Consider the following 57,671-nt stretch of genomic DNA (forward strand, 5'->3'; position numbering starts at 1 on the left):
CGGCGCACCCGCCCGCACGCTCCTTCCGGTACGGCAAGGGACCCGTGAGCCCTTGCCGTACCGCCGTGCTCAGGCGCTGTCCCGGGCCCCGATCACCTCGCGACCGCTGACCATGCCGGGCTCGATCCGGACGAAGACGCCGTCCCTGATCGGCATCCACGAGGTGGGGCCGCTCGCGGACAGCCGGTCGTGTTCGGCCGGGTCGGTCACCACGGCCGCCTGCCCCGTGACGACGACGCTCCAGCCCGACTGGGTCGCCGCGTGCCACTCGTCCGCCTGGAAGGCGACCACGACGCCGTCGATCGCACGGACCAGGTCGGAGGCGGCCGAGGTGCGCAGCACGACGGAGGCGTCCGGGTCGAGGGTGAAGTTCACGGGGAGGACCGCGGGCAGTGCGTGTCGGGTGTACACGACACGGCCGACCGGCACCTTCGCCAGCAGGCGCAGGCACTCCTGCCGGTCGAGCGCACGAAAGGCATCGTTCTGAACCATCCGTCCATCGTGGGACGTGCCCCGGGGCCCCGGTAGGGCCGGACGGCCTGTTCTGGGCGGGTAACAGGGACCGTCGAACGGAGCCGGGCACGCGGAGGGCACGCAGGAAGGCACGGGGGAAGACGCGCAGGTAGGTGAGCCGGGAAAAGGCACGCAGGAGGCAACACGGAAGAGCCCCGCGCCATGACGGTCGCGGGGTCCCTTCGGACGGGGCGCGGGATCAGACGGCGCCGGCCGCGCCCCACGGGGCGTACAGGTCGAGCAGCCGGGTGCGGGTGGAGCGCAGCCGGTGGGCGAGGACGTCCCCGACCCACTGGCCGACGGCCCGGCCCAGCTCCGGGTCCTCCTCGCACATCATGCGGACGGCCGTGGCATCGAACTCGTACGCCCGCACGGGCGTCGCCGCCTCCGCGCCCAGGTGCCAGACGTGGGGCTTGAACAGCCAGGACCAGCCGACGAGTTCGTTGTGCCGCAGCGACTCGATGACGGCCGCGCGGCGGCCGGGCACATGCATGTCGAGCTCGACGGTGCCCGTACGGACGATCCAGAACCGGTCGGCCCGGCCGCCCTCCTCGAACAGCCGCGTCCCCTGCGGGAAGGACACCTCGCGGGCGACGCGCAGCAGCCGCTCACGGTGCTCGGCGGGCAGGGCGCGCAGCATGCTGGGTGCAGGGATGTCGATCATGGCGTGCCTCCGGGCGGGTCGGCGGGATCTGCCATGTCCAGCATGTGCCCGGTGCCCGCGGGCGTTCCATGGGCCCTCCGGCACCCGGCCCGGGCCGGTCGGCCCCGGCCCCGGACAGGGCATGCTGGCGGGATGCGCACCGTCGGCGTGGACCTCTCCGCGCGCCCCCGTCGTACCGCCGTGTCCGTGATCGACTGGTCCGGGGGGCGTGCCGTCGTGCATGCCCCGGTCCTGCGCTGCACGGACGAACGCCTGCTGGAGCTGCTCACCGGCCTGGGGGAGGGGGACCGGGCCGGCGTGGACTGTCCGTTCGGCTGGCCCGTCGCGTTCGTCGAGGCGATGGCCGCCCACGCCGCGCCGCACCCCGACTGGCCGGGCCGGGACACCGAGGGCGACGACGACCTCCGCGCCCTGCGCTACCGCCGCACCGATCTGCTCGTCGCCCCGCACGCCCCGCGCTTCCCGCTGTCCGTCTCCTTCGACAAGCTCGGCTCCGTCGCCGCCCGTTGGGCCCGCCTCCAGGCCCGGCTGGCCCGGCTCGGCCACCCGGTGGACCGCACGGGGGCCGGCCGGGTGGCGGAGGTGTACCCCGCCGCCTCCCGTCATCGGTGGGGCCTGCCCCTCGGTACCGTGGACGAACTGATCTCCGCCGCGCCCTGGCTGCAGCTCTCCGGCACGGCACGGCTGACGTACGCCTCCGACCGGGACGCCTACGACGCGCTGATCGCCTCGCTGACGGCCCGCGCGGTCGGTGTGGGGCGCACCGTGTGGCCCAGCGCCGATGATGCGGGCTCCGCACGCACCGAGGGCTGGATCCACCTTCCCGCCCCCGACTCCCTCCCCGGCCTGCCGCACGACTGACGGCACGGCTGCCCTCCCGTACCTGACGGAGCATCACTTGTGCTGGGTGATAGGGCCGTTCGGTCCCCGGCAGGGACCTCGGGCCCCTGCCGCCCCGGGGGCGCCTCGCCCGAGACTTGCGGTGCATCCCCCAAGGAGGTCCGCACATGTCCGTCATCACCGTCGGTCTCGACGGCTCGCCCGAGAGTCTCGCCGCCGCGGACTGGGCCGCCCGCGAGGCGGCCCAGCAGGAGGCACTCCTGCGGCTCGTCCACGCCGAGGAACCGGTGGTCCCCCTGTACGCGCCGCTCGGTGGCATCCCCGCGCCCGGTGTGCTCGCCGGGCAGCGCGACTGGGCCGCGCGCCTGCTCCGGGAGACGGAGTCCCGGCTCGTGCTGCGCCGCCCCGATCTGCGGATCACCGCCGAGGAGACCCGGCAGGAGGCGGTGCCCGCCCTGCTGTCCGCCGCCGCGCACGCCGACCTGCTGGTGCTGGGGTCCCGCGGCCTCGGCACGGTCACCGGGTTCCTCGTCGGCTCCGTCGCCCAGGCCGTCGTGGCGCGCTCCGAGCGGCCCGTCGTCCTCGTCCGGGCCGGGGAGCGCGCCGAGGACGAGCATCTGCCGGACGCCGCCGGAGCCGCCTCCGAGACCACGCCGTACCGCGACGTGGTGCTCGGCCTGGACGTCGCCGCCCCGGCCGCCGAGGTGATCGAGTTCGCCTTCGAGGCCGCCCGCCGCCGCGCCGCGCGACTGCGGGTCGTGCACGGCTGGAACCCGGCGGCCGTCTACGGTTACGGCGCCGTCCTGGACGCCGATCTCAACGCCGAGCTGGCGGCGGAGGCGCGGCAGGGGCTGACCGAGGCCCTGCGCCCGTGGCGGGACAAGTTCCCCGGTGTCGAGGTCCGGGAGCAGGCGGTCGTGGGCGGCGCGGGCCGCCATCTGGTGCACGCCTCCCGGGACGCCGCCCTGGTCGTCGTGGGCCGCGCGCGTCGCCGCACCCCGGTCGGCGGCCGCATCGGCCCCGTCACCCACGCCGTCCTGCAACACGCCTCGGCACCGGTCGCGGTGGTCCCGCACGACTGACGACACGCCCCTGCCCGGCCCACCGGCCGCTGCCGTCCGGGCCCGTGCGGAAGGCCCCACCCCGCCGGGGTTCGCCGGCCGGGCGACCGGATCTCTCCGGGGCCCCGGGCCTCTGCCGTTCGGGCCCGGGCCCGAACGCGAGGTGGCGCCGCGTCGAGTCGGCTGGGCATCCGGACCTTCCCGGGGCACCGGCTCACTGCCGCTCGCGCCCCGCGCGGAAGGCGCCACCCGATCCCGTCCGGGACGGTCGGACCCTACCTGGGACCACCGCCCCCTGCCGCCCGGCCCCGCGCCGAAGGCGACACCCGTCCGGGTTCGGCGCCCGGGCGACCGGACCTTTCCGGGGGCACCGGCTGCTGCCGTTCGCGCTCGTGCGAATGGCCGCGCCGCATCGAGCCGGCCCCCTGCCGCTCGCGCCCGCGCGGAAGGCGCCACCCCGTCGGGGTTCGCCGGCCGTGCAACCGGATCTTTCCGGGGTACTGGGCCCGGCCCTGCGGGCTGGGCGGACCGACCGCCCGGGGGCACCGGCCCCTGCCGCTCGCGCCCCGGGCGGAAGCCGGCCCCCGTCCGGGGCCGGACCGTCGGCCAAGACTCTCGGCCGGGGCCCTCGGCCAAGATCCTCGGCCAAGATCCTCGGCCGGGACCCTCGGGCCCCACCCGGGACCACCGGCCCCTGCCGCCGAGGGTCCCGGAGAACCACGCTGGAATCGGATCCCTTGTCCCAGGAGGTGGAGATCATGCTCCGCACTGTCACCGCAGGCCTCGACGGCTCGCCCGAGAGCCGGGCCGCCGCGGAGTGGGCGGCCCGCGAGTCGGCCCTGCGCGGCCTGCCGCTGAAGCTCGTCCATGTCTGGGAGCCGGTGCCGGAGCCGATGGCCCAGGCGCCGCTCCTCGGCGCGGAGACCCAGCAGCACTGGACCGAGCGCATCCCGCGCGAGGCCGCCGAAGGCATCGCCCTGCGCCACCCCGGCCTCGAGGTGATCACCGAGCAGCTCTACGGCCACCCCGCCGACGTGCTCCCCGAGGCGGCGAAGGACGCCGAACTGCTCGTCCTCGGCTCGCGCGGCCTCAGCGGCCTGGGCGGATTCATCGTCGGCTCGGTCGGTCTGTCGGTCGTCGCGCACGCCGAGCGCCCCGTGGTGCTGGTGCGGGCGCTGGAACAGGCCGCCGACGAGCACGAGCCGGACCCGGTGGGTATCCCGTCCGCCGCGACGCCCTTCCGGCCCGTGGTCCTCGGGCTCGACACCGCGCACCCGGACGAGACGCTCATCGCGTTCGCGTTCGACGCCGCCCTGCGCCGCGAGACCTCGCTGCGGGTCGTCCACGCCTGGAACCCGCCGCCGTACTACGCCTACGGCACCCCCGCCAACCCCGCTCTGCACGAGGCACTGGCCCTCAGCGCCGCCGAGGACCTCGCCAAGGCGCTCAGCCCCTGGCGGACCAGGTTCCCGGGTGTGGAGACCGTCGAGGTCACCCGCTACGGCAGCCCCGCGGTCCACCTCGTGGACGCCTCGCGCGAGGCCTCCCTGGTCGTCGTCGGCCGGCGCGCCCGCCGCAACCCGGTCGGCAGCCACATCGGCCATGCCACCCACGCGGTCCTGCACCACGCCACCGTCCCCGTCGCCGTGGTCCCCCACCACTGACGCGTCACCCACAGGAGTTGACCTCATGAAGGCAGCAGTCGTCCGAGCGTTCGGCGAGCCGCTGGTCATCGAGGAGCGCCCCGACCCCGAACCCGGTCCCGGTCAGGTCCGGGTCCGGGTGGAGGCCTCCGGGCTCTGCCACACCGACATCCACGCCGCGCACGGAGACTGGCCCGTGAAGCCGAGTCCGCCGTTCGTGCCCGGTCACGAGGGCGTCGGCCTGGTCGAGAAGCTCGGCGAGGGCGTCACCCACCTCGCCGTCGGACAGCGTGTCGCCGTGCCGTGGCTGGGCACCGCGTGCGGACGCTGCGAGCACTGTCTGTCGGGCTGGGAGACCCTGTGCGAGCAGCAGGTCAACACCGGCTACGGCTGCGACGGCGGCTACGCCGGGAAGATGCTGGCCCGGGCCGACTTCGCGCAGCCCGTGCCCGACGGCGTCAGCCCCTTCGACGCCGCCCCGCTGACCTGCGCGGGCGTCACGACGTACAAGGCGCTGAAGGTCGCCGGCGTGCGGCCGGCGCAGCTCGTCGCGGTCTCCGGCGTCGGCGGGCTCGGCCATCTCGCCGTGCAGTACGCGAAGATCGCCGGCGCCACGGTCGCCGCGATCGACGTCACCGACGAGAAGCTCGACCTGGCCGCCGACCTCGGCGCGGACATCCTCATCGACGCCCGCAAGGACGACGTGGGCGAGGCGCTCAAGCGGCACGGCGGCGCCCACGCGGCGATCGCGCTGGCCGTGGACGAGGCCGCCTTCTCCGCCGTCCATTCCGGTCTGCGGCGCGGCGGCAAGCTGGTCATGGTCGCCCTGCCCGCGCACGGCACGGTCCGCCTCCCCATCTTCGACACGGTCCTCAACGGCACCTCCGTCATCGGCTCGATCGTCGGCACCCGCCAGGACCTCGCCGAGGTGTTCCAGCTGCACGCGGCCGGCCGCACCCGGGTCATCCACGAGGTCCGCCCGCTGGAGAGCGTCAACGAGTCGATCGAGGCCGTGCTGCGCGGCGAGGTCAGGGCCCGGATCGTCTTCGACCTCGGGGCGCACCGGTGAGGACCGACGAACGGCCGGTCGTGGTCGGCGTGGACGGTTCCGCGCCGAGCCTGCGCGCGGTGGACCGGGCCGCCGACGAGGCCGTGCTGCGCCGGGTGCCGCTGCGGGTGGTGTACGCCTCCCTCTGGGAGCGCTACGAGGGCACGGCGCTCGTCGGCGACCACAAGCCCGCCGAGGAGGTCAGGGCCGACGACATCGTGGCGGTGGCCGCCCGCCGGGCCCGCGAGCGGCGGCCGGAGCTGGCGGTGTCGGCCGAGGTGGTCGCCGAGGAGCCCGAGTACGTCCTGGTGCGGGAGGGGCGCGGCGCCTGCGTGCTGGTGCTAGGCGCCCGGGGTCGCGGCAGCGTCCGCGAGATGCTCCTCGGCTCCGTCAGCCTCGCCGTGGCCGCGCACGCCCACTGCCCGGTGATCGTGGTCCGCGGCGACGGCGACGGCTCCGGCGCGCAGGCACACGGCCCGGTCGTGCTGGGCGTCGGGGCGCACGGCAAGGACGCGGCGGCGGTGCGCTTCGCCGTCGCGGAGGCGCGACTGCACCGGGTGCCCCTGGACGCCGTACGGGCCTGGCGCTGCCCCGCGAGGCAGAGCGTGGCGCACCCCCTGCTGAGCGGGGAGCCCGCGCGCCTGCACGAGGAGCGGGCCGCCGAGGCCCTGGAGGAGGCCCTGGCGGACGTCCCGGCCGACGTCGGGCTGCGCCGCCGTACCGTCGAGGGCCCGGCCCGTGACGTCCTCCTCGACGCCTCCCGGGACGCCGGCCTGCTGGTGGTCGGCGCCCGGCGCACCCACGGGAACCTCGGGCTCCAGCTCGGCCGGGTCGCGCACGGGGTCCTGCACCGGGCGGCCTGCGCCGTCGCGGTGGTGCCCGAACCGGAGTGAGGGGCGCTCAGAGAGCCGCCGCGTGATCGGGGACGTACGTCCGCAGATCGCGCGGCGAGCGCTGGTAGCCGGTCGACGGCGGCCGCTGCGGCAGCTCCAGGACCGGCGGGGGCACCTCGTGGTACGGCACCGTCGACAGCAGATGGGCGATCATGTTCAGCCGGGCCGTGCGCTTGTCGTCGCTCTCGACGACGTACCAGGGCGCCTCGGAGATGTCGGTGTGCACCATCATCTCGTCCTTCGCCCGGGAGTACGCCTCCCAGCGGCTGAGGGACTCCAGGTCCATCGGGGACAGCTTCCAGCGCCGCAGCGGGTCCTCCAGCCGGCGCCGGAACCGATCCTGCTGCTCGGTGTCGCTCACCGAGAACCAGTACTTCCGCAGCAGGATGCCGTCCTCGATCAGCATCCGCTCGAAGATCGGGCACTGGCGCAGGAACAGCTCGTGCTCCTCCTTCGAGCAGAACCCCATCACCTGCTCGACGCCGGCCCGGTTGTACCAGGACCGGTCGAACAGCACGATCTCCCCGGCGGCCGGCAGATGCTCGACGTACCGCTGGAAGTACCACTGGGTGCGCTCGCGCTCGGTCGGCTTGGGGAGCGCCGCGATCCGGGCCACGCGCGGATTGAGGTGCTCGGCCACCCGTTTGATCGTGCCGCCCTTGCCGGCCGCGTCCCGCCCCTCGAAGACCACCACCAGCCGGACGCCGTTCGCCCGCACCCACTCCTGGAGCTTCACCAACTCCGTCTGGAGACGCAGCAGTTCCTTCTCGTACACCTTGCGCGGCAGCTCCGCCGCCTTCTTGCCGGACATGGACGTCACGCTACCCGCCCGGGCGCCGGCCGACGGGACCATCGGCGCGGGACGGGGCCGACCGGCCCCTGCCCGCGCCCGTCGTGGCGCGCGACGATCGAAGGGTCCCGCGCGGTGTCGTCGGACGCGGGAGCCGATCGTGGAGGAGGCGAACCGTCATGGCCGACAAGGTGCTGGTCACGTACGGGACGACCAACGGTTCGACGGCGGAGATCGCCGAAGCGGTGGCCGACGTACTGCGCAAGGGAGGGCTGTCCGTCGAGGCGCGCCCGGCGCGCGACGTCGCGAGCGTGGCCCCGTACGACGCCGTGGTGGTCGGCGGCGGGCTGTACGCCGGGCGCTGGCACAAGGACGCCCGCCGGTTCGTGCGGCGCCACCGCCGGACGCTGGCCGGACGCCCCGTCTGGCTCTTCAGCAGCGGCCCGCTGGACCCCTCGGCGTCCGAGCGGGACATCCCGCCCGTACGGGGGGTGCGGCGGGCGATGGCGGGCCTGGACGCCCGGGAGCACATCACGTTCGGCGGGTGCCTCGAAGAGGGTGCGAAGGGCCGGGTGGCCGGAATGATCCTGCGCTCGGGCAAGGGCGGCGACTTCCGGGACTTCGGCGCGATCGAGACCTGGGCGGACGGGATCGCCCGCGAACTGAACCGCTCGTAGGGCGTTTCGACCCCTCCCCGTGTCCCGGCATCCCCGCATCCCGGTCCCCGCATCCGCACGCACCCCAGCCGTACACCCCCCAGCCGTACACCCCCGCATCCCCCTGCACGCAGCCGCGAAAGGACGTGACGGCCATGGCCGCCGAGCAGACACCGACGCAGGTCACCGAAGGACCGCCCGCCGGAGATCTGGGCCGCCGGCTCGCCGCGCGGCGAGCCGTGCTCGGGCTGTCGCTGCGGGAGACCGCGGAACGGGCCGGCATGGCCCCCAGCTACCTGGCCCATCTGGAGCGGCACCCCGGAGCCGCCCCGAACCGGGGCGCCCTGCTCAGCCTGGCGGGCGTGCTGGGGACCACGGTGTCGGCCCTCACCGGCGGCCACGCCGACCTCCCGCCGGGCACCGGACAGGCCGGGCACACGCCCGATTTCACCGAGCTGACCCGCACCGAGTGCGGCGATCTGCTCGCCACGCACGGGGTCGGCAGGCTGGCGGTGCCCACCGCTCAGGCGCCGGTGATCGTGCCCGTCAACTACAGCGTGGTCGACGGCATGATCGTCTTCAGGACCGCGCGGGGCGCGACGCCGTCCCTGGCGGTCGGCTGTCCCGTCGCCTTCGAGGTCGACCGCATCGACGACGTGTTCAGCGAGGGCTGGAGCGTCCTGGTGCGCGGCCACGCCCGCATGGTGACCGACCTCGACGAGGCACAGCGCCTCGCACGGCAGGTCCACAGCGCCCCGTGGGCCGGCGGCCGGCGTGACGTCTGGGTGCGGATCCAGCCGTACGCCGTCACGGGGCGCCGGATCGGCCGGCGCGCGGTGCGCGAGGCGCCCGTCGGGTGACACGGAGACGGAGCGACACCGCGGGGGATCGGTGCCGCTCCTGCACCCAGGGTCGTACGGAAAGCCCCCGTCGGCCAAGTGCCGGACGTCCCGCTCCGGACGCCGAACGGCCCCCTGGCCGGCCGGACCGGACGACCGGGCCCCACCGGTTCCGCCCCGGTTCGCCGGGCACTACCGTGGCACATGATCGGACCGATGGGTGTCCGGCGTGGTCAGGGGACCTGGAGGAGCGCAGGTGGGAAGCCCAGAGGAGGCCCGGGTTCGGCTGCCTCAACTCAGGCTCGACGAGTTGCTGGAGGAGCTGCAGGCACGGCTGGACGCCGCCCGTGGCACCCGGGACCGGGTGCACAGCCTGCTGGAGGCGGTGCTCTCGGTCGGCCGGGAACTCGACCTGGAGCAGGCGCTGCGCAGCATCGTGGAGGCGGCGGCGGTGCTGGTGGACGCCGAGTACGCGGCGCTCGGGGTGATCGGCCCCGACGGCAGACGGCTGTCGGCGTTCCACACCGTCGGGGTCAGCGAGGACGAGATCGCCCGCATCGGCCCCTACCCGGAGGGGCACGGCATCCTGGGTGAGCTGATCCGCCACCCCGAGCCGCTGCGGCTGGCGAAGCTCTCCGCGCATCCCGCGTCGTACGGCTTCCCGCCCCACCATCCGCCGATGAACACCTTCCTCGGCGTCCCGATCCGGGTCCGTGACCAGGTGTTCGGCAATCTCTACCTGACCGAGAAGCGGGGCGGCGGCCAGTTCGACGAGGAGGACGTCTCCGTCACGCTCACCCTGGCCGTGGCCGCCGGTGTGGCCATCGACAACGCCCGGTTGTACGCGGAGTCCCGGCTGCGGGAGCGCTGGCTGGGGGCGAACGCGGAGATCACCCACAGTCTGATGTCGGGGGCCGGGCGGGCCGAGGTGCTCGGTCTGATCGCCGGGCGGGCCCGGGAGATCACCGGTGCGGCGCTGGCCGTGGTCGCCATGCCCATGGAGGAGACGGGCTCCCTCACCGTTGAACTCGCCCTCGGCGCGCAGGCGGAGGCGCTGCGGGGCCTGGTCCTTCCGGCCGGGGGCAACCTCATCGGTGAGGCCTTCTCCACGGTGACCGCCGTGATCAGCGCGGACGTCACCGAGGACGAGCGGATGGCGGCGGGCCCTCTGCGCCTGACCGGGCTCGGTCCGGCGGTGGCCGTCCCGGTGGGCACCGGGGACAGCGGCGCACGCGGTGTCGTCCTGCTGGTCAGGGCGTCCGGGGACACTGCGTTCACCGAGAAGGAGACCGAGCCGCTCCAGGTGTTCGCGGGGCAGGCGGCGATCGCGATGGAGCTGGCGGAGCGCCGGCAGGACGCCGAGCGGATCGCCGTCCTCACCGACCGCGACCGCATCGCCCGCGATCTGCACGACCTGGCGATCCAGCGGCTGTTCGCGACCGGTATGACGCTCCAGAGCGCGGGCCGTTTCATCGAGCATCCCGAGGCCTCCGAGCGGGTGGCGCGGGCGGTCGACGACCTCGACGAGACCATCAAGATCATCCGGTCGACGATCTTCGGCCTGCGCACCCGTGACGGGGCCGGCGGCACCGGGCTGCGCGCCCGCGCGGTCCGGGTGGTGGGCGAGGCGGCCCCCGTCCTGGGCTTCGCCCCCAGTGTGCGGATGGAGGGACTCCTCGACACCGACGTGCCGAAGGAGGTCGCCGACCATGTCGTGGCCGTCCTCTCGGAGTCCCTCACCAACATCGCCCGCCACGCGCGCGCCGACCGCGTCGAGGTCGTCCTCGCGGCCGACGGCCGCGAGGTGCGCCTTTCGGTCACGGACAACGGCGTGGGCATCCCGGACGGCGGCCGCCGCAGCGGGCTGCGCAACATGGCCGAACGCGCCGAACAGCTCGGCGGCACCTTCGATCGGACGCGGCCCGCCGAGGGCGGCACGTCACTGGTGTGGCGGGCACCGTTGAAGCCGTAGCCGTAGCCGTAGCCGTAGCCGTAGCCGTAGCCGTAGCCGTGGCCCCGGCGGTCCTCGTCGGGGCCGGTGACGCGCGCCGCGCCGGTCACCCGGTGCGCGGCGCGCTCACGCCGGGTCCACCCATGTGCCCGTCGCGGCGGACCGGGTCATCGCCTCCAGCGCGGCGGCGCTGCGCACCGCGTCCGTGAGCGTCGTGCCGTACGGCGTGCCCTCCGCGATCGAGCGCAGGAAGCGGTACGCCTCCACGACCTTCAGGTCGTCGTAGCCCATGGCGTTGGCGGCGCCGGGCTGGAACGCGCCGTACTCGCCCGCGCCGGGGCCCACGTACACCGTGCTCACCGGCTGGTCCTGGTACGTCGTGCCGCGGCTGACGCCCAGTTCGTTCATCCGGCGGAAGTCCCAGAACACCGCGCCCCGGGTGCCGTGCACCTCGAAGCCGTAGTTGTTCTGCTCGCCGACCGAGACCCGGCAGGCCTCCAGGACGCCCCGGGCGCCGGAGGCGAAGCGCAGCAGGCAGTTGACGTAGTCCTCGTTCTCCACCGGGCCCGGCTCACCGCCGCCGCGGCTGTGGCCGGCCGTCGCGCCGGTCGGACGGGCCCGCTCGGGGACGAAGACCGCGGTGTCGGCGGTGAGGGAGGCGATGTCGCCGAGCAGGAAGCGGGCCAGGTCGACCCCGTGCGAGGCGAGGTCGCCCAGGACCCCGCTGCCGCCGCGTGCCCGCTCGTAGCGCCAGGTCAGGGCGCCCTCGGGGTGGGCCGCGTAGTCACTGAAGAGGCGGACGCGGACATGGGTGACCGTGCCGATCTCCCCGGAGGCGATCAGCTCGCGGGCGGCCTCCACGGCGGGCGCGTTGCGGTAGTTGAAGCCCACGGTGCCCTGCACGCCCGCCCCGGCGACCGCGTCGGCGACCGCCCCGGCGTCCTCGGCACTCAGGCCCACCGGCTTCTCGATCCAGATGTGCTTGCCGGCCCGGGCCATGGCGACGCCGATCTCCCGGTGCAGGAAGTTGGGCGCCGTGATGCTGACCGCCTGGACACGCGGGTCCGCGGCCACCTCGCGCCAGTCCCGGGTGGTCGAGGCGAAGCCGAACTGCTCCGCCGCCTCCTCCGCCCGGCCGGGCACCTCCTCCGCGACCAGGACCAGCTCCGGGCGCAGGCCCAGGTGCGGATAGTGGTGCGCGATCCTGGCGTACGCCTGGGTGTGCACCCGTCCCATCCAGCCGAACCCCACGACGGCGACACCGAGCGTGCTTGCCATGACACCCCTTTATGTCTTTGGACCGTTCCACAACGCGACGTGCCTCACCCTGGGCCTCGAATCCGCAGGTGTCAACCCTGTGACCCCCCTTTGACAAGCCGGTCACCCTGTGGAACGGTCCACCTCATGAGACCTCCGACGATCCGTGACGTGGCCGAACGCGCCGGGGTGTCGAAGTCCCTGGTCTCCCTCGTCCTGCGCGGCTCCGCCCAGGTGCGCCCCGAGAAGCGGCAGGCCGTACTGGCCGCCGTCGAGGACCTCGGCTACCGGCCCAACGCCGCCGCGCGCAGCCTGAGCGAGCGCCGCACCCGCTCGGTCGGGGTCCTCCTGAACGACCTGCGCAACCCCTGGTTCGTGGAACTGCTGGACGGGCTGAACTCCCGGCTCCACGACAGCGGCCTGCGCATGCTGCTCGCCGACGGCCGCCTCAACCGCCGCCTCGGCGAGGACCTCACCCGCACCTTCACCGAACTGCGAGTCGACGGACTCGTCGCGGTCGGCACCCTGCCCCCCTCCGAGGCGCTGCGCGACGCCGCCCATCACATCCCCACCGTGGTGGCGGGCGCCCGCGAGCCGGATCTGCCCCGCGTCGACGTCGTCGCCGGCGACGACGAGCACGGCGCGCGGCTGGCCACCGAGCACCTCATCGCCCTCGGCCACCGCCGTGTCGCCCACATCGCGGGACAGGGCGTCGTCGGCGCACTGCGCCGTCGCGGCTTCGAGACGGTCATGGCCGAACACGGGCTCGCGGCGGACGCGACGGTGGAGCAGGGCGACCTCACCGAGGAGGGCGGCTACCGGGCCATGGTCCGGCTGCTCAGCGCCCCCGACCGGCCGACGGCCGTCTTCGCCTTCAACGACATCGCCTGCGTCGGCGCCCTGTCGGCGGCCGAGGAGTCGGGCCTCCAGGTCCCCCGGGACCTCTCCCTCGTCGGCTACGACAACACCTACCTCTCCCGGCTGCGCCACCTCTGGCTGACCACGGTGGACAACGCCAGCCACGACATCGGCCGCGCCGCCGCCCAGCACCTCCTCGACCGCATCGAGGACCCGGCCCGCCCGAAGCGGACCGTCCTGTCGCCGCCGACCCTTCAGGTGCGGGGCACGACCGCCCCTCCCGCACGGGCGGGGAGCGGCCCGGGCGACGGCTTTTCCCGTCGATGACCGAAAACGATCAGGAGCTTTACTGCAACTGACTTGCAGGTACGGGTGCTGAGCAGAAGGGTGGACCTGCAGCCGTCCCCCCTCAGGAAGCCAGCCCTCGCGATGACCGACAAGTCGCCCCCCGGCGCCTCGCCCTGGCACCGTGTCCGCACCGCTCTCACCCGTGAGGAATGGGCGAGAGCCGGGGGCATGGCCGCCTTCGTGCTGGCCCTGCACGTCATCGGGTGGTTCACCCTCGTCGTGATCGTGGCGCCCGAGCACCACAACGTCGGTACGCAGTCCTTCGGCATCGGGATCGGCGTCACGGCCTACACGCTGGGCATGCGGCACGCCTTCGACGCCGACCACATCGCGGCCATCGACAACACCACGCGCAAGCTGATGCACGAGGGACGGCGCCCGCTCTCGGTGGGCTTCTGGTTCTCCCTCGGCCACTCCAGCGTCGTCTTCGCCCTGGCCGTCCTGCTGTCCCTGGGCGTCAAGAGCCTCGCCGGTCCGGTCGGCGACGACGGCTCCGCGCTGCACGACGTCACCGGCCTGATCGGTACGACGATCTCGGGGACCTTCCTCTACCTCATCGCGGCCGTGAACCTGGTCGTCCTCGCGGGGATCTGGAAGGTATTCCGGCAACTGCGCTCGGGCCGTTTCGACGAGGCGGCACTGGAGGAGCGGCTGAACAGCCGCGGCTTCATGAACCGCCTCCTCGGCCGCTTCACCAGGTCCATCACCGAGCCGTGGCAGATGTACCCGCTCGGCCTGCTCTTCGGCCTGGGCTTCGACACCGCGACGGAGATCGCCCTGCTCGTCCTCGCGGGCTCCGGCGCCGCCTCCGGGCTGCCCTGGTACGCGATCCTCTGTCTGCCCGTCCTCTTCGCCGCGGGCATGTCGCTGTTCGACACCCTCGACGGTTCGTTCATGAACTTCGCCTACGGCTGGGCCTTCTCCCAGCCGGTCCGCAAGGTCTACTACAACCTCACCGTCACCGCGCTGTCGGTCGCCGTCGCCCTGGTCATCGGCACCGTCGAACTCCTCGGCCTGCTCGCCGAGCGGCTCCGTCTCCACGGCGTGTTCTGGGACTGGGTCTCCGGCCTCGACCTCAACACCGTCGGCTTCGTCGTCGTGGGACTCTTCCTGGTGGCCTGGGTGATCGCGCTGGCCGTGTGGAAGGTGTGCCGCATCGAGGAGAAGTGGACGGCGGCGCCGTCCGGCGAGGTGGAGTACCCGGCGTAGGCGTACCCGGCACGTCGGACACCGGCCGCGGGGCCGCGAGCCGGCCCGGCACGTCGGTCGGGGCCGGGCGGTCCGCCGGGTTACCGTCGGCGGGTGGATGGTGATCGCCGAGGGTGGGGGCCGTGTCTGCTCAGCGGGGCGGTGTTCGCCGTCTGCATGGCCGGCACCACCCTGCCGACCCCCCTCTACCCCCTGTACCAGGAGAAGTTCGGGTTCTCCGAGCTGACCGTCACGGTCGTCTACGCCGTGTACGCCTTCGGGGTCATCGGCGTGCTGCTGCTGACGGGCAACGCCTCCGACACCGTCGGCAGACGCCCGGTCCTGCTGGCGGGACTGGGCTGCGCGGCGGCCGCCGCGGTCTGCTTCCTGCTCGCCGGCGGGCTGGGCGCCCTGTACGCGGGCCGGCTCCTGTCGGGTTTCTCGGCCGGACTGTTCACCGGCGCGGCCACGGCGTACGTGATGGACCTGGCGCCGCGCGGCGGCTCCTCGCGGGCCACGTTCGTGGCGACGGCCGCCAACATGGGCGGGCTCGGCTGCGGGCCGCTGCTCGCGGGAGTGCTCGCCGAGTACGCGCCCTGGCCCCTGTACCTGCCGTTCGCCGTGCACCTCGTCCTGGTCGCCGCCTCGGCCGTCGCCCTGATGTGGCTGCCGGAGACCGTGCGCGAGCCACGCCCGCCGAGCACGGTACGGCCGCAGCGGCCCGGACTGCCCCGGCGGGTGCGGCCGGTGTTCGTGCCCGCGGCGATCGCCTCCTTCGCCGGGTTCGCCCTGTTCGGGGTGTTCACCTCGGTCAGCCCGGCGTTCCTCGCCGAGTCGCTGGACGTGCACGATCACGCCGTGAGCGGGGCGGTCGTCGCCCTGGCCTTCTTCGCCTCGACCGCCGGACAGCTGGCCGTCGGCCGGGTCGGGGTGGGGCGTTCCCTGCCGGTCGGCTGCGCCGTGCTCTTCGCCGGCCTGGCCCTGCTCGCCGGCGCCCTGCGCTGGGACCTGCTGGCGCTGATCGTGCTGAGCGCGGTCGTCGGCGGGTTCGGCCAGGGACTGGCGTTCCGCGGGGCGCTGTCCGCGGTGGCCGGGGCCTCGCCCGCGGAGCAGCGCGCGGCGGTCATCTCCACCCTGTTCGTGGTGGCCTACGCCGGTATCTCGGTGCCGGTGATCGGCGTCGGAGTGCTGACGGTGCCCCTCGGTCTGGAGGGCGCGGGGCTGGTGTTCATCGCGTGCATGGCGGTGCTGGTCACGGTCGCGGCCGGTTATCTCAGGCGACGTCCGGTGCCCGCGCAGACCTGACGCGACCCGTCGGCACGGCCCGCACCCCGGAGAAGCGGCCCGCACTTCCACACCCGGGGGCGGCACCGCGTCGGCGCCCGCCCACAGGCCGACGGACCTGCCCTGCCGGTCCGCGTGCGTCGGGCGCCGCACGGACGACGGACCTGCCCGACGGTCCGCCCCCGGCCCACGCCTCCGGTCGACGTCACGGCGGGCGTTCGGTGCCGTAAGGGCCGGCGGACGTGTCGGGCTGCCGTGTCGTGCCCGGGCCTCGGTCGGCGCTGCCCGCGCAGGTTCGGGCCGAATGGTGCGGCGAACTCGGCGGGCGCCGGGTGCCGGGTGCCGATCGCGCCGGTGCTGCCGCCCCGCGTGACGCCTCTGTCCCGCGGACGCCCCGTCCCGCACGCCCCCGGCCTCACGCGACGCCCCCCGACCCCTCTCCCAAGCACCGCCTCACCCCGCGCGCTGCCCGTCGCCGCGGTCACCGCGCCGCCCGCGCGCCGCACCCTGTCGGCGTCCCCGGCGCCGTAGACCTGTCGGCCCCGCCCGGGCGGTCGTGGCGGGCTCACCGGAGGTGGTCCGGCGGGTGGGCGGAGGCGGTCCGGTGGGACCGCTTCTCGGTGGCCGGAGGCGCTTGCGCCGGGTCCGGGCGGAGCGCGAGCACGGCCCGGTCGTCGTTGTCCGTGTCGCCGGTGCTCGCCGACCAGCGCTCGGAGTCGGACCGTACGAACGCCACCACCGCCTCCGGGTCCGGGGCGCACTCCCCGCGGAAGCGCTCGCCGAGCCGGCGCAGGACCGGGTAGAAGACGCCGTCCGCGTCGCGCGCCTCGCTCACCCCGTCCGTGTGCATCAGCAGAACCTCGCCCGGCGCGAGCGGATGCACGGTCGTCGCGGCCCCGCCCACCGCGAGGGTTCCGAGGCCCAGCGGCAGTCCGGGCTCCGTGACCAGCCGCCGCGTCTCCCGCGCACCGACCACCAACGGCGCCGGATGCCCGCGGTCGACGATCCGCACCTCGCCGCCGCCCGGCGGGAACTCCAGCACCAGCGCCGTCACGAACAGCTCGGGGTCGCCGTCCTCACCGGCCGGGCCGTTGCGGGCGATGCTCAGCTCCAGCCGCTCGGCCAGCCCGCTCAGGCTCCGCCACTCGTGGGCCGACACCCGGAAGCTGCCCAGCACCGCGGCCACCGTCTGCACCGCGCCCAGCCCCTTGCCCCGGACGTCACCGATGATGGCCCGCACCCCGAACGGCGTCTCGCACACGTCGTACAGATCCCCGCCCACCAGCGTGCCGCCCACCCCGGCCTCGTAGAACCCGGCGGCGCGCACGGGGCCGAGCCGGCGCGGCACCGGACGCAGCAGGGTCCGCTGCATGGCCTCCGCGGCCGAGTGCGCCCGGATCAGATGCCGCCGCGTCAGCTCCCGCTGCCGGGACAGCGCGACACTGGCGATCCCGATGAGGATCGTCCCGACGTACACGGCGACATGGTGCTCCTCGGCGAAGTGGCCGGGACGGCGGGCCGCCATCCACATCTGCAGGCCGAGACAGACCACCGTCGACAGTGCGGTCCCGCGCGGGCCGCGCGTCGCGGCCGCGAGCGGTGGCACGGCGATCAGGATGAAGCTCACCGGCTCCTGGCCCCGCACGACCGCCTCCACCAGGACGTCGACGGCGACCGCGATCAGCGGCAGCCACCACACCCACCCCCGCCGCGGGGACGGGGGCCGCAGCGCGGCGTCGAGGCTGTAGCGGGACACGGACGCCCCTACCGGCCGCGCCCGTGCGGGCCGGCCGCCTCCGGCAGGGCCGCCTCGACCCGGGAGAGCTGCGCGGTCAGGCTCAGCAGCCAGGCCTCCAGGTCGACGAGGGTGACCAGGGGAGGGGCCGGCGCGGGCGGGGTCCTCGGCCGCGCCTCCTCGGGCGGCGGCCGCTCCCCGTCGCACCGTGCCGCGAGCCGCTCGACCGTCCCGGCCGTCGCCCGGGCGTCGGCCCACGCCCGGCGCACGGCGTCCGGCGGCAGAGGGGCCGCGGGCAGGTCGAAGCGGGGCAGCCAGTGGGCGCCGAGCAGGATCTGATGGGTCGCGATGAGGACGCGGTGCCAGTCGGCGCCGGGTTCGGCGCGGGCCGCCGGTTCACTGCGGAACTGCGCGTACGCGGACTCCGCCAGCCGCATCCGGTGCAGCGCGGGGAACGTCGACGGGGGCGGCGCGGAGCCCGGCGGCACCGCCGCCAGCGCCGCGGCGGTCGCCCGGATCAGCGACGCGCACTCGCGCAACAGCCCGGCCATGGTCCGCCGCACCTCGCGCCGGGCCCCCGAAGGCCACGCCAGCAGCGCGCACAGCAGACCGATGAGACTGCCCGTCACCACGTCCACGATCCGTGCCTCCGCGAGCCGCCAGGTGGCCGGCGTGATCTGGGCGAACGCGGTCGCCACGACCAGGGTGAACAGCGCCTGCGCCCAGGCGATGCCGAGCAGCGGCCCGATCGAGAACGCGATCAGCATTCCCGGCGCCAGGATCGCCGCGTAGGCGTCGGTGTGCTCGCCGAGGCCGATCAGCAGCGCGCCCGCCGCGACGGCGCCCACCAGGTTCCCGGCCACCGCCTGACGCATGGCCGCCCAGGTCTCCCCGACGGTGGTCCGGCTCAGCGTCAGTACCGCCAGCAGCACCCAGAAGCCGTGGGTCAGATCGAGCGACCCGGCCACCAGCCGGGCCGCGCCCAGGGCGAGGGCGATCCGCAGCGCGTTGTGGAACTGCACCGAGCGGACGGTCAGGTTCCCGGCGAACCGGCGCACCCACAGCCGCGCCGTCGGCGCGTCCGTGTACCAGAACAGCTCCCGCGGCTCGATCGGCCCGGTACGCCGTCCGTCCAGGGCGACCCGCACGGAGATCTCCAGCGCCCGCACCGACTCGGCCACCCCCAGCAGCGCGGCCTGCCGGCGCAGCACGGCCGCCGTCCCCGGTCCCTCGGCGCCGGTCCGCGGCTCCTGCCGCATCCGCATCCGCTGGAAGGCACCGATCGCCTCGTCCAGCCGCCGCGGGACCGGCGCGCGGCGGCCCGTGCGCAGCGTGCCGGCACTGTCCGCGCAGCGCGCCGCCACCTGGGGAAGCAGCCACCTCGACGCCCGGTCGCCGGGCCCGCCCACGCCGCCGAGCAGGTGGTGCAGTTGCCCCGTCTCCGTCAGACGGGCCAGCTGTTCCAGCAGCCGACGGGACGCCGAACCGGCCTGGGCGAGGCCCCGCGCCGCCCGGCCCGGGCCCGCGGGACGCTCGGCGGGCGCGAACACCGACAACCGCAGCCGCTCGCCCTCGGCCCGCAGCGTCGCGGGCGGCAGCCGGGTCCGGCCGGCGAGGGTGTCGCCCGCGATCGCCGCGGCCCTCGCCACGCCCGAGCGGTACGTCGCGCCCCCGGGCTGCGGCAGCAGGACCACCTCGCACACCGCCAGCAGCACCACCCCCGTGCTGAGCCCCGCCAGCCGCAGCCCCAGGGTCTGCGGTGCGTACGGCGGGAAGCAGGCCAGGATGTAGAAGAGCTGGAGCCCCGGCGCCGCCCCGGCCGGACGGGGACCCGCGACGGCGGCGAACGCCAGCAGGAAGCCGACGACGAGCATCCCGAGCACCGCCGCCCAGGTCCGTACCGCCAGCGCCGTCCCCAGCGTCACCAGCGCCAGGCCCACCGGCAGCGCCTTCAGCATCACCTCGGCACGCTGGCGCCCGGAGCCGGGGACGGCGGACAGCAGCCCGAGGGCGATGGGCCCGAACAGCGCGTACAGGGCGAGGACCGGTTCGTCGAGGCCGTACAGGAAGGCGTAGAAGCCCGTGGCCGACGCCACCGTCACGCGCACCGCCCGGTGCAGGATCCCCGCCCACCCCGCGTCGGCCAGGAAGGTGCCGATCCGGGCGGTCGGCGAAGCCTCAGCGCGCATGAGCACGTTCCTCTCGGGCCGACGCCCCCGAGGCATCGCGAGCGGGGCGGACCGCGCCCCGCCACCTCATTGTCGGCCGCCCCCGTGCGGGCCGCAGCCCGGCCGGCGCCCGGGGGTGCGGGCCCGCGCGCGGCCCCCGTTGACGGGCCGCCACGGCGGCCTACGCTCACTGCGAAGGCCGTGCGGGGCGGGACGGCGACACGGCCGCGACGGCTGCCGGAACGTCCGGGACGGTGACACTGCACAGGAAGGCGAGCGGGGGGCTCATGATCTGGTCACGTCTGCGCCGCGGGCCGACGGCGCCCAGGCTGCCGCTGCCCGGCGGCTGCGGGCAGCGGAGGCACACCCTGCGCACCGAGCGGCTGCTGCTCTACACACCGCGGACCCAGCTGGACCTCGTCGTCTGCCGGGCGGCCGGTGCCGACCCCGAGGCCCAGCGCTGGCTCGGCTGGGACGACGTGGGCGTGACGGCCGATGAGGGGGTCCGCGACGCCCTCGTCCGGCTGCGCCCCGCCGACGCCGGTGTCCGACCCCCGCTCCCGGGGCTCGCGCGGCTGCTGGCCCGGCCCTTCGAACCCGCCCCGGGACAGGCCCACGTCCTGGTCGCCGTCCGCCTCGACGACGGCCGCTACGCCGGATGCACCGAACTGGCCCCCGGCACCGGTGAGATCGGCGGCTGGCTCGCCCCGCACGCCCGCGGCCTCGGGCTCGGCACCGAGCTGTTCCGGGCCGCGGCCCTGCTAGGCCACGACCACCTCGGACGGGACACCGTGCGGGCCGGCTACGAGCCCGCCAACACCGCGAGCGAGCGGGCGCTGCGCGGGGCCGGGTTCGTCGCGGCCGACGGGCCGCCCCGCCACCGGCTGGGCAACGGCCGTGTGATCGACGCCCGCTGGCTGCGGCACGCCTCGCCGACCCCGCCCCGTCACTGCCCAGGCGACCCGCCCGCGGCTACAGCGCCCTAGCCACGAGCAGCGCCACGTCGTCGTGGTCGTCGGGGTGCCGCAGGCCGTACAGCAGGAGGTCGCAGATCTCCTCCAGCGGCCGGTCCGGCTCGTCCAGGAAGGCCAGCAGCACCGCGAGGCGGTCGTCGATGGAGTGGTGCCGCGTCTCGACCAGACCGTCCGTGTAGAGGACGAGCGCGTCCCCGGGCGCCAGCTCGGCCGTGGTCGTCCCGAACGGGACCCCGCCCACCCCGAGCGGGGCACCGGGCGGCAGGTCGAGCAGTACCGGGGGCTGGCCGGGGCCGGCCAGCGCGGGCGGCATGTGCCCCGCGTTGGCGATCCGGCACTGCCGGGTACGGGGGTCGTACACCGCGTACAGGCAGGTCACGATGTAGTGCTCCAGATCGCAGGTGATCTTGTCGAGGTGCTGGAGCACTTCCCCGGGATCGAGGTCGAGGTCCGCGTAGGCGCAGGTCGCGGTGCGCAGCCGGCCCATCGTCGCGGCGGCGTCGATGCCGTTGCCCATGACGTCCCCGACGACCAGCGCGGTCTTGTCGTCGGTCAGCGGGATGACGTCGTACCAGTCGCCGCCGACCTCGCTGGTCGCCTGGGCGGGCTGGTAGCGGGAGGCCAGGTCCAGACCCGCGTGGTGCGGCGGATGGTCGGGCAGCAGGCTGCGCTGGAGGGTGAGCGCGGTGTTGCGCACACTCTCGAACCAGCGGGCGTTGTCGATGGCCACCGCGGCCCGGCCGGCCAGCTCACCGGCCAGGACGACGTCGTCCTCGTCGAACGGGAGCGGATTGCGGGTGCGCTTGAGGTCGAGGGCGCCGAGCACCTCGCCGTGGGCGATCAGCGGCACCGCGAGGTACGAGTGCACACCGGCCCGCGCCAGCAGGGCGCCGGCCTCGGCGTCCCGGGCGATGCGGGGGATGTCGGCGGCACCGACATGACGGACCAGGACCGGACGGCCGGTGTGGACGCACAGGGTGACCAGACGGTCCCCGTCGTACGCCGCCACGTCCCCGGGGGCGTCGGCGGCGCGCAGCGCCACGGTCGGGTGGGCGGCCTTCAGGGCGAGGGCACGGAAGAGTTCCGGGCCGTCGTCCGGTCGGCGGGAGCGGCGGCAGGCCAGGGCGGAGTCGAGGACATCGACGGCGACCACGTCGGCGAGCTGGGGGACGGCGATCTCGGCCAGTTCCCGGGCGGTCCGGTCCACCTCCAGCGTGGTGCCGACCCGGGTGGACGCCTCGGCGATCAGGGCGAGCCGCCGCCGGGCCCGGTCGGCCTCGGCCGCCGCCCGGTGCCGTTCGGTGACGTCGACGACCGAGGCCGCCGCGCCCAGCACCCGCCCGCCGGGGTCCTCGAGCCGGTAGAAGGAGAGCGACCAGGCGTGCTCGCGGTCGGGATCGGCGGGCGGCCGGCCGACGTGGTACTGGTCGAGCAGCGGCGTCCCGGTCGTGAGGACCTGCCGCAGCGCGGACTCGATGGTCCCGACGTCGGGCAGCGGCAGCGCGTCCCGCAGCCGCCGGCCGATGTGCTCCTCGGCGGGGATGCCGTCGATGCGCTCCAGCGCCGGATTGACCAGCAGGTACCGCAGATCGGGGTCGAGGAGCGCCAGCCCGATCGGGGACTGGTCGATCAGCCGCTCGCACAGCGCGAGGTCGGTCTCCACCCGCTGGAGCAGGGTGTGGTCGGCGGCGATGCCGAGCGCGTACACATCGCCGAGGTCGTCCTGGAGCCGCATGTTGCGGAACTCCATGAGCCGGCTGCTGCCGTCCTTGTGCCGGATGGGGAACGTGCCGGCCCAGCTCCGGCCGGTCTCCAGCACCTCCGCGAACAGCCGGACCACGGCCTTCAGATGCCGGGAGTGGATGAACAGCCGCGCCGCGTACTTTCCGAGGGCCTCCTCGGCGGTGTAGCCGAACAGCTCCTCCGCCTGCGGCGTCCAGAACACGATCCGCCCGTCGGCGTCCAGCACCATCGCGGACACGCTCAGCATGTCCAGCAGACCGGTGGGCGGAGGTGGCGTCGCCGCCTCGGCGCCGTACACGTCCTCCTCGGAGGGGAAGGGTTCGGCCGTCATCGCCCACCTCCTCCCCTCCATGCTGCGCCTGCCGACGGCGTCCGGAAAGCGCCGGGCACCACGCGGTACGCGACCGTGCGCATCCGCCGGACAGGCAGCACCATGGGTCGTGTAAAGGATGGCCCGATGGACTCTGCGCGAGAAGCCATGAATGCTGCGGGAGAGGCGCCCGGCACCCCTCCGGCACAGCCGCGTGATCCCCTCGACGCGTCGACCGACGCGGCGGCGGTCGTGCGGGCGGACGGTGTCGTGATCGGCTGGACCCGGGGCGCCGCGGCCCTGCTGGGCCGGCCGGCGGAGGACGTGGTGGGCCGCTCCGCCGCGCGGCTCGTGGCGGACGCCGGGGACCCGGCCCGGGTCGCGGGCGTCGCCGCGCACTGCCGGGCGGGCAGGGGGTGGAGCGGCCGGCTCTCCGTACGACACCGTGACGGCCATGCCCTCGACGTGGACCTGCGCGTCTCCGCGTCCTTCCGGATCGGCGAGGACGAGTGCTTCCTGATCTCGGCCCGGCCGCGCACCCCGCACTGGACGGTCGGCCAGTCCGTCCTCGACGGATTCCTCACCCGCTCCCCGGTCGGGATGGCGGTGATGGATCTCCAACTGCGCTACGTGTGGCTCAACGACACGCTGGAACGCTTCGGCGGGGTGCCGCGGGAACATCGGCTCGGACACCGGCTCAGCGAAGTGCTGCCCGGCCTCCAGGCCACCACCCTGGAAGGCCTGATGCGCAAGGTCCTGGAGTCCGGGGTCCCGATCACCGACCACGAGTACCTGGGCTGGAGCTGGGCCGACCCGCACCGTCAGCACGCCTACTCCACGTCCTTCTTCCCGCTGGTCGACTCCGCGGGCTCCGTCACCGGCGTCTGCTACATGGTCCAGGACGTCACCGAGCGGTGGACGGCGCGCCGGCTGCTCTCCCTGGTCAACGAGGCCGGCACCCTGGTGGGCACCACCCTCGACGTGCTGCGGACGGCCCAGGAACTCGCCGACTTCGCCGTGCCGCGCTTCGCGGACTTCGTCGTCGTCGACCTCCTGGAGCCGGTGCTCAGCACCGAGGGCCACGGCGCGTGGCTGACGGACGCGGGCCCGGCCCCCGCGCGGCCGGCGATGCGCCGGGCCGGGATGAGCTCGGTGCGCGAAGGCTGTCCCGAGGCGGTGGCCCAGGTCGGCGACCGGGTGGACTTCCTGCCTCCACCGCACGACGCGCACCTCCTCATCGAGGGCGAGCCGATCCTCATCCCCGTCCTGGACCCCACCGACGAGCTGTGGACCAGCCGGCAGCCCGCGCGGGCGGCGACCATCCGCGAGTTCGGACTGCACTCGCTGATCTCCGTGCCCATGCGGGCCCGGCACACCGCGCTCGGTCTCACCACGTTCATCCGCTCGGTCAATCCCGTGTCGTTCGGGGCGGACGACGTCCTGCTCGCCCGGGAACTGGTCGCGCGGGCGGCGCTGTGCGTCGACAACGCCCGCCGCTACACCCGGGAGCACACCGCGGCCGTCACCCTCCAGCGCAGTCTGCTGCCCGACGCCCTCTCGGGCGGCACCGCGCTGGAGGTGGCCTCCTCCTATCTGCCGGCCGATCCCAGCGACGGGGTGGGCGGCGACTGGTTCGACGTGATCCCGCTGTCCGGGGCCCGGGTGGGCCTCGTCGTCGGCGACGTGGTGGGGCACGGCATCACCGCCGCCGCGACCATGGGCCGTCTGCGCACGGCGGTGCAGACCCTCGCCGACATGGACATGCCTCCCGAGGAGCTGCTGGCCCACCTGGACGACCTGGTGCTCCGGCTGAGCGCGGACCGGACCGACGGCGTGTCGCCCGCACAGGGCACGACCGCGTTCCTCGGCGCCACCTGTCTCTACGCCGTCTACGACCCCGTCACCCGGCGCTGCCGGATGGCCCGCGCCGGGCATCCGCCGCCCGTCGTCGTCACCCCCGACGGGCGGGTGTCCTTCCCGGAACCGCCGGCCGGACCCCCGCTCGGCCTCGGCGGCATGGCGTTCGAGGCGACCGAGATCGAGCTCGCCGAGAACAGCCTGATCGGCCTGTACACCGACGGCCTCGTCGAGGGCTCCGACCAGGACATGGAGCGGGGCATGGACCGGCTCGGCGCCCTGCTCGCCGGGGCCGACGCCGACCTCGCCGCCCTGTGCACCTCGGCGGTACGGCGGCTGGTGCCCGTGCCGCAGCCCGACGACATCGCCCTGCTGCTGGCCCGCACCCACGGCCTGGGTTCCGACCGGGTCGTCTCCTTCGACGTGCCCGCCGACCCGGCCGCCGTCGCCGACGTCCGGGCCCGGGCCACCCGCCAGGTCGAGGCCTGGGGGCTGGCGGACCTCGCGATGACCTCGGAACTCATCGTCAGCGAGGTGGTCACCAACGCCGTGCGCTACGCGACCCCGCCCATCCGGCTGCGGCTGCTCCGTGACACCCGGCTGACCTGCGAGGTCTCCGACGCCAGCAGCACCGCTCCCCGGCTGCGGCACGCCCGCAGCCTGGACGAGGGAGGCCGCGGTCTGTTCCTGGTGGCGCAGCTCGCCCACCGGTGGGGATCGCGCTACACGGGCGAAGGAAAGATCATCTGGGCCGAGCAGGAGATCGGCCACTGACCCGCCCGCCCGTCCCGCCCCGCCCCACCCTCGGTGACCTGCTGTGACATCCCCCACCTGCTCTTGCCCGGGCGCGGGACGCTTCCCTACGTTCGATGACATGTCCCACCACGGCCCCACCCCTCCCGGCGCACCGTTCGACTGGTCGGTCGACCTGAGCGCGCACGAAATGCTCCGGCGGGCCCATGTCATGGACGCCCTCGGCGCCGACTGGGACCCGGTCGAGGCGCTGCGCGGGGAGGAGGCGGCGTACGCACTGCTCTACTCCGGCCTCAGCCCCGAGCAGCAGCGCATCCACGACGAACTCGTCGCGGCGGGGGTCCTGCCGCCCCGGGGAGACGGGCATGCTGCCGCTTGACCCGCAGGCCGACCCCGGCCGCCGCGCCTGGGTGGCCTGCCCCCGCTGCAACGACCAGCAGGGCTGCGCCACCTGCGAGGAGCGCCGCACCTGCGCCACGCACTGGCGCTACCTGCTCTCCAACGTCGGCAGCCTGCTGCATCTCCAGTGCCCTTCATGCACCCACGTCTGGGACCACGAGACCCACTTCGGCGCCACCCGCACCCCCTGGCAGCGCATCACCAGCGGCCTGCGCCACCCCTGAGCCCCGCCGGACGACACCGATCGCCCCGGCCACGACGAACACCTCGACGGCGCGTCATCCGCGTGCGGCCGGGTGGCCTCCGTCCGCGTGGTGCGCTGCCGTGTCCGCCCGGCGAGCCGGACGGCCGAGCTGTGCCCGCTTGCGGCGCTGACTTCCGTCGGCCGTCGCCCAGCGGGACGGCCGGGCTGTGCCTGCTTGCGGCGCTGACTTCCGTCGGCCGTCGCCCAGCGGGACGGCCGGGCTGTGCCTGCTTGCGGCGCTGACTTCCGTCGGCCGTAGCCCAGCGGGACGGCCGGGCTGTGCCTGCTTGCGGCGCTGACTTCCGTCGGCCGTAGCCCAGCGGGACGGCCGGGCGGACCAGTGCGGCGGTCCGGCGGTGGCCGGTGGGAACCGCGCTGTGCCCGCTCGCCGCGCCGACATCCGCCCGCCGTAGCCCAGCGGGACGGCCGCGCTGTGCCCGCTCGCCGCGCTGACTTCCGTCGGCCGTAGCCCGCAGGCGCCGCGTCGTCCGACGCGGCCGGGTGGCTGCCTCCATGTGGTGGGCCCCGTGGCCGCCCCGTGAGTCCGGACGGCCGAGTCGTGTCCGCTTTCGGATGACCCGGCCGTCTGTCGCCGGGGGGCGGTGGGCGGGGCTGGCGGAGGATCGCCCCGGCGGTCATCCCCGTCTGCCGCCCGTCCGCCCGGAGGCAGCCGTGCACATCCTGCTCGTAGCCAGCGCGTTCAACAGCCTCACCCAGCGCGTCCACGCCGAGCTGCGCGACCGCGGCCACTCGGTGGCGGTCGAACTCGCCCTGCCCGACGGCTCGTTGCCGGACGCCGTACGGCACCACGCACCGGACCTCGTCCTCGCCCCGATGCTGCGCACGGCGATCCCCGAGGAGGTGTGGACGGCGTACCCCTGTCTCGTCGTGCATCCCGGCCCCGCCGGCGACCGCGGACCGTCCTCCCTGGACTGGGCGATCCACGAGGGCTTCGACGAGTGGGGCGTCACCGTGCTGCGGGCCGACGCCGAGATGGACGCCGGGGACGTGTGGGCCTGCGTGCCCTGCCGCGTCCCCGAGGTGGCCAAGAGCGACCTGTACCGGGGCGAGATCGCCGACGCCGCGCTGCGGGCGGTCCTGCTCGCCGTGGACCGTTTCGCCGGGGGGACGTACGTACCGCTCGGGCAGGACGCGGCGGCCGCGGCCGACCCCCGGCTGCGGACCCGCCCGTACCTCGACCAGGGCGTCCGGCGGATCGACTGGGCCGAGGACTCCACCCGGACCGTGCTGCGCAAGCTGCGGGCGGCGGACTCCCAGCCCGGTGTGCTCGACGTGCTCTTCGGCGAGGAGTGGTACCTGCACGGCGGTCACCCCGAGGACCGGCTGCGCGGCCGCCCCGGCGACCTGCTGGCCACCCGGGCGGGGGCGATCTGCCGGGCCACCGCCGACGGCGCCGTGTGGATCCCCGAGCTGCGGCTGCGGCGGCTGCGCGGGGCGCCGCCCACCTTCAAGCTGCCCGCCGTGCTCGCCCTGGGTGACCGGCTGCCGCCGCTGCCCGACCGCACCCCGCCCCGGCTGCCCGACGCCCGGGAGCGCGGCTGGACGGACATCCGCTACCGCGAGGAGGGGACCGTGGGCTTCCTGTCCTTCTCCTTCCCCGGCGGTGCCATGAGCACCGAGCAGTGCCGGCGCCTGCTCGACGCCTACCGGGAGGCCTGCGACCGGCCGACCACGGTGCTGGTGCTGGGCGGCGCGCGCGACTTCTTCTCCAACGGCATCCACCTCAACGTCATCGAGGCCGCCGCCGACCCGGCCGCCGAGTCCTGGGCCAACATCAACGCCATCGACGACCTGGTCGAAGCGGTCCTGACGACCACCGACCGCCTGACCGTCGCGGCCGTCGCGGGCAACGCCGCCGCGGGCGGGGTGATGCTCGCCCTCGCCGCCGACGAGGTCTGGTGCCGCTCCGGCGCCGTGCTGAACCCCCACTACCGCCTGATGGGCCTGTACGGCTCGGAGTACTGGACCCACACCCTCCCGCGCCGGGCCGGCCGCGCAGCCGCCGCCCGCCTGATGAGCGAGGCACTCCCCGTGAGCGCGACCACCGCCCGCCGCCTCGGGCTCGTCGACCGGCTCGTCGACCGGGCCCCGGACGCCTTCGCCCCCGAGGTCGCCGAGCTGGCCGCCCGCCTGGCCGCCCTGCCCGCGACGGCGGCCCGGATCACCGCCAAGAAGGCGGAACTGGACCGGCTCCAGAGCCTCACCCCGCTGTCCGGCTTCCGGGACCGGGAGCTCGCCCGGATGCGGGAGACCTTCGACGATCCCGACGCCCCGTACCACGCCCTGCGCCGGGCGTTCGTGCACAAGAGACGCCCCGCCCACACCCCGCGGCACCTCGCCCCGGTTGCGCACACCCGGCCGACCCCCTCCCCGGCCGACGTCACCGCAATGGCCCCCGATCGTGTCTCACCCGGGCCGAACCGCTGGTACGAAGAAACCTGATGGCCGAAATGCAGGCCTTTGTCCCTCACCTCCCCAGGAGGCGGTCCCCATGAGCCAGGCGACGCCGAACACGGTCGGCGCTGCGGACGCCACAGGCGCACCCGCCGACGAGACGCCCACCATCCACGTCCTGTGGATCAACGCCGGGCTGAGCTGCGACGGCGACTCGGTCGCGCTGACCGCGGCCATGCAGCCCAGCATCGAGGAGATCGTCCTCGGTGTGCTGCCCGGCCTGCCCCGCATCCAGGTGCACTGGCCCCTCATCGACTTCGAGTGCGGCCCGATCGGCGGCTCCGACACGTTCATCGAGTGGTTCTTCAAGGGGGAGCGGGGCGAGATCGACCCGTTCGTGCTGGTCGTCGAGGGCTCCATCCCCAACGAGGCGATCAAGCCCGAGGGCTACTGGTGCGGCTTCGGCGACAATCCGGAGACCGGCCAGCCCATCACCACCAGCGAGTGGATCGACCGCCTCGCGCCCAAGGCCCTCGCCGTCGTCGCCATCGGCACCTGCGCCACGTACGGCGGCATCCACGCGATGGCCGGCAACCCGACCGGCGCGATGGGCGTCCCCGACTACCTGGGCTGGGACTGGAAGTCCCACGCGGGCATCCCGATCGTGTGCGTCCCGGGCTGCCCCATCCAGCCCGACAACTTCGCCGAGACGCTCACCTACCTGCTCTACCAGGCCGCCGGGTCCGCCCCGATGATCCCGCTGGACGACAAGCTGCGGCCGACCTGGCTGTTCGGCGCCACCGTGCACGAGGGCTGCGACCGGGCCGGCTACTACGAGCAGGGCGAGTTCGCGACGACGTACGACTCGCCGAAGTGCCTGGTCAAGATCGGCTGCTGGGGCCCGGTCGTCAAGTGCAACGTGCCCAAGCGCGGCTGGATGAACGGCGTCGGCGGCTGCCCGAACGTCGGCGGCATCTGCATCGCCTGCACCATGCCCGGCTTCCCCGACAAGTTCATGCCGTTCATGGACGAACCCCCCGGGGCCAAGGTCTCCAGCACGGCCAGCGGCGCGTACGGCGCCGTGATCCGCAGGCTGCGCGACATCACCGCGAAGACCGTGGACAAGGAACCCAAGTGGCGCCGCAGCGGCGAGAAGATCACCACCGGCTACCGGCCGCCCTGGTGACGCCCTCCCGCACCCGGACCGAGTGATCCGCTTCTGCTTCGTGCACCCCCCACACCCGAACCTCCCGCGCAACGAAGGGCACGGCAACGACCATGGCAAGGACGAAGGCGGCCGGAGACGGCACCGGTCTGGTGGAGATGTCCTGGGACCCGATCACCCGGATCGTGGGCAGCCTGGGCATCCACACGAAGATCGACTTCAAGCAGAAGCGGGTCGCGGAGTGCTACAGCACCTCGTCGGTGTTCCGCGGCTACAGCGTCTTCATGCGCGGCAAGGACCCCCGCGACGCCCACTTCATCACCAGCCGCATCTGCGGCATCTGCGGCGACAACCACGCCACCTGCTCGGTGTACGCGCAGAACATGGCGTACGGCGTGAAGCCCCCGCACCTCGGTGAGTGGATCATCAACCTCGGCGAGTCCGCGGAGTACATGTTCGACCACAACATCTTCCAGGAGAACCTGGTCGGGGTCGACTACTGCGAGAAGATGGTCAGGGAGACCAACCCCGGCGTCCTCGAACTCGCCGAGCGCACCGAGGCCCCGCACGCCGCCGAGCACGGCTACCGCACCATCGCCGACATCATGCGCTCGCTCAACCCGCTCGAGGGCGAGTTCTACCGCGAGGCCCTCCAGGTGAGCCGGTACACGCGCGAGATGTTCTGCCTGATGGAGGGCCGCCATGTGCACCCCTCCACGCTCTACCCGGGCGGCGTCGGCACCATCGCCTCCGTGCAGCTGTTCACCGACTACCTGAGCCGCCTCATGCGGTACGTCGAGTTCATGAAGCGGGTCGTCCCGCTCCACGACGACCTGTTCGACTTCTTCTACGAGGCCCTGCCCGGCTACGAGGAGGTCGGCCGCCGACGCGTCCTGCTCGGCTGCTGGGGCGCGCTCAACGACCCCGAGTACTGCGACTTCACGTACGCCAACATGACCGACTGGGGCCGACGGATGTTCGTCACCCCGGGCATCGTCGTCGACGGCAAACTGGTCACCAACGACCTCACCGCGATCAACCTCGGCATCCGCATCCTGCTCGGCAGCTCCTACTACGAGGACTGGCAGGGCCAGGAGCAGTTCGTCACCCACGACCCGCTCGGCAACCCGGTCGACCCGCGCCACCCGTGGAACCAGCACACCATCCCCGCCCCGCAGAAGCGGAACTTCGACGACAAGTACAGCTGGGTGATGTCCCCGCGCTGGTACGACGGCAAGGACCACCTCGCCCTGGACACCGGCGGCGGCCCCATCGCCCGCCTGTGGTCCACCGCGCTGTCCGGGCTCGTCGACATCGGGTACGTCAAGGCCACCGGGCAGAGCGTGGTCATCAACCTGCCCCGCACCCTGACCAAGCCGGAGACCACCTTCGAGTGGAAGATCCCGAAGTGGTCCAACGCCCTGGAACGCAACCGCGCCCGCACCTACTTCCAGGCCTACGCCGCCGCCGTCGCCCTGCACTGCGCGGAGAAGGGCCTTGAGGAGGTCCGCGCCGGACGCACCCAGACCTGGGAGAAGTTCGAGGTCCCGGACGAGAGCATCGGCTGCGGCTTCACCGAGGCCGTCCGCGGTGTCCTCTCCCACCACATGGTGATCCGCGACGGCAAGATCGCCAACTACCACCCCTACCCGCCCACCCCCTGGAACGCCAGCGTCCGCGACTCCTACGGCACCCCCGGCCCGTACGAGGACGCCGTGCAGAACACCCCGATCTTCGAGGAGAACCCCCCGGAGAACTTCAAGGGCATCGACATCATGCGCGCCGTCCGCAGCTTCGACCCCTGTCTGCCCTGCGGCGTCCACATGTACGTCGGCGGCGGGAAGACCGTGAAGTCGATGCACGTGCCCACCGGCCTGAGCGGACTGGGCGGATGAGCGCGCCGACCGCGGCACGCCCGGTGACGGCCGAGCGGACCGGGCACCGGATCGAGGAGGTCCTGGACCGCCTGGCCACGACCGGCGAAGGCGCCGCCGCGGCCGAGGAACTCGTCCGCTCCCTCATGGAGCTCTACGGCGCCGGCCTCGCCCGCGTCGTCGCGACTCTGGACCCCGCGCCCGGCGGCCCCCTCGCCGAGCTGCTCGACGACGACCTCGTGGCCGGCCTGCTCGTCCTGCACGACCTGCACCCCGAGGACCGCGACACCCGGATCGCCCGCGCCCTCGACGGCGTCCGCGACCACCGGCTGGAAGTGGTCGGCTTCGAGGAGCACAGCGGCACCCTGCGGCTGCGCGCCCGGGCGGGCGGCGGCTGCGGCTGCGGCTCGGCCGGGGACGCCGCGCGGGCCGCCGAGACGGCCCTGGCCGGCCTCGCCCCCGAGGTCAGGGCCGTGGACGTGGAGACCGCGCCCGCCGGGCCCACGCTCCTGCAGATCGGCACCGCACCGACGGGGGCACGATGAGCACGACCACCCCCGGGCTGCGGAGGTTCCTCACCGAACGTCCCCCGCAGCCGGAGCGGTGCGAACTGTGCGCGGCCGTGGTGCCCGAGGGCCACCGCCATCTCGTCGACACCGAGCGGCGCTCCCTCGCCTGCGCGTGCACGGCCTGCGCGGTGCTGATGGAACAGCCCGGCGCCGCCGCGGGCCGCTTCCGCGCGGTCCCGGCCCGCTACCTCGCCGACCCGGGACACCGCCTGGACGAGCGGGCCTGGGAGACGCTGCAGATCCCGGTCGGCGTCGCCTTCTTCTTCCGCAACGCCGCCCTAGACCGGCTCGTCGCCCTCTACCCGAGCCCCGCCGGAGCCACCGAGAGCGAACTCGACCCGGACACCTGGACCGCGGTCCTGGGCGACAGCCGGCTCGCCGGCCTCCTCGAACCCGACGTGGAGGCACTGCTGCTGCGCCGCACCGACGACCACGTCGACTGCCACCTCGTCCCGATCGACGTCTGCTACGAACTCGTCGGCCGGATGCGACTGCTGTGGCAGGGCTTCGACGGCGGCCGGGAGGCACGCGCCGCGCTGGACGCGTTCTTCACGGAGGTGGCGCACCGCGCCCGGCCGCTGGAGGAGGCGGGCCGCCCATGACGGAGTTCTCCTTCACCTGCACCGGTGTGCGCGCCGACCGGTACGCGGCCGGGCCGACGCTCGTCTTCCGGCTGCGCGTCACCGCGTCCGGCGACACCCCCGTGCACGCCCTCGCGCTGCGCTGCCAGATCCGCATCGAACCCGCCCGGCGCGGTTACGGCGATGGGGAGGCCGACGGCCTCAAGGACCTGTTCGGCGAGCGCTCCCGCTGGGGCACCACCCTCAACCCGGTGCAGTTCGCCCAGGTCCCGCTGATGGTGACCGCGTTCACCGGGGAGACCGAGGCCGACCTCGTCGTCCCCTGCACCTACGACCTGGACATCGCCGCCACCCGCTACCTCGCCGCCCTCACCGACGGCGAGGTCCCGCTGCTGCTGCTGTTCTCCGGCACCGCCTTCACCGGCTCCGGCGGCTTCCGCGTCGAACCCGTCCCCTGGGACCGCGAGGCCCCCTTCCGGATGCCGGTCGCCACCTGGCGGGAGATGGTCGAGCAGCACTTCCCCGGCTGCGGCTGGATCAGGCTGCCCCGCGACACCATGGACGCCCTCCTCGCCTACCGCTCCCGGCACGCCCTGCCCTCCTGGCAGGCGACCGTCGAGGCACTGCTCGGCGGGGCGCCCGCGGATCAGCCCGAGAGCCGCGACCCGCTGCGCGCGCTCACCGCCCTGACCGGGAGGACCGACCCGTGACCGTGACCGCGTTCGCCCCCGGGACCGAGGAGCGCTTCGCCCTCGCCCGGCAGGTGGCCGACGCCGTCCTCTTCGAGGGCTATGTGCTCTACCCGTACCGCGCCTCGGCCGCCAAGAACCGGCTGCGCTGGCAGTTCGGGGTGCTCGTGCCGCCCGCCTGGGGCGCCGGGAGCGAGGAGCACGACTTCCAGCACACCGAGTGCCTGATGGAACCGAGGAAGGACGCCACGCTGTCGGTCGAGGTGCGCTTCCTGCACGCCCGCCGGCGGACCGTGCAGCGGGCCCGCCCGGACGGCGGCTGGGACACCGTCGCCGAACTCCGCCTCGACGACCGGGTGCTGGTGCCCTGGGACGAGGGCGCCGAGGAACGCGTCGCCCTCGTCGTACCGGTCGAGGAGTTGCTCGGGGAGGGCATCACGCGCCCCTTCCGGCTCCCGGCCCGCGAGGACACCGAACCGGTCCTGGACCCGGCGGGCCGCACCGTCGGCCGGCTGCACCGGCGGTCCGAGGAGGTCCACGGCAGCGTCCGGCTGTCCGCCCGCGAACTCGACGGCCCCTACCGGACGCTGCGGCTCACCGCCGTCGTGGAGAACACCAGCGGCTGGGTGCCCCCGGAGGGCCGGACGGCCGACCGGGACGCGGCCCTGCCGCACTCCCTGGTGGCCACCCACCTCCTCATGGCCCTCAGCGCCGGATCGTTCCTGTCGATGACCGATCCCCCGGAATGGGCCAGGGGCGCCGTCGCCGGCTGCCGCAACCTGCACACCTGGCCCGTCCTCGCGGGCGAACCGGGCAGCGCCGACCTCGTGCTGTCCTCCCCGATCATCCTGGAGGACCACCCGGCGATCGCACCGGAGAGCCCCGGCGCCCTGTACGACGCCACCGAGATCGACGAGATCCTCGCCCTGCGCACCGCCGCCCTCACCGACGAGGAGAAGCGCGAGGCCCGGGGCACCGACCCCCGGGCGGCCGCCGTGATCGACCTGGCGGACTCGATGCCGGCCGAGGTGCTGGAACGGCTGCACGGCGCCGTGCGCGGCCTGCGCGAGGTCACCGGGGAGACCGGCTTCCCGGACGAGCACGGGGTGACGCGCCCCGACACCCCCTGGTGGGACCCGGCGAGCGACGCCGGCTTCGACCCCGAGCACGACACCGTCGTCGTGGGTGACCGGCCCGTCGGCAGGGGCGACCGCGTCGAACTGCGGCCCGGCCTGCGCCACACCGACGCCCAGGACCTGTTCCTGCACGGCCGCGCGGCGACCGTCGAGGCCGTGCTGCACGACGTCGACGGCACGGTGCACCTCGCCGTCACCGTCGACGGCGACCCCGGCGCCGACATCCGCCGCGAACAGGGCCGCTATCTCTACTTCCAGCCGGACGAAGTCGTACCGCTGGAGGCCGGACCGTGACCCGCACCCTGGTGGCCGGCATCGGCAACATCTTCCTCGGCGACGACGGCTTCGGCGTCGAGACGGTCCGCCGGCTCGCCGGGACCCGGCTGCCGGAGCGCGTCGAGGTCGCCGACATCGGCGTCCGCGGGGTGCACCTCGCCTACCGGCTCCTCGACGGCTACGACACCCTCGTCCTCGTCGACGCCACGGCCCGCGGCGGGGCCCCGGGGGACGCTCTACGTCATCGAGCACGAGGGTCCCGCCGCCGAACCCGGCGCGGTGCCCGCGATCGACGGCCACCGGATGACCCCCGACACCGTCCTGGCCCTGCTGGACACCCTCTGCGCCGGCACCGGCGGACACCCACCCCGGCGCACCGTGGTCGTCGGCTGCGAGCCGGCCTGTGTGGAGGAGGGCATCGGACTGAGCCGGCCGGTGTCCGACGCCGTGCCCGAAGCCGTACGGCTGATCGAAGAGCTGCTGCGGGACGGCGAGCCGTCCGCGGCACCGGCCGGGGCCGCCGAGGCCCCGCCGGCGAGATGAAGGAGAGACGGATGAAGAAGATCGTCATCGGGGGAGCCGCCGTGGCCGCGGTGGCCGCCACCGCAGCCGTCGCCGCCGAGCTGTTCCCCGACCTGCGGCGCTACCTGCGGATCCGCCGTATGTGACCCGGGACGCCGGGCCCCCGCCCCGCGACGCCCGGACGGCCGCGCGGTTGCGTCGAACGGGCGTAGCCGCCGACCGGTGACGGCGCGGCGGGCCGGGTGCCCGGGCGCCCCCGCCTCTAATGAAGCCCGGCGGGGGGCACGCCCACGTCCGGGAGGTCCGAGACCGATGCACGAGATGTCCGTCGCGCTGGCCGTCGTCGAGCAGGTGACCGAGGCCGCCGAGCGCGCCGGGGACGTCACGGCGGTCCGCTCGGTCCGGCTCCGGATCGGCGAACTCGCCGGGGTCGCCCCCGACGCGCTCTCCTTCTGCTTCGAACTGGCCTGCGCCGGGACCCTGCTGGAGGGCGCCGAGCTCGTCACCGAGCCCGTGGCGGGCCGGGCCCGCTGCACCTCCTGCGCCCACGAATGGGCCGTCGGCATGCCGCCCCGGCTGACCTGCCCCGGCTGCGGCGGCACCCGGACCGACCTGTGCACCGGGCGGGACCTGCAGATCGCCGCCGTCGAGTGGGAGGACGGCACCCCCGCGCCCGCCGGCGCACCGATCCAGGAGGAGTGCTGAACCATGTGCCGTGTCGTCGACCTGCGACAGGCCGTGCTCGCGAAGAACGACGCGAGCGCCGACATCCTGCGCGACCGTCTCGGCGCCGGTGGCACCACCGTCGTCAACCTGCTCTCCAGTCCCGGCAGCGGCAAGACCGCACTGCTGGAGCAGGAACTGCTGCGCGCCCGCGAGCGGTCCGTGTCCGTCGCCGCGCTCACCGCCGACCTCGCCACGGAGAACGACGCGGCCCGGCTGGCCCGTTCGGGCGTTCCCGTCAAGCAGGTGCTGACGGACGGACTGTGTCATCTGGAGGCGGGCATGCTCGCCGGACACCTGGACGGCTGGCTGCCCCCGGCCACCCGGCTGCTGTTCGTGGAGAACGTCGGCAACCTCGTCTGCCCCGCCTCCTACGACCTGGGGGAGACCCTCCGGGTCGTCCTCGCCTCCGTGACCGAGGGCGAGGACAAGCCGCTGAAGTACCCCACGGCCTTCGGGCTCGCCCAGCTCGTGGTGGTCACCAAGACGGACCTCGCCGAGGCCGTCGAGTTCGACGAGATCGCGTTCCGCGCGCACGTGGAGCAGGTCAACCCGGGCGTGGAGATCGTGATGACCTCGGCCCGCCGGGGCAGGGGCGTCGGCGCGCTGCTGGACCGGGCGCTGGCCGCGGCGGAGGGGGCGCCCGTCCACACGCCGGTCATGGCCCGCCGGACCGACGGACACACCCACGGACACGAGCACGCACACGACCACGGGCACGGGCACGCCCACACGCACGCCCACGCCCCCACACCCGACGGCGCTCCTCCGCTCGGGGACGCCGCCGACGTCCTGGCCCGCACCCACCCGTGAGCGCTCCCGCGTCCCCGGCGGTCGTCACCGGCGACGGGCCGCTGCGCCGCCGGATCGTCGTCCGGGGGGTGGTGCAGGGCGTGGGCTTCCGGCCGTACGTCTACGGCCTCGCCACCGAACTGGCCCTGGTCGGACATGTCACCAACACCCCGGAGGGCGTCGTCGCCGAGGTCGAGGGCAGCGCCGCGGCCGTGACCCGGTTCTGCGAACGCCTCGCCCCCCAGGCGCCCCCGCTGGCCGTGGTGGAGTCCGTGCACCACCAGGAGGTGCCCGTCACGGGCGGCGAGGCGTTCACCATCCTCGCCTCCCGCACCGGCGGCCCGGCCCGCACCCTCGTCTCCCCGGACACCGCCACCTGCGCCGACTGTCTCAGCGAACTGGCCGACCCCACCGACCGGCGCCACCGCCACCCCTTCGTCAACTGCACCCACTGCGGCCCCCGCTTCACCATCGTCACCGGGCTCCCCTACGACCGGGCCCACACCACCATGGCCGGCTTCCCGATGTGCGCCGACTGCGCCCGGGAGTACGGCGACCCGGCCGACCGGCGCTTCCATGCCCAGCCCGTGGCCTGCCCGGCCTGCGGGCCACGGCTGCGGCTCGTCGCCCCCGGGGCGGCGGCGCAGGATCCGTGCGCGTCGGGGGGATCCGGTCGCCGGGGCCCGGGCCCTGCTCGCCCGCGGTGCGATCCTCGCCGTGAAGGGCCTCGGCGGCTACCACCTGGCCTGCGACGCCACCGACGGGAGGGCCGTCGCGCTGCTCCGCCGTCGCAAGGCGCGCGGCGACAAGCCCTTCGCCGTCATGGCCCGCGGAACGGCCGACGTCGAGCACCTCGTGCGGATCGGCGCCGAGGAGCGGTGCCTGCTCGAAGGGGGCGTCCGGCCCGTCGTCCTGCTGCGGCGACGCCCGGACCCGGCGTACGCGCCCGGCCGCCCTCGCCCCGCCGACGCCGTCGCGCCCGGCAGCCCCGACCTCGGTGTGATGCTGCCGTACACCCCCGTGCACCACCTGCTGCTGGGCCTGCCCGGCGATCCGGACGGCCCCCGGCTGCTCGTCATGACCAGCGGCAACGTGTCCGGGGAACCGATCGTCACCGACGACACCGAGGCCCTGGAGCGCCTCGCGCCCCTGGCCGACGCCTGGCTCGTCCACGACCGCCCGATCCGGGTGCCGTGCGACGACTCCGTGGTCCGGGTCTGCGACGGCGAGCCCCTGCTGATCCGCCGCTCGCGCGGGTACGCGCCCCTGCCGGTCGCCCTGCCACTGCCCGTCCGCCCCGCCCTCGCCGTCGGCGGGGACCTGAAGAACGCCTTCTGCCTCGGAGCCGGCCGCAAGGCCTGGCTGTCGGCGCACATCGGCGACATGGACGACCTGCGCACCCAGGGCGCGTTCGAGGGCGCGGTGGGGCAGCTGGAGTCGATCACCGGGGTACGGCCCGAACTCCTGGCCGCCGACCGGCACCCCGGCTACCGCTCCGCCGGCTGGGCCGCCCGCAACGCCGGCGGGCGGCCCGTGACCCGGGTCCAGCACCACCACGCCCATGTCGCCGCCGCGATGGCCGAGCACGGTCTCGACGGCACCCGTCGGGTGATCGGGGTCGCCTTCGACGGCACCGGCCACGGTGACGACGGGGCGGTGTGGGGCGGGGAGTTCCTGCTCGCCGACTACGACGGCTTCACCCGCTTCGGGCACCTCGCGTACGTCCCGCTGCCCGGCGGCGACGCCGCGGTGCGCCGCCCGTACCGCATGGCGCTGTCCCATCTGCGGGCCGCGGGCCTCGACCGCTCGGCCGACCTGCCCTGTACCGCGGCCTGCCCCTCCGGCGAACTCGGCATCCTGGAAAAGCAGTTGGAGCGCGGACTGCACTGCGTCCCCACCTCCAGCATGGGCCGCCTCTTCGACGCGGTGTCCTCCCTCGCCGGGGTCTGCCAGGCGGCCGGGTACGAGGCGCAGGCCGCAGTCGAGCTGGAGGCGGCCGCCCTGCACGCGCCCGCCGGGGACCCCACCGCCTACGCCTTCGCCCTGCGCGAACCCGAGCAGGCGGGGAGCGGGGCCGTACGGGCCGAACCCGCGCCGGTCCTCGCGGCCGTCGTCCGTGACCTGCGCGCCGGGCACACGGCGCCCGCGATCGCGGCCCGCTTCCACCGGGGCGTGGCCGCTCTGGTGCATCGCATGTGCGCGCTGGCCCGTGACCGCCACGGCCTGGACACGGTCGCCCTCACCGGCGGCGTGTTCGTCAACACGCTGCTGTCCACGGCCTGTTCCGCCGCGCTGCGCGAGGACGGCTTCACGGTCCTGCGGCACCGTCTGGTGCCGCCGGGCGACGGGGGCCTGGCGCTGGGCCAGCTGATGGTGGCCGCGCGGACGACACCCACCGACTGACCACATCCACAGCGAGGAGAAGGCCCATGTGCCTGGCGGTACCCGGCAGAGTGCTGGACATCGAGGAACGCGACGGCACCCGGATGGCCACCGTCGACTTCGGCGGCGTCGTCAAGGAGGTGTGCCTGGAGTACCTGCCCGACCTCCGGGTCGGCGAGTACGCCATCGTCCACGTCGGGTTCGCCCTGCAGCGGCTGGACGAGGAGTCCGCCCGGCGGACCCTGGAACTCTTCGCCGAACTCGGCATGCTCCAGGAGGAGTTCGGCGACGCCTGGGAGACGGCGGCGACCGAGGCGGGCCGGGACGTCGTACGGGAGGCGGGGCAGTGAGGTACATCGACGAGTTCCAGGACCCCGGGCTCGCCCGCCGGCTCCTCGACGACATCCACGCCACGGTCACCCGGCCCTGGGCGCTGATGGAGGTGTGCGGCGGCCAGACCCACAGCATCATCCGGCACGGCATCGACCAACTCCTGCCCGAGCAGGTCGAGTTGATCCACGGTCCGGGCTGCCCCGTCTGTGTGACCCCACTGGAGGTCATCGACAAGGCGCTGGAGATCGCCTCCCGGCCCGAGGTGATCTTCTGTTCCTTCGGCGACATGCTGCGGGTGCCGGGCACCGGCCGGGACCTGTTCCAGGTGCGCGGCGAGGGCGGGGACGTACGCGTCGTCTACTCACCGCTCGACGCCCTGCGGATCGCACAGCAGAACCCGGACCGCGAGGTGGTGTTCTTCGGTATCGGCTTCGAGACGACGGCGCCGCCCAACGCCATGACGGTCCACCAGGCCCGCCGACAAGGCATCCGCAACTTCAGCATGCTGGTCTCGCACGTCCGGGTTCCTCCCGCCATCGAGGCGATCATGTCCTCGCCGACCTGCCGGGTGCAGGGCTTCCTCGCCGCCGGGCACGTGTGCAGCGTCATGGGAACGGGGGAGTACCCCGAGCTGGCGGAGCGCTTCCGGGTGCCGATCGTCGTGACGGGCTTCGAGCCGCTCGACATCCTCGAAGGCGTACGCCGGACCGTACGGCAGCTGGAACGCGGCGAGCACACCGTCGACAACGCCTACGCCCGGGCCGTCCGCCCGGACGGCAACCCGGCCGCGCGCGCCATGCTGGAGGACGTCTTCGAGGTCACCGACCGCGCCTGGCGGGGTATCGGGGTGATCCCCGGCAGCGGCTGGAGGCTGTCCCCGAAGTACCGCGACCACGACGCCGAGCACCGCTTCTCCGTGGCGGACATCCGGACGGAGGAACCGGCGGAGTGCCGCAGCGGGGAAGTCCTCCAGGGGCTGCTCAAGCCGCACGAGTGCGCCGCCTTCGGCACCCTGTGCACCCCGCGGACCCCGCTGGGCGCCACGATGGTCTCCAGCGAGGGCGCCTGCGCCGCGTACTACCTCTACCGGCGGCTGGACCTGCCGACCGGTACGGCCCGGGAGGCGAGCCCCGTTGTCTGACACCGCCCCTGCGCCCGCCCCCGCCCTGGACGTCGAGGCGTGGACCTGCCCGGCTCCCCTGCGCGACCGGCCCCGGGTCGTCATGGGCCACGGCGGCGGCGGGGTCCTCTCCGCCGAACTCGTCCAGCAGATCTTCGCCCCGGCCTTCGGCGGCGAGTTGCTCGCCCAGCTCGGCGACTCCGCCGTCCTCTCCCTCGGTGGCGCGCGGCTGGCGTTCTCCACCGACTCCTACGTGGTGCGCCCCCTCTTCTTCCCCGGCGGCAGCATCGGCGACCTTGCGGTCAACGGCACCGTCAACGACCTCGCCATGAGCGGCGCCCGCGCCGCCTACCTCTCCTGCGGGTTCATCCTGGAGGAGGGCGTCGAACTCGACACCGTCACCCGGGTCGCCCGGGCGATGGGCGCGGCCGCGCGCACCGCCGGCGTGGAAGTGGCCACCGGGGACACCAAGGTGGTGGAGGCCGGCCACGGCGACGGGATCTTCGTCAACACGGCCGGTATCGGCGTCGTCCCGGCGGGCGTCGACCTGCGTCCGCAGCGGGTCGTCCCCGGGGACGTCGTGATCGTCAGCGGGGCCGTCGGTGTCCACGGAGTGGCGATCATGAGCGTCCGGGAGGGCCTGGAGTTCGGGGTGGAGATCGCCAGCGACTGCGCGCCGCTCGGCGGGCTGGTCGAGGCCATGCTCGCCGTCACCCCCGACCTGCACGTGCTGCGCGACCCCACCCGGGGTGGTCTGGCGGCCGCGCTCAACGAGATCGCGAGCGCCTCCGGCACCGGTGTGGTCCTCCAGGAGCGGGCCGTCCCGGTCCCGCCGGCCGTGGCCAACGCCTGCGCCATCCTCGGTCTGGACCCCCTGTACATCGCCAACGAGGGCAAGCTGGTGGCCTTCGTGCCGCGCGAGCACGCGGACGCGGTCCTCGCGGCGATGCGGGCCCATCCGCTCGGTCGCGACGCCGTGATCGTCGGCGAGGCCGTGGAGGCCCACCCCGGCATGGTCGTGGCGCGCACCGGGCTGGGCGGCACCCGGGTGGTCGACCTGCCGATCGGGGAGCAACTGCCCCGCATCTGCTGAACCGTTCGGCCGGAGGACCACCCGCCGGGTGGTCCTCAGCCGGGAGCCCCGGGACCCCATCCGCGCCGTAAAACGTGTTAAAAGCCGATATGGCGGAATAGCTGGCCTAGGGTGATCCCGTGCGCGGAATCCTGTTGGCCGGAGGGACCGGCTCGCGACTGTGGCCCTTGACCCGTTCGGTGTCGAAACAACTGCTGCCGGTCTTCGACAAACCCATGGTGTATTACCCGCTCTCCACACTGGTGATGGCCGGCGTCCGGGAGATTCTCGTCATCACCACGCCCGAGGACCAGGGCCAGTTCCGCCGGTTGCTCGGTGACGGAAGCCACCTCGGCCTGCGGCTGGAATACGGGGTGCAGAAACGCCCGGAAGGCATCGCCCACGCATTCGTGCTGGGCGCCGAATTCCTCGGCGGGGAATCCGTCGCCCTCATTCTCGGCGACAACATCTTCCACGGCAGCGGACTCGGCACCCGGCTGGCCCGGCACGAGGATCCGGTGGGCGGCCGGGTGTTCGCCTACCAGGTCGCGAACCCCTCGGCGTACGGCGTGGTGGAGTTCGACGACCGCGGCCGGGCGGTCTCCCTGGAGGAGAAACCGGCCCGTCCCCGGTCCCGCTACGCCGTCCCCGGCCTGTACTTCTACGACCACCGCGCCGTCGACATCGCGCGCGCCCTGCGGCCCAGCGCCCGGGGCGAGCTGGAGATCACCGATCTCAACCGCGTCTATCTGGAGGCGGGCGAACTCCGGGTCACCCGGCTCGACCGGGGCACCGCCTGGCTGGACACCGGGACGTTCGCCTCCATGGTGCAGGCCTCGGAGTTCGTCCGGGTCATCGAGGAACGCCAGGGCTTCAAGGTCGGCTGTGTCGAGGAGGCGGTCTGGCGGGCCGGACTGATCGACGACGACCGGCTGCGCGAACTGGCCCGGCCGCTGCTGAAGAGCGGATACGGCCACTATCTGCTCGGGCTGCTGGAGGAGGGCCGGCCCCTCGTCGCGGCCCGGCCGGACCGGGGGCCCGGCGGTGCGAGAAAGGTGAGCCCATGAGAGCGCTCGGGATCGAAGGGGCGTGGGTGGACACGCCCCGGGTGTTCGCGGACGACCGGGGCCGCTTCCACGAGTGGTTCAGGAGCGAGGACTTCCGCGCGGCCGTCGGGCACCCGTTCACCTTCGAGCAGGCGAACTGCTCCCGTTCGGTGCGGGGGACGCTCCGCGGTGTCCACGCCGCGGCCGTCCCGCCCGGCCAGGCGAAGTACGTCACGTGCGTCGGGGGTGCCGTCCTCGACGTGGTGGTCGACATCCGCGTGGGTTCCCCGACCTTCGGCAAGTGGGAGGCGGTGCGGCTGGACGACACGACACACCGCTGCGTCTATCTCTCGGAGGGACTCGGCCACGCCTTCATGGCGCTGGAGGACCGTTCCACCGTCGTCTACCTCTGTTCGCGGGGATACGCACCGGACCGTGAATTCGGGATCGACCCGCTCGACCCGGCCCTGGCGATCGCATGGCCCGACGACGTCACCCCCGTCCTGTCCGCGAAGGACGCGGCGGCGCCGACCCTGGCGGAGGCCGAGCGGCAGGGGCTGCTGCCGTCCTTCGAGGAATGCGTGGCCTTCCGCGGCCGTCTGTGACGCCGCTCGGGTGATCCTCATGGTCGAGATGGGTCGTCAATTCATCATTTTTTCATAGCGGTGGAAGGGATGAGGTCGTTCATGGCGGGCCGCTGCACGCGAGGTGCGCGCCGCCTTCCGCTCCCTCCCCAACGTGAGGAAGGTTCTCTTGAACCGCAGGACTATCCGAATTGCGCGCCTGAAATCCGTCATCATGGTCACGACGGGCGCGGCGACGGTGGCGCTGAGCGTGCTGCCCAGCACGGTGGCGGTCGCCGACGCGATGCAGCGGCCGGACGCCGGTCGCCCGGTACTCCAGCAGGTCCCTGAGGGGGTGTCCGAGGCGGCCGTGACCGACGCGATCCGCCGCGCCGGCTCCGACGGCCGCGCGCCGGTGGACTCGTACGGCGGCCCCACGGCCCACGGGGGCCGCGACCCCCACCACCAGCAGGGTGCCCGAGGCCCGCAGGGCCCCAGGGGCCCGCAGGGCCCCAGGGGCCCGCAGGGGCCCAAGGGCCACCCGGGCCGGCCCGGCAAGCCCGGACCGCAGGGCGCTCAGGGTGCTCAGGGCGCGCAGGGAGCCCAGGGCGCGCAGGGAGCCCAGGGCGCTCAGGGCGCGCAGGGTGCCCAAGGTGCTCAGGGCGCCCAGGGTGCCACCGGCCCCGCGGGCCTGAGCACCTACATCGTGGCCGCGTTCTCCGGGGCCCCGGGCAACACCGCGACCGCCAACTGCCTGAGCGGCGACATCGCGACGGGCGGCGGGTTCATCGCGGGCAACGGCTCGCGGGTGTCCAGCCGGCCGGTCGGCGCCGCGGGTGCCGCGGCCACGGGGTGGCAGGCCACCCAGAGCATCGGGGTCAACGGGATCACCGCCTTCGCGATCTGCGTCGACCTGTGACCTGCCGGTGAGGTGCGCGGTCGAGCCGTCCACCTCACCTGGAGACGAGTGACGGCGCCCCGGGGCCAACGGCCTCGTGGGGCGCCGTCGCCCTCGTCGCCCGCTGTCCCTGACGGGCCTCCCGATCCACCCCCGGCCCCCTTCCTGGAGGACTCGTGCGCCCCACGGTGTGCCTGAACATGATCGTCAAGGACGAGGCGCCGGTGATCCGGCGGTGCCTCGAATCCGTACGCCCCATGATCGACCGCTGGGTCGTCGTGGACACGGGCTCGACCGACGGCACGCAGGACGTCATCCGCGAGACCTACCGGGACCTGCCGGGGGAGCTGCACGAGCGCCCCTGGAAGGGGTACGACGGGAGCCGCACCGAGGCGATCGAACTCGCCCGGCCCGGTGCGGACTACCTCCTCTTCGTGGACGCGGACGACGTCATGACCCTCGAACCGGGTTTCCGCATGCCGGAGCTGACCGAGGACGCCTACCGCGTCGACATCCGCTACGGTCCCTTCCGCTACTGGCGGCCGGCCCTGGTCTCGACGCGCCTGCCGTGGCGCTACCGCGGTGTCCTGCACGAGTACATCGACTGTGGCTCGCGGTACAGCCTGGGGACCCTCGCGGGGGCCGAGATGGTCATCCTCGGCGGCGGCGGCCGCCTCAGGAACGAAGGCACCCGTGCGAAGTACCTGCGCGACGCGCAAATCCTGGAGCAGGCCCTGCTCGACGAGCCCGGGAACGCCCGCTACGCCTTCTACCTGGGCCAGAGCCTGCGCGACGCCGGTGAACCGGAGCGGGCGCTCGACGCCTACGACCGCCGGGCCGCCATGGACGGCTCGGCCGAGGAGACCTACTGCGCCCGGCTGTGGGCCGCTCGGCTCGCGGAGAGCCTGGAGCGGCCCTGGACGGAGGTGATGGACCGTTACCTCCGTGCGTACGAGACCCGGCCCTCACGGGCGGAGGCCGTCGGCGACCTGGCGCGCCTGTGCCGGACGAACGGCCCGCGCTGGCCGCTCGCCCACCTGTTCGCCCGTCAGGCGGCCCGCATCCCCTTTCCGCAGGACGACCTGCTCGTCGAGCCCGGCTGGTACGAATGGCAGGCGCTCGACGAACTCGCCGTGGCCGCCTACTGGGTGGGCGAGTACGAGGAGTGCAGGGACTGCTGCGAACGCCTCCTGGAGAGCGGCGGGGTGCCCGCCGAACACCGTGAGCGGGTGACCCGGAACCTGGAGCTGGCCCGGGAGCACCTCGGTCTGACGCGGCTCGTGGGGGTCTGACGGCCCCTACACGAGCAGCTTCCCCCCGCACCGCGCGGCGCCCTCCTTCATCGCGATGAGGTTGGCGACCACGTACGAGATGTCCTTCTCGGTGTGCCACTCGCTGGGGAAGTAGGTGACCAGCCGGGAGGACTGGAAGCGGGCCTCGATGTCGGGGACGAAGGTGCGGTACTGGTCGTCCGTGTAGTACCAGAACGAGTTCTCGTTGTAGTAGGCGACGTGCGTCGGGTCCTGGTACGCGCCGCGGCCGTCGGAGCTGGCCGTCAGGGTGAGGAGCATCCCCCCGGGCGCCAGCAGCCGGTACAGCTCGTTGATCAGCGGCACTTTCGCGGGGACGTACTCCAGGAAGTTCACCGCCCGCACCAGACCGACGGAGTCGTCGGGCAGGTCGAGCCTGCCGGGGAGCGTCGCGACGATGTCCACGCCCTCGCCCGCCCGCCGGTCGACGCCGGTGTACCCCGGCGGCTTGCGGCCCGCCGAGCCGAGGTCCAGGGCGAGCAGCCCGCGCCGCAGCGTCCAGGCCAGCGCGTTGGCCTCGATGTACTTGTCGTACAGGGCGACCGTCTCGCGCTGGATGTGCGCGTTGATCTCCGGCTCGCACTGCGTGTTCGCCGGGTGCACCCGCTGGAGGTACAGACAGCGGTCGAGGTGGTGGAAGTCGCCGAGGTGGAACAGACGGCACATCAGGTCCTGGTCGTCCAGGACGGTGCGCGTGGCGTCGTACCCGCCGGCCTTCTCGTAACTCTCCTTCCGGAAGGCACGGACGTGGTTGGGCGCGTACCAGATGTAGGCGACGTTGTGCGGCGTCGGCGCGAGCGAGACGACCTGGAGCAGCCGGCGGCCGTCGACGTCCACGTCCTCGTACTGCCAGCCGAACGTCTCGTCGAAGCGCGTCTCGTCCCGACCCCCGTCCTCGGTGATCTGCGCGGTGTTGCTGTACACGAGGACGGCCCCGGGATGCGCGTCGAACGCCTTGCCCAGCTCCGCCAGACAGGCCTTGGCCAGCAGGTCGTCGTGGTCGAGTTCGACGAGGATCTCGCCGCGGGCCAGCTCGCAGGCCCGGCGCTTGGCGGCGCCGACACCGGACACCTCGTCCGCGATCACCACCCGGATCCGCTCGTCGGGGTATTCCGGCCGCCAGCGGGCGCCGTTGTTGAGCAGGACGATCCACTCCCAGTCCGGACACGTCTGCGCCTGGAGCGTCGCCAGGCACTCGTCGAGGAAACGCGGACGGTGGCTGGGGGTGAAGACGGAGAACCTGGGGGTGGCGGTCGACGGCGTCATCTGCTGCTCCCTGCGTCGCTCGGGGCGGATGGGGCGACGCCGGTGACATCCCGGAATCCCGCAGGTAGGTGGCCTGGGTCGCAGTGGTCCGCAGCCGGGCAGGCGCCGTTTCCGCCGAGGGTACGAGCCTGGCCGGACACCGGCGCCGCACGGCGGGGGCCGGTGGCCGCGGACCACCCGAATGCACGCACTGCCCGGCCCCGTCGAGGGGGAGGAGCCGGCCGGCTCAGGCCGGGGCCGTGATCTCCCGCTTGAGGATCTTGCCGCTCGGACCGGTCGGGAGCCTGTCCATCAGCCAGATCTCCCGCGGGTACTTGTACGCCGCCACCCGCTCCTTCACGAATGCGCGCAGCTCGTCCGGGGTCGCCCGGGCGCCCGGGCGCAGGACGACCGCCGCCGCGATCTCCTCGCCCAGCCGCGCGTGGCCGACTCCCACCACGGCGGCCAGCGCCACGGCCGGGTGCTCGTGGAGGACCTCCTCGATCTCCCGCGGGTAGACGTTGTAGCCACCCCGGATGATCATGTCCTTCTTGCGGTCGACGATGTAGAAGTAGCCGTCCTCGTCCTGCCGCGCCAGGTCGCCGCTGCGCAGCCAGCCGTCGGGAACGGCCGCCGCCGTCTCCTCGGGACGGTTCCAGTAGCCCTTCATCACGTTCGGGCCGCGCACGGCCAGTTCGCCGACCTCGCCCGCCGGAACGTCCTGCCCCTTCTCGTCCAGCAGCCGCACCTCGACGTCCTGGACCGGGGTGCCGATGGACCCCGCCTTGCGGGGACGGTCGGGATGGTTGAACGTCACCACCGGACTCGTCTCCGACATGCCGAAGCCCTCCAGGACCGCGCAGCCGAACCGCCGCTCGAAGCCGTGCAGGATCTCCACGGGCAGCGAGGCACCGCCCGAGATGCACATCCGCAGCGTCGACACGTCCGCCTCCGACGGGTGCTGGAGCAGCGCGGCGTACATGGTGGGCACCCCCTCGAAGACCGTGGCCCGGTCGCGGGAGATCGCGTCCAGCACGGCCTGCGGATCGAAACGCGGGACCAGCGTGAGCGAGGCACCGGCCCGGACGGCCACGCTCATCGTGCAGATCTGACCGAAGATGTGGAACAACGGCAGACAGCCCACCACCACGTCGTCCGCGGTCATCCGCTGCACATGCACCGTGTTGACCTCGGTGTTGTGGCGCAGCCCGCCATGGGTGAGCGCGGCCCCCTTGGGGCGGCCCGTGGTCCCGGACGTGTACAGCAGCACGGCCACGTCCGCGTCGTCCGTCCGCGCCACGCCCGGCAGCGGCTCGTGCCCGGCCAGCAGCCCGGCGAAGGCGGAGGGCTCCACGGCCACCTGCCGCACCCCGGCCGCCGCCGCACCCTGCGCGCCCTCGCCCGGCGCCTGGTGCCACTCGAACAGCAGGCTCGCCCCGGAGTCCGTGAGGTGGTACTCCGTCTCCCGCGCCTTCAGCAGCGGGTTCAGCGGGACGACGACGGCCCCGGCGCGCAGAGCGCCGTAGTACAGGACGACGAACTCGGGGACGTTGGGCAGCATCAGCGCCACCCGGTCGCCCGGGCGCACCCCCTCGGCCCGCAGCAGGGCGGCGGCACGGGCACTGGCCCGGTCCAGCTCCGCGTACGCCACGACCCGCTCGCCCAGCCGCAGGGCGGGACGGTCCGGCTGCCGCTCCGCCGTGTCCACCAGAAAGCCCGCCAGATTGGCCATGCCCGCCTCCACGCATCTCACCGCTGAAATCCGCCGTTCACGTGCACGACATGGTGCTGGCGCATCCGGCGGCGACCTATGGCCCGGGGGACAGCATCCGGCCACCGGGTTTGTGCCAGAGGACAAGACGGCCGGTCTAAGCTGCGGCAATGGACCTCTCGGGTGTGACGTCCGCGCTCCACGCGCGGCTGCCGGAACTCGGCGAGCGGATGGCGCGGCGCATCCGCTCCGCCGTCCCCGCCTACCAGGACGAGTCACTGATCCCCTTCGACTCGCTGCGCCGCTCCTGCACCGCCAACGCCGACCTCGTCCTGAGCCACTTCCACCGCACCGACACCCCCGATCCCCGCCCGGCCCGGGACACCGGCCGGGTCCGCGCCGAGCAGGGCATGCCGCTCGCCGACACCCTGCACGCCTACCGGATCGGCTTCGAACTGCTGTGGTCGGAGATCATCGAGGAGTCCCGCACCCACCCCGAGGTCACCGACGCCGTGCTGGTCACCCGGTCGGCGGAGATCTGGGCGCTGTTCGGCCGCTACGCGGAGGCCGTGGCGGCGGCCCACCGGGAGACCGCCGCCGAACTGACCCTCCAGCGTGAGGCCCGCCGCTCGGCGCTGGTGGAGGCCCTGTTCACCGGCGTCCTCGCCGACCGCACCACGCTGTGGGAGGCCGCCCGCGAGCTGGGCCTGCCCGAACAGGGACCGTTCGCGGTCGTCGCCGCGGCCGCGGGCGCCCCCGGCGAGGAGCCCCTCAGCGGCATCGGGGCCGCGCTGCGCCAGGCACGCCTGCCCTCCGCCTGGCGGCTGCTGCCCCACCAGCAGATCGGCGTGGTCGCCCTGGCCGCCCCGGGGGCCGAGGACGCCTGTCTGCGCGCTCTGCGCCGCTCCCGGGCCCGGATCGGCGTCAGCCCCGGTTTCCTCTCGCTGCGCGACACCCCGCAGGCCCTGCGCTTCGCCCGGCTGGCCCTGGCCGGGCTGCCCGGTACCGGGCCCGGCGTCGCCCGCTTCGACGACAACCCGCTGGCCATGCTCGTCGCCGCCGCGCCCGCCGAGGCTGCCCATCTGACGGAGGTGGTCCTCGGACCGGTGCTCGCGCTGCCCGCCGCCGAACGGGCCCGGCTCCTGACCACCCTGGAACACTGGTTCGCCGCCGCAGGCTCCGCCGCCGACACGGCCCGTACCCTCTTCGTCCACCGCAACACCGTCCGCTACCGGCTGCGCCGCGTCGAGGAACTGACCGGCCGCTCCCTCTCCGACCCCCGTGCGACGGCGGACCTCGGCGCCGCCCTGCTCGCCGTAGGCACCTCGGGGCCGGGCGGGGGCGGGGCGCCCGCCGGGACCCCGCGGGACTGAGCCCTCAGGTGTGCCAGACACCCGTGAAGTCGATACGGCCGGACCAGCCGGGGTGGTCTATCAGCGGGTTGCGGTTGCCCTGGATCTCCGCGGCGGCCGCGTTGCGGTGCTGCTCGTACTCGCTCACCGGCTCGCTGTCGTGCCAGGTCAGCAGGGTGGGCAGCCGCTCCGGCGGGAACTCCCGCGGCGCGTCGCCGACCAGCCCCGGGTAGCGCAGCAGGAAGTACAGGGTGGCCCGGGCGACGGTCCCCCTGCCCTGTTCCGGCTCGAACCCCTCGTCCTCACGCCTCCCGCAGGCGTCCCGCACGGCCTCCCGCACCTCGGGGAAGTCGATGTAGGGGAAGTTGCCCCGGAAGCTGTTGCACCCGGCCTCGCACGCGAACAGATGGTGCAGATCGCCCCGCATCGGCTCCTGCTTGGCGAACCACGACTGCGGCACGACGTGTTCGCAGTTGAACGGCATCGCCTCCTCCAGCGCGTCGAACTCGGCCTCGAACTCGGCCGGGCCCGCCGTGCTCTCGTGCAGCAGCAGCTCCCGGACCCGGGTCAGCCGGCCCTCCGCGACGGCGGCGTCGGCCCGGATGAACTCCTCCGGCGCGAAGTCCCGCCCGGAGTAGACGCCGTGCAGCCGCCCGTCCTGATGCAGGTCGACCCACGGATACACCAGCCGGATCGGTTGGTACCTCGGCCGGGGCGCGTGGGTCCGCTCCAGCAGACCGGTGAGCGCGCGGCGCAGCGCGTCGCCGTTCAGGTCGCCGACGCCCGCGTAGTAGGCCTCGCGGGCGGCCCGGTCGGCGGTCCGGTCGTAGTACGGCCGGTCCTGGGCGAGCCGCAGGCTGACCAGGGCGGCGGTCACGTCCCGGCCGGCCGCCGAGGCCGTCCCCGACGGGGCGGTGGCGGCGGCGCCGGCGCCCGGTGCGGCGGGTGGCGGCCCGACCGGCGGCGCGAGTGGCGTGGGCGGGGGAGGGGGCGCGGAAACGGGCGGCGCACCGTCGGCGCCGACGACCGTCGCCGCGTACCCCGACGGACCGACGCCGACGGTGACCCACAGGGGCACGGTCAGCCCCGTGGTGCCGTCGGCGCCGCGCGCCGCGCGGGCCCCGTCGGCCGCGGCCCCGTCGGCGGCGGTCGGGGCCGGCGGAGCGCTCCCGGGCGGCGCCGCGGGGACAACGGATACGGCCGGTACGGCCGGTGCGGACGGCCCCCCGGTGAACACCTCGTCCCGCAGCCTTGCCGTCTCCCCGCCCGGGCTCATGGCGTGCAGAGCCCTCAGCACCCGGCTGATCCGCACCCCCTCGTTCGCCTTCCACGCCAGCCGCGCCTCGCCCATGTCCGGCTGCCGAACCGTGCCGTCCACGCTCAGCGGTCTGCCCTGCTCGTCGGTCCTCGGCACGACCGAGTGGTGCAGGGCCACGACCTCCCACTGGTCGTTGAAGACCGGCGCACCCGAAGATCCCGGCTGGGTGTCGCTCTCGTAGTGCAGGAAGTCGTCGAGCACGTCCACGACCCGGTTGTCCCGCAGCGCCAACTGCTTCGGCTCGCCCCGGGGATGATGGACGACGGTGACGGACTCCCCGATGACGACCTTGCCCTGTGCCGCGCTGAGCGTGAGCCGTCCGTACGACGACAGCGCCTCGCCCCGGGTGCCGTGCGGCGCGACCGCGACCAGGCTGAAGTCCAGCCGCTCGTCGGTGACGAAGAACCGCCGCGGCTCCAGCCCGAACACGGCCGGCACGAGCGGACCGCCGCCGACGCCGTCCTGGAAGGCGAACGCCACCTCGCCGCGGGCCGCCTCCTCCTGATCGCCCAGCACGTGGTGGTTGGTCAGCAGCAGTGCGGGGGAGACGAGGAAGCCGGTGCCGTGACCGCCGCCGGGCCCTCCGACGGTGACACGGCCGACCGGACGCGCGGCGAGGACGCCCTCCTCCAGGAACGCGACGGGCGTGAGGTCGGTGCGCCCGATGAGCCGCTCCAGGCCCAGCAGCTCTCGGCCGAAACGGTCCGGAGGCAGCGACAGGGTGCTCGACGCGGTGGCCGCCGGAGCCGACGGCGCCCGCTCGATCGCCCGGGCCAGCGACCAGTCGGCGCCGAGCCGGGCCAGCCGCTTGCCGACCCGCTCCGGATCGTCGGCGTACAGCACCCCGGCGGTGGCGAGCACCGCCTTGTTGCGGTCGCGCCGCTCGGTGCGGTCCGTGTAGCGCCGGGCGGCCCGCGTCAGTTGGGTGAGGCAGTCCGAGGCGCGCCGGGTGCGCGGTTCCGTCGTCATGGTCCGCCTCCTCGGCCTTCACGGACCGAAAGTCCGCTACGACGGGTGTGCGAGGATGGTCATGACCTACCTGACATCATCACCTTTCGGGGTGGTTCACGCCAATCGGGGCCTCAGTCGCTGCCGCGCAGCGCCACCCAGGTGGCGTGGGCCACGACGCCGTCGGCCGACAGACCCTTGTCGCCCTGGAAGGCGCGCACCGCGCTCGTCGTCTCGGGGCCGAACTCACCGTTCACACCGCCGCTTCCGATGCCGTAACCGCGCTCGGTCAGCATGCACTGCACCTGGAGCACCTTCTTGCCGCTGTCTCCCTCGCCGGTCTTCCCGTTGCCGCCGTAGTACGTGCAGTCGGTGTTCCAGGGCTGGGAGGCGGGCGGTTCGGCCGCCGGGGTCGTGGCGTCCGTGCTCGGCGAAGCGGAGGCGCCGGTGCCGGTGCCGGTGCCGGTGCCCGTGCCGGCGGTGGTGGTGGTGGAGGCCGGGGCGCCGGGCGTGCTGCCGGCGGTCGTCGAACCGGAGGCCCCCGGCCGCGCCGGGTCACCGCTGCCGCCGACGTCCGCCCGGCCGTCGGCGGAACCCGCCACCGAGGCCCGGTCGGGCACACCGGACGCCCCCGGCCGGGCGACGCCGCCGGGCAGCCGGCCGGGTGCCGTGCCGGACGCCGTCTCCATGTCCTGGGGCGGGGCCGCGGTCGTCCCGCCGTCCGGCTGCAGGAGGACGAGCCCACCGGCGGCGACCGCGCACAGCGCGACCCCCGCCGCCACGGCCATCCCGCGCCCGCGGCGGCTCCACCGGCGGGATCCGCCCGGCGGTAAGGCCGCTGACGCCGCTTCACGAGGGGCGGAGCCGGGCGGCCGCTCGGTCGAGGCGTCCTGGCCGGCCGCGCCCGGCAGCGCGGCCCCGGCCGACCCGCCGGAAGCCCCGTTGGCGGCGGACGAGGCCGACTTGGCACCGGCGCCGGTCAGGGCCGCCCCGCCACCGGCACCCCCGAGGGCCGTCCCGGCGGCGGCGCCCGACAACGCCGATCCGTCACCGGCGGCGGACAGGGCCGACGCGTGACCGGCACCCGACACCCCGGACCCGTCCCCGGCACCCCTGAGGGCCGTCCCGGCGGCGGCGCCCGGAAGAGGCGCCCCGTCACCCGCGCCCGCGGCAGCCGACCCGTCCCCGCCGCTCGGCAGCCCCGACGAGCCGTCAGCGGCGGCCAGGGCCGGCGCGTCACCGGCGTGCGACCGCGCCGGTGCGGCATCGGTCCCGAACCGCGACTCGGAGCCGGCGGCGGACGGCACCGGCGAGGACAGCGGAGCGCGCTCGGCGTCGAACGGGTCCACCCGTGCGGCGGCCAGGCCCGCCGGTGCCGGGCGGCTCACCGGGCCCGGTGCGGCACGGGAGGCCGAGGCGGGCCGGCCCGCCGGGAGCAGGCGGACCGCCCGCTCCACCGGGACCCGGTGCAGCGTCTCGTACGCCTCCTGCCGGGCCAGCACCTCGCCCCGGAGCGGCTCGGGCCAGTCGTCCGCACCGGTGTGCGCCGCCCCGAACGCGACCAGTTGACCGGCGGTGGGCCGCAGTCCGGGCTCCTTGGCCAGGCACTGGGCCAGCAGCGCGGCCAGCTCGGGGTCGGCCGCCGCGAGCGCGCCGGTCACCTGCGGGTCGGGCTCCTCGAACGCCACCCGGTGCATCACGTCGACCCCGGTGCCGTCCCCGAACGGGGCCCGCCCGGTGACCGCGTACACCAGGCTCCCGGCGAGCGAGAACACGTCCGAGGAGGCGTCGCAGTGGCCCGTCCTGAGGTACTCCGGCGACATGTAGGCCGGGGTGCCCACCCGGTTCCCCGTGCCGGTGAGCGCGCTGGCGTCCGCGGCCTTGGAGATCCCGAAGTCGATCAGATGCGCGCCCTGCACGGACAACAGCACGTTGGACGGTTTGAGGTCCCGGTGGACCACCCCGGCGGCGGACAGGGCGGCCAGCGCCCGCCCCAGATCGGCGACCAGTCGCCACACACTGGCCGCGGGCAGCGCGCCGCCCCCGCGGACGGCCTCCGTCAGATCGAGCCCCGGGATGTACTCGGTGGCCATCCACAGCAGTTCGTCGTCGAAGCCCGTGCCGCACAGCCGGGGCGCGTACGGCGGGCCCAGCCGGGCGTGCACCGCCGCCTCCCGCTCGAAACGGCGCTGGAAGCGGACGTCCTCGGCGTACTCCGGCCGGATCACCTTCACCGCGAACAGCCCCGGGCCGTCGTCGGCGGCCCGGGCCAGGTACACCCGCCCCATCCCGCCGCTGCCGAGCAGCGCCAGCGGCACATAGGGACCGACACGGCCCGGATCCCCGACCCGTAGGGGTGAGGCGCCGGTCTGCCGCAGTGCGGCGGCCTCGGCCGCCAGGGCAGTCGGTGGGGTCGGCCGCTGGTGAGTCACGGAACTCCCGAAGTGATGTTCGCCGTACGCCTGTTCGTTCTATGGCGGGAACAACGAGGCTAGCCCAGTCGTCGCCTGTGCTCAGCCTTTCAAACACTTCCGTGATCGCTCGGTCACCCGCCCCCGGTGCGATCCGTTCCGCGCCCCGGGGCCGTCCGCCCCCCTGCCCGGTGCCGCCCGGCCCTCGACCGGTACCGTCCGCCCGTCAGGCCGTCGATCCCCGCCCCACACCGAGCCGTTCGAGGAGCCGCTCGCGATGGAGGGCGGCCACGGGGCCGATCAGGTCGGGGTGGCGCAGCAGGACCGCCGCCCGGCGGTCGTGGTCGTCGGGTGCGAGCAGACGCCGGAACCGCACCGGCGTACCGCGGGCGAGGGCGCCCCTGGTGAGGCGGGCCACCGCTCGCGCGGCCAGTTCGGGCTCGGTCAGGAGGCCGGCCGCCCAGCTCGCCACGACCTCGTCGACCCAGCAGCGCCAGGCCGGGTCGTCCGGGTCCGCCCCGGTGCCGCTCAGGCGGTCGAGCCCGGCCGAGCCCCCCGGACCCGAGCCCCCGCCGGGCCCCGCACCCGTCGTCGCCGGATAGCGCAGCCGGGCCGCGACGGTGACCGCCTGGCGGGCCTGCGCCTCGCACAGGGCGGCGGCGAGCGCGCCACCGGGAGCGGGAAAGGCGCGCGTCAGCCACAGCGTGGTCGCGGCGACGATCGGGGCGAGTTCTGCGAGCACTGGGGACCGTCCGTGCGTGAGGGTTCTCGCGAAAACGGTAGCGGAGCCCTGCGCGCTCTCTTGACGTGTACTTGGCACGGTGGCTTGATGGGAGCGCTCCCATGCCCTCGTGCACCCGAACGCCCCCCACCCCCGCCTTCTTGGCCTCACTCCTGGAGTCGCAGTGAGAACGACAAGAAGCACGACGACGACGTACGGCACGACGCGAAGGACGGCGAGCCGGACCGCCCGCCCGCCCCGGCAGCGCTCCCTCGGCGCCCTGCTGACCCGGCTGGCCGTCCTCCTCGGCCTGGTCGGCCTCGGCGTCCTCGCCCCGTCCCAGGCCCAGGCCCGCCCGGACGGCCTCGCCGCCACGGGGCTGCACATAGCCGACGGCCGGCTGGTCGAGGCCAACGGGAACGACTTCGTCATGCGCGGCGTCAATCACGCGCACACCTGGTACCCCGGCCAACTCCGGTCGCTGGCCGACATCAAGGCGCTCGGCGCCAACACCGTCCGCGTCGTCCTCGCCGACGGCCACCGCTGGAGCGCGAACAGCGCCTCGGACGTGGCGAACGTCATCGCCCAGTGCAAGGCCGACCGGCTCATCTGCGTCCTGGAGGTGCACGACACCACCGGGTACGGCGAGGAGTCCGCGGCCGGTACCCTCGACCAGGCCGCCGACTACTGGATCGGGCTGAAGGACGTCCTGGCCGGCCAGGAGAACCACGTCGTCATCAACATCGGCAACGAGCCCTGGGGCAACACGAACCCCGAGGGCTGGACCGCTCCCACCATCGCCGCCGTGAAGAAGCTGCGCGCCGCCGGGTTCCAGCACACGATCATGGTGGACGCGCCCAACTGGGGCCAGGACTGGCAGGGCGTCATGCGCGCCAACGCCCGGTCCGTGTACGCCGCCGACACCACCGGCAACCTGATCTTCTCGATCCACATGTACAGCGTGTTCGACACCGCGGCGGAGATCACCGACTACCTCAACGCCTTCGTCACGGCCAGACTTCCGCTCCTGATAGGCGAGTTCGGTGGTCCGGCCGACCAGTGGGGGGACCCCGACGAGGACACCATGATGGCCGCCGCCCAGCAGCTGAAGCTGGGTTGGCTGGCCTGGTCCTGGAGCGGCAACACCGACCCGGTCCTCGACCTGGCGACCGCCTTCGACCCCACCCGCCTCAGCTCCTGGGGCCGGCGCGTCTTCGACGGCGTCAACGGCATCGCCCAGACCGCGAAGGAAGCCACGGTGTACGGCGGCGGCACCCCGGCCGACAGCCAGGCGCCGACCACCCCCGGCACCCCGACGGCCTCCGCCGTGACGGCCACCTCCGCGACGCTCACCTGGACGGCCGCGACCGACAACGTCGGCGTGAGCGGCTATGACGTCGTCCGGATCAGCGGCGGCACGGAGTCCGTCGTCGCCGCCTCCACCACCAACGGTGCGACCGTGACCGGGCTCAGCGCCGGTACGGCGTACACCTTCGCGGTCTACGCCCGGGACGCGGCCGGCAACCGCTCGGCCCGCTCGGGCACGGTCGCCGTCACGACGAGCACCGCGCCCGCCACCCCCTGCTCCGTGCGCTACCGCGTCGTGGGCGAGTGGCCGGGCGGCTTCCAGGGCGAGATCGTGCTGGGCAACCCGGGCACCGCCGCGATCAACGGCTGGAGGCTCGCCTTCGCCTTCGCCGACGGGCAGACGGTGACGAACATGTGGGGCGGCACGGCCACCCAGAGCGGCGGCGCGGTCACCGTGGCCCCCGCCTCGTACACCACCACGGTCCCCGTCGGCGGCTCGGTCACCGTCGGCTTCATCGGCGCCAAGGGCGGCACCAACACCGCCCCGACCGCCTTCACCCTCGACGGGACCGCCTGCACGACCACCTGACCCGACGCCGCACCCGGCCGTCCGGCACCCCACGCCGCCGGCCGGGTGCGGGGGTCGGCAGAAAAAGGGCTTGCCGGGGCCGCTCGCATCCCCGTAGCGTCGCAGCACTCTTACGCATCACGCTCTCTCGAACGATCGCCGCAGAAAGGGAGCAGGCCCGCGCACGGCGCGCGGAGTCAGGAGGGGCGGCAGCCCTGTCCGCATGCCCTCCTGAAGGACTGTCCCCATGAAGATCGGCCTCGGCCTTCCCATCGACGACCCCGCCCTTCTCCTGACCTGGGCCCGGCGCGCCGACGCGGGCCCGTTCAGCACCCTCGGCCTGCTCGACCGGCTCGTCTTCGGCAACCCCGAGCCCCTGGTCACCCTCGCCGCCGTCGCCGGCGCCACCTCCCGCATCCGCGTCCAGACCGAGGTGCTCATCGCGCCCGTCCACCGCACCGCCCTGCTCGCCAAGCAGACCGCGACCCTCGACCGTATCTCCGGTGGCCGGTTCACCCTCGGTGTCGGAGTCGGCGGCCGGGACGACGACTTCCTCGCCGCCGGCGTCGACCCGCGCCGCCGCGGCCGCCGCCTCGACGAGCAGATG

Annotated in this window: 46 protein-coding genes and 2 pseudogenes (1 of these 48 only partly in view); 36 read left to right on the forward strand and 12 right to left on the reverse strand. The window is 74.3% G+C overall.

All coding sequences use genetic code 11. The annotated features are described in order from the left end of the window. Positions 1-69 precede the first annotated feature (69 nt). Positions 70-492 (reverse strand): pyridoxamine 5'-phosphate oxidase family protein, encoded by a 423-nt coding sequence (locus tag U5640_RS40840; RefSeq protein ID WP_340384271.1) that lies wholly within the window; start codon positions 490-492, stop codon positions 70-72. Positions 493-712: 220 nt separating this feature from the next. Beyond that, complete coding sequence (locus tag U5640_RS40845) at positions 713-1,177, reverse strand: cyclic nucleotide-binding domain-containing protein (protein WP_340384272.1); 465 nt, start codon at positions 1,175-1,177, stop codon at positions 713-715. A 132-nt stretch (positions 1,178-1,309) separates the two neighbouring features. Here U5640_RS40845 and U5640_RS40850 point away from each other — a divergent pair, with 132 nt between their 5' ends. The 5 genes from U5640_RS40850 to U5640_RS40870 all read left to right on the forward strand — a co-directional run bounded on the left by U5640_RS40850 (position 1,310) and on the right by U5640_RS40870 (position 6,662). Continuing rightward, positions 1,310-2,038, forward strand: a complete 729-nt coding sequence (locus U5640_RS40850; RefSeq protein WP_340384273.1) for a DUF429 domain-containing protein — start codon at positions 1,310-1,312, stop codon at positions 2,036-2,038. Between the two features lie 146 nt (positions 2,039-2,184). Next, the gene (locus U5640_RS40855) at positions 2,185-3,099 is read left to right on the forward strand and encodes a universal stress protein (protein WP_340384274.1); all 915 of its coding nucleotides are present in this window, start codon (positions 2,185-2,187) and stop codon (positions 3,097-3,099) included. Between the two features lie 737 nt (positions 3,100-3,836). Beyond that, entirely contained in the window at positions 3,837-4,742 is a 906-nt protein-coding gene (locus U5640_RS40860; protein WP_340384275.1) for a universal stress protein, read from the forward strand. Positions 4,743-4,767: 25 nt separating this feature from the next. After that, positions 4,768-5,790 carry a zinc-dependent alcohol dehydrogenase gene (locus tag U5640_RS40865; protein ID WP_340384276.1) on the forward strand — a complete coding sequence of 341 codons (1,023 nt, stop codon included), beginning with the start codon at positions 4,768-4,770 and terminating at the stop codon, positions 5,788-5,790. Continuing rightward, positions 5,787-6,662, forward strand: a complete 876-nt coding sequence (locus tag U5640_RS40870; protein ID WP_340384277.1) for a universal stress protein — start codon at positions 5,787-5,789, stop codon at positions 6,660-6,662. The genes U5640_RS40865 and U5640_RS40870 overlap by 4 nt, the downstream gene beginning before the upstream one ends. A 7-nt stretch (positions 6,663-6,669) precedes the next feature. Here U5640_RS40870 and ppk2 read toward each other — a convergent pair whose 3' ends face one another. After that, the gene (ppk2, locus tag U5640_RS40875; RefSeq protein WP_340384278.1) at positions 6,670-7,473 is read right to left on the reverse strand and encodes a polyphosphate kinase 2; all 804 of its coding nucleotides are present in this window, start codon (positions 7,471-7,473) and stop codon (positions 6,670-6,672) included. A 158-nt stretch (positions 7,474-7,631) separates the two neighbouring features. Between ppk2 and U5640_RS40880 the strand changes: the two genes are divergently transcribed. From U5640_RS40880 to U5640_RS40890, 3 genes are all read left to right on the forward strand, one after another. Beyond that, the gene (locus U5640_RS40880) at positions 7,632-8,129 is read left to right on the forward strand and encodes a flavodoxin domain-containing protein (protein WP_340384279.1); all 498 of its coding nucleotides are present in this window, start codon (positions 7,632-7,634) and stop codon (positions 8,127-8,129) included. Between the two features lie 134 nt (positions 8,130-8,263). Then, positions 8,264-8,968: a pyridoxamine 5'-phosphate oxidase family protein gene (locus U5640_RS40885; RefSeq protein ID WP_340384280.1), complete on the forward strand. Its 705-nt coding sequence runs from the start codon at positions 8,264-8,266 to the stop codon at positions 8,966-8,968. Positions 8,969-9,203: 235 nt separating this feature from the next. Next, complete coding sequence (locus tag U5640_RS40890) at positions 9,204-10,919, forward strand: GAF domain-containing sensor histidine kinase (RefSeq protein WP_340384281.1); 1,716 nt, start codon at positions 9,204-9,206, stop codon at positions 10,917-10,919. A gap of 105 nt (positions 10,920-11,024) precedes the next feature. On the opposite strand, the gene U5640_RS40895 is transcribed toward U5640_RS40890, so the two are convergent. Next, complete coding sequence (locus U5640_RS40895; protein WP_340384282.1) at positions 11,025-12,176, reverse strand: Gfo/Idh/MocA family oxidoreductase; 1,152 nt, start codon at positions 12,174-12,176, stop codon at positions 11,025-11,027. Between the two features lie 126 nt (positions 12,177-12,302). Here U5640_RS40895 and U5640_RS40900 point away from each other — a divergent pair, with 126 nt between their 5' ends. The 3 genes from U5640_RS40900 to U5640_RS40910 all read left to right on the forward strand — a co-directional run bounded on the left by U5640_RS40900 (position 12,303) and on the right by U5640_RS40910 (position 15,854). Beyond that, complete coding sequence (locus U5640_RS40900; protein WP_340384283.1) at positions 12,303-13,340, forward strand: LacI family DNA-binding transcriptional regulator; 1,038 nt, start codon at positions 12,303-12,305, stop codon at positions 13,338-13,340. Positions 13,341-13,442: 102 nt separating this feature from the next. After that, positions 13,443-14,570 carry a HoxN/HupN/NixA family nickel/cobalt transporter gene (locus U5640_RS40905; RefSeq protein ID WP_340384284.1) on the forward strand — a complete coding sequence of 376 codons (1,128 nt, stop codon included), beginning with the start codon at positions 13,443-13,445 and terminating at the stop codon, positions 14,568-14,570. A gap of 93 nt (positions 14,571-14,663) precedes the next feature. Continuing rightward, positions 14,664-15,854 (forward strand): MFS transporter, encoded by a 1,191-nt coding sequence (locus U5640_RS40910; RefSeq protein ID WP_340384285.1) that lies wholly within the window; start codon positions 14,664-14,666, stop codon positions 15,852-15,854. A gap of 544 nt (positions 15,855-16,398) precedes the next feature. On the opposite strand, the gene U5640_RS40915 is transcribed toward U5640_RS40910, so the two are convergent. Beyond that, positions 16,399-17,589: a PP2C family protein-serine/threonine phosphatase gene (locus tag U5640_RS40915; protein ID WP_340384286.1), complete on the reverse strand. Its 1,191-nt coding sequence runs from the start codon at positions 17,587-17,589 to the stop codon at positions 16,399-16,401. A gap of 8 nt (positions 17,590-17,597) precedes the next feature. Continuing rightward, positions 17,598-19,757: an FUSC family protein gene (locus tag U5640_RS40920; RefSeq protein ID WP_340384287.1), complete on the reverse strand. Its 2,160-nt coding sequence runs from the start codon at positions 19,755-19,757 to the stop codon at positions 17,598-17,600. A 266-nt stretch (positions 19,758-20,023) separates the two neighbouring features. Between U5640_RS40920 and U5640_RS40925 the strand changes: the two genes are divergently transcribed. Further along, positions 20,024-20,722, forward strand: a complete 699-nt coding sequence (locus U5640_RS40925) for a GNAT family protein (protein ID WP_340384288.1) — start codon at positions 20,024-20,026, stop codon at positions 20,720-20,722. On the opposite strand, the gene U5640_RS40930 is transcribed toward U5640_RS40925, so the two are convergent. Beyond that, positions 20,709-22,784 (reverse strand): SpoIIE family protein phosphatase, encoded by a 2,076-nt coding sequence (locus U5640_RS40930; protein ID WP_340384289.1) that lies wholly within the window; start codon positions 22,782-22,784, stop codon positions 20,709-20,711. The genes U5640_RS40925 and U5640_RS40930 overlap by 14 nt on opposite strands. 126 nt (positions 22,785-22,910) lie before the next feature. Between U5640_RS40930 and U5640_RS40935 the strand changes: the two genes are divergently transcribed. The 21 genes and pseudogenes from U5640_RS40935 to U5640_RS41035 all read left to right on the forward strand — a co-directional run bounded on the left by U5640_RS40935 (position 22,911) and on the right by U5640_RS41035 (position 45,464). After that, the gene (locus U5640_RS40935) at positions 22,911-25,394 is read left to right on the forward strand and encodes a SpoIIE family protein phosphatase (RefSeq protein ID WP_340384290.1); all 2,484 of its coding nucleotides are present in this window, start codon (positions 22,911-22,913) and stop codon (positions 25,392-25,394) included. A 100-nt stretch (positions 25,395-25,494) separates the two neighbouring features. Next, a complete protein-coding gene (locus tag U5640_RS40940) occupies positions 25,495-25,752 on the forward strand; it encodes a DUF6400 family protein (protein WP_340384291.1) in 258 nt (85 codons plus the stop codon). Beyond that, positions 25,739-25,996, forward strand: a complete 258-nt coding sequence (locus U5640_RS40945) for a hypothetical protein (protein ID WP_067256812.1) — start codon at positions 25,739-25,741, stop codon at positions 25,994-25,996. The genes U5640_RS40940 and U5640_RS40945 overlap by 14 nt, the downstream gene beginning before the upstream one ends. Before the next feature lie 692 nt (positions 25,997-26,688). Further along, the gene (locus U5640_RS40950; RefSeq protein ID WP_340384292.1) at positions 26,689-28,479 is read left to right on the forward strand and encodes a hydrogenase maturation protein; all 1,791 of its coding nucleotides are present in this window, start codon (positions 26,689-26,691) and stop codon (positions 28,477-28,479) included. Between the two features lie 49 nt (positions 28,480-28,528). After that, the gene (locus U5640_RS40955) at positions 28,529-29,617 is read left to right on the forward strand and encodes a hydrogenase expression protein HypE (protein WP_340384293.1); all 1,089 of its coding nucleotides are present in this window, start codon (positions 28,529-28,531) and stop codon (positions 29,615-29,617) included. Between the two features lie 92 nt (positions 29,618-29,709). After that, positions 29,710-31,491 (forward strand): nickel-dependent hydrogenase large subunit, encoded by a 1,782-nt coding sequence (locus tag U5640_RS40960; protein WP_340384294.1) that lies wholly within the window; start codon positions 29,710-29,712, stop codon positions 31,489-31,491. Next, the gene (locus tag U5640_RS40965) at positions 31,488-32,015 is read left to right on the forward strand and encodes a hypothetical protein (RefSeq protein ID WP_340384295.1); all 528 of its coding nucleotides are present in this window, start codon (positions 31,488-31,490) and stop codon (positions 32,013-32,015) included. Before U5640_RS40960 ends, U5640_RS40965 begins: the two co-directional genes overlap by 4 nt. Continuing rightward, positions 32,012-32,641, forward strand: a complete 630-nt coding sequence (locus tag U5640_RS40970) for a DUF5947 family protein (RefSeq protein ID WP_340384296.1) — start codon at positions 32,012-32,014, stop codon at positions 32,639-32,641. Before U5640_RS40965 ends, U5640_RS40970 begins: the two co-directional genes overlap by 4 nt. Continuing rightward, positions 32,638-33,330, forward strand: a complete 693-nt coding sequence (locus U5640_RS40975) for a DUF6084 family protein (RefSeq protein WP_340384297.1) — start codon at positions 32,638-32,640, stop codon at positions 33,328-33,330. The genes U5640_RS40970 and U5640_RS40975 overlap by 4 nt, the downstream gene beginning before the upstream one ends. Further along, a complete protein-coding gene (locus U5640_RS40980) occupies positions 33,327-34,739 on the forward strand; it encodes a hypothetical protein (protein WP_340384298.1) in 1,413 nt (470 codons plus the stop codon). The genes U5640_RS40975 and U5640_RS40980 overlap by 4 nt, the downstream gene beginning before the upstream one ends. Then, positions 34,736-35,264: pseudogene (locus tag U5640_RS40985) on the forward strand (hydrogenase maturation protease). Before U5640_RS40980 ends, U5640_RS40985 begins: the two are co-directional and overlap by 4 nt. A 291-nt stretch (positions 35,265-35,555) precedes the next feature. Further along, positions 35,556-35,948 carry a hydrogenase maturation nickel metallochaperone HypA gene (gene hypA / locus U5640_RS40990; protein ID WP_340384299.1) on the forward strand — a complete coding sequence of 131 codons (393 nt, stop codon included), beginning with the start codon at positions 35,556-35,558 and terminating at the stop codon, positions 35,946-35,948. A gap of 3 nt (positions 35,949-35,951) precedes the next feature. Next, entirely contained in the window at positions 35,952-36,779 is an 828-nt protein-coding gene (hypB, locus tag U5640_RS40995) for a hydrogenase nickel incorporation protein HypB (protein ID WP_340384300.1), read from the forward strand. Further along, a pseudogene (hypF, locus tag U5640_RS41000) lies at positions 36,776-39,161 on the forward strand (carbamoyltransferase HypF). Before hypB ends, hypF begins: the two are co-directional and overlap by 4 nt. Before the next feature lie 26 nt (positions 39,162-39,187). After that, the gene (locus tag U5640_RS41005; RefSeq protein ID WP_340384301.1) at positions 39,188-39,490 is read left to right on the forward strand and encodes a HypC/HybG/HupF family hydrogenase formation chaperone; all 303 of its coding nucleotides are present in this window, start codon (positions 39,188-39,190) and stop codon (positions 39,488-39,490) included. Then, positions 39,487-40,614 carry a hydrogenase formation protein HypD gene (gene hypD / locus U5640_RS41010; RefSeq protein ID WP_340384302.1) on the forward strand — a complete coding sequence of 376 codons (1,128 nt, stop codon included), beginning with the start codon at positions 39,487-39,489 and terminating at the stop codon, positions 40,612-40,614. The genes U5640_RS41005 and hypD overlap by 4 nt, the downstream gene beginning before the upstream one ends. Further along, positions 40,607-41,686 (forward strand): hydrogenase expression/formation protein HypE, encoded by a 1,080-nt coding sequence (gene hypE, locus U5640_RS41015; RefSeq protein WP_340384303.1) that lies wholly within the window; start codon positions 40,607-40,609, stop codon positions 41,684-41,686. The genes hypD and hypE overlap by 8 nt, the downstream gene beginning before the upstream one ends. 119 nt (positions 41,687-41,805) lie before the next feature. After that, the gene (gene rfbA / locus U5640_RS41020) at positions 41,806-42,732 is read left to right on the forward strand and encodes a glucose-1-phosphate thymidylyltransferase RfbA (protein ID WP_340384304.1); all 927 of its coding nucleotides are present in this window, start codon (positions 41,806-41,808) and stop codon (positions 42,730-42,732) included. Next, positions 42,729-43,316 (forward strand): dTDP-4-dehydrorhamnose 3,5-epimerase, encoded by a 588-nt coding sequence (rfbC, locus tag U5640_RS41025; protein WP_340384305.1) that lies wholly within the window; start codon positions 42,729-42,731, stop codon positions 43,314-43,316. Before rfbA ends, rfbC begins: the two co-directional genes overlap by 4 nt. 193 nt (positions 43,317-43,509) lie before the next feature. After that, positions 43,510-44,193 (forward strand): hypothetical protein, encoded by a 684-nt coding sequence (locus U5640_RS41030; protein WP_340384306.1) that lies wholly within the window; start codon positions 43,510-43,512, stop codon positions 44,191-44,193. A 155-nt stretch (positions 44,194-44,348) separates the two neighbouring features. Further along, entirely contained in the window at positions 44,349-45,464 is a 1,116-nt protein-coding gene (locus U5640_RS41035; RefSeq protein ID WP_340384307.1) for a glycosyltransferase, read from the forward strand. 6 nt (positions 45,465-45,470) lie between these two features. Here the strand turns inward: U5640_RS41035 and U5640_RS41040 are convergent, their stop codons facing one another. Together U5640_RS41040 and U5640_RS41045 are read right to left on the reverse strand one after the other, a co-directional pair. Then, positions 45,471-46,748, reverse strand: a complete 1,278-nt coding sequence (locus tag U5640_RS41040) for a glycosyltransferase (RefSeq protein ID WP_340384308.1) — start codon at positions 46,746-46,748, stop codon at positions 45,471-45,473. A 226-nt stretch (positions 46,749-46,974) separates the two neighbouring features. Further along, positions 46,975-48,459 (reverse strand): long-chain fatty acid--CoA ligase, encoded by a 1,485-nt coding sequence (locus U5640_RS41045; RefSeq protein ID WP_340384309.1) that lies wholly within the window; start codon positions 48,457-48,459, stop codon positions 46,975-46,977. A 149-nt stretch (positions 48,460-48,608) separates the two neighbouring features. On the opposite strand from U5640_RS41045, the gene U5640_RS41050 reads away from it, so the two are divergent. After that, the gene (locus U5640_RS41050; protein WP_340384310.1) at positions 48,609-49,811 is read left to right on the forward strand and encodes a helix-turn-helix domain-containing protein; all 1,203 of its coding nucleotides are present in this window, start codon (positions 48,609-48,611) and stop codon (positions 49,809-49,811) included. A 4-nt stretch (positions 49,812-49,815) separates the two neighbouring features. Here U5640_RS41050 and U5640_RS41055 read toward each other — a convergent pair whose 3' ends face one another. From U5640_RS41055 to U5640_RS41065, 3 genes are all read right to left on the reverse strand, one after another. Next, positions 49,816-52,077, reverse strand: a complete 2,262-nt coding sequence (locus U5640_RS41055) for an endonuclease (protein ID WP_340384311.1) — start codon at positions 52,075-52,077, stop codon at positions 49,816-49,818. 113 nt (positions 52,078-52,190) lie between these two features. Then, positions 52,191-54,488, reverse strand: coding sequence for a protein kinase (locus U5640_RS41060; RefSeq protein ID WP_340384312.1), 2,298 nt, complete (start codon positions 54,486-54,488; stop codon positions 52,191-52,193). A 205-nt stretch (positions 54,489-54,693) separates the two neighbouring features. Then, positions 54,694-55,209 (reverse strand): hypothetical protein, encoded by a 516-nt coding sequence (locus U5640_RS41065; protein WP_340384313.1) that lies wholly within the window; start codon positions 55,207-55,209, stop codon positions 54,694-54,696. A gap of 262 nt (positions 55,210-55,471) precedes the next feature. On the opposite strand from U5640_RS41065, the gene U5640_RS41070 reads away from it, so the two are divergent. Continuing rightward, complete coding sequence (locus U5640_RS41070; RefSeq protein WP_340385631.1) at positions 55,472-57,085, forward strand: cellulase family glycosylhydrolase; 1,614 nt, start codon at positions 55,472-55,474, stop codon at positions 57,083-57,085. Between the two features lie 226 nt (positions 57,086-57,311). Further along, a protein-coding gene (locus tag U5640_RS41075; RefSeq protein WP_340384314.1) for an LLM class flavin-dependent oxidoreductase crosses the window boundary here: on the forward strand, positions 57,312-57,671 show its 5' portion. It continues 552 nt past the right edge of the window; only the first 360 of its 912 coding nucleotides appear in the window; it begins with the start codon at positions 57,312-57,314; its stop codon lies beyond the right edge, outside the window.

The sequence above is a fragment of the Streptomyces sp. SS7 genome, from assembly GCF_037993025.1.
In the GTDB taxonomy this organism is placed as follows: domain Bacteria; phylum Actinomycetota; class Actinomycetes; order Streptomycetales; family Streptomycetaceae; genus Streptomyces.

What these genes read in the sequence shown, in the direction of transcription:
- U5640_RS40885 (WP_340384280.1), top strand. Translation starts at nt 8,264, where the DNA reads ATGGCCGCCGAGCAGACACCGACGCAGGTCACCGAAGGACCGCCCGCC.
- U5640_RS40955 (WP_340384293.1), top strand. Translation starts at nt 28,529, where the DNA reads ATGAGCCAGGCGACGCCGAACACGGTCGGCGCTGCGGACGCCACAGGC.
- ppk2 (WP_340384278.1), bottom strand. Translation starts at nt 7,473, where the DNA reads ATGTCCGGCAAGAAGGCGGCGGAGCTGCCGCGCAAGGTGTACGAGAAG.
- U5640_RS40920 (WP_340384287.1), bottom strand. Translation starts at nt 19,757, where the DNA reads ATGCGCGCTGAGGCTTCGCCGACCGCCCGGATCGGCACCTTCCTGGCC.
- U5640_RS41005 (WP_340384301.1), top strand. Translation starts at nt 39,188, where the DNA reads ATGTGCCTGGCGGTACCCGGCAGAGTGCTGGACATCGAGGAACGCGAC.
- U5640_RS40865 (WP_340384276.1), top strand. Translation starts at nt 4,768, where the DNA reads ATGAAGGCAGCAGTCGTCCGAGCGTTCGGCGAGCCGCTGGTCATCGAG.
- U5640_RS40970 (WP_340384296.1), top strand. Translation starts at nt 32,012, where the DNA reads ATGAGCACGACCACCCCCGGGCTGCGGAGGTTCCTCACCGAACGTCCC.
- U5640_RS40840 (WP_340384271.1), bottom strand. Translation starts at nt 492, where the DNA reads ATGGTTCAGAACGATGCCTTTCGTGCGCTCGACCGGCAGGAGTGCCTG.
- U5640_RS41055 (WP_340384311.1), bottom strand. Translation starts at nt 52,077, where the DNA reads ATGACGACGGAACCGCGCACCCGGCGCGCCTCGGACTGCCTCACCCAA.
- U5640_RS40845 (WP_340384272.1), bottom strand. Translation starts at nt 1,177, where the DNA reads ATGATCGACATCCCTGCACCCAGCATGCTGCGCGCCCTGCCCGCCGAG.
- U5640_RS40940 (WP_340384291.1), top strand. Translation starts at nt 25,495, where the DNA reads ATGTCCCACCACGGCCCCACCCCTCCCGGCGCACCGTTCGACTGGTCG.
- U5640_RS41050 (WP_340384310.1), top strand. Translation starts at nt 48,609, where the DNA reads ATGGACCTCTCGGGTGTGACGTCCGCGCTCCACGCGCGGCTGCCGGAA.
- U5640_RS40965 (WP_340384295.1), top strand. Translation starts at nt 31,488, where the DNA reads ATGAGCGCGCCGACCGCGGCACGCCCGGTGACGGCCGAGCGGACCGGG.
- U5640_RS40880 (WP_340384279.1), top strand. Translation starts at nt 7,632, where the DNA reads ATGGCCGACAAGGTGCTGGTCACGTACGGGACGACCAACGGTTCGACG.
- hypB (WP_340384300.1), top strand. Translation starts at nt 35,952, where the DNA reads ATGTGCCGTGTCGTCGACCTGCGACAGGCCGTGCTCGCGAAGAACGAC.
- U5640_RS40905 (WP_340384284.1), top strand. Translation starts at nt 13,443, where the DNA reads ATGACCGACAAGTCGCCCCCCGGCGCCTCGCCCTGGCACCGTGTCCGC.
- U5640_RS40960 (WP_340384294.1), top strand. Translation starts at nt 29,710, where the DNA reads ATGGCAAGGACGAAGGCGGCCGGAGACGGCACCGGTCTGGTGGAGATG.
- U5640_RS40930 (WP_340384289.1), bottom strand. Translation starts at nt 22,784, where the DNA reads ATGACGGCCGAACCCTTCCCCTCCGAGGAGGACGTGTACGGCGCCGAG.
- U5640_RS40975 (WP_340384297.1), top strand. Translation starts at nt 32,638, where the DNA reads ATGACGGAGTTCTCCTTCACCTGCACCGGTGTGCGCGCCGACCGGTAC.
- U5640_RS40900 (WP_340384283.1), top strand. Translation starts at nt 12,303, where the DNA reads ATGAGACCTCCGACGATCCGTGACGTGGCCGAACGCGCCGGGGTGTCG.
- U5640_RS40850 (WP_340384273.1), top strand. Translation starts at nt 1,310, where the DNA reads ATGCGCACCGTCGGCGTGGACCTCTCCGCGCGCCCCCGTCGTACCGCC.
- U5640_RS40855 (WP_340384274.1), top strand. Translation starts at nt 2,185, where the DNA reads ATGTCCGTCATCACCGTCGGTCTCGACGGCTCGCCCGAGAGTCTCGCC.
- U5640_RS40925 (WP_340384288.1), top strand. Translation starts at nt 20,024, where the DNA reads ATGATCTGGTCACGTCTGCGCCGCGGGCCGACGGCGCCCAGGCTGCCG.
- U5640_RS40860 (WP_340384275.1), top strand. Translation starts at nt 3,837, where the DNA reads ATGCTCCGCACTGTCACCGCAGGCCTCGACGGCTCGCCCGAGAGCCGG.
- U5640_RS41045 (WP_340384309.1), bottom strand. Translation starts at nt 48,459, where the DNA reads ATGGCCAATCTGGCGGGCTTTCTGGTGGACACGGCGGAGCGGCAGCCG.
- U5640_RS40945 (WP_067256812.1), top strand. Translation starts at nt 25,739, where the DNA reads ATGCTGCCGCTTGACCCGCAGGCCGACCCCGGCCGCCGCGCCTGGGTG.
- U5640_RS40935 (WP_340384290.1), top strand. Translation starts at nt 22,911, where the DNA reads ATGGACTCTGCGCGAGAAGCCATGAATGCTGCGGGAGAGGCGCCCGGC.
- U5640_RS41040 (WP_340384308.1), bottom strand. Translation starts at nt 46,748, where the DNA reads ATGACGCCGTCGACCGCCACCCCCAGGTTCTCCGTCTTCACCCCCAGC.
- hypA (WP_340384299.1), top strand. Translation starts at nt 35,556, where the DNA reads ATGCACGAGATGTCCGTCGCGCTGGCCGTCGTCGAGCAGGTGACCGAG.
- rfbC (WP_340384305.1), top strand. Translation starts at nt 42,729, where the DNA reads ATGAGAGCGCTCGGGATCGAAGGGGCGTGGGTGGACACGCCCCGGGTG.
- U5640_RS41030 (WP_340384306.1), top strand. Translation starts at nt 43,510, where the DNA reads ATGGTCACGACGGGCGCGGCGACGGTGGCGCTGAGCGTGCTGCCCAGC.
- U5640_RS40895 (WP_340384282.1), bottom strand. Translation starts at nt 12,176, where the DNA reads ATGGCAAGCACGCTCGGTGTCGCCGTCGTGGGGTTCGGCTGGATGGGA.